Origin of the sequence: Fulvivirga ulvae (genome assembly GCF_021389975.1) — a bacterium.
Taxonomy (GTDB): Bacteria; Bacteroidota; Bacteroidia; order Cytophagales; family Cyclobacteriaceae; genus Fulvivirga; species Fulvivirga ulvae.
This window is the reverse complement of the sequence record NZ_CP089981.1, coordinates 1,752,844-1,810,514: the sequence shown is the minus strand read 5'-3', so window position 1 is coordinate 1,810,514 and position 57,671 is coordinate 1,752,844. Positions and strand designations below refer to the sequence as shown.

23 protein-coding genes (2 of these 23 only partly in view) are annotated in these 57,671 nt (G+C 40.0%); 21 read left to right on the top strand and 2 right to left on the bottom strand.

All coding sequences use genetic code 11. From position 1 onward, the window contains the following. The 8 genes from LVD17_RS07375 to LVD17_RS07340 form a co-directional block, all read left to right on the top strand. Window positions 1–20, top strand: partial view of a hypothetical protein gene (locus LVD17_RS07375; protein WP_233765801.1) — the end only. Its footprint begins 2,731 nt before the window's first position; 20 of the gene's 2,751 nt are visible here — the last part of the coding sequence; its start codon lies beyond the left edge, outside the window; it ends in the stop codon at window positions 18–20. A 62-nt stretch (window positions 21–82) separates the two neighbouring features. After that, window positions 83–4,870, top strand: a complete 4,788-nt coding sequence (locus tag LVD17_RS07370) for an RHS repeat-associated core domain-containing protein (RefSeq protein WP_233765800.1) — start codon at window positions 83–85, stop codon at window positions 4,868–4,870. A gap of 6 nt (window positions 4,871–4,876) precedes the next feature. Then, window positions 4,877–5,572 (top strand): hypothetical protein, encoded by a 696-nt coding sequence (locus LVD17_RS07365; RefSeq protein WP_233765799.1) that lies wholly within the window; start codon window positions 4,877–4,879, stop codon window positions 5,570–5,572. Window position 5,573: 1 nt separating this feature from the next. Then, window positions 5,574–6,269, top strand: coding sequence for a hypothetical protein (locus tag LVD17_RS07360; RefSeq protein WP_233765798.1), 696 nt, complete (start codon window positions 5,574–5,576; stop codon window positions 6,267–6,269). A 1-nt stretch (window position 6,270) separates the two neighbouring features. Next, window positions 6,271–6,966, top strand: a complete 696-nt coding sequence (locus LVD17_RS07355; protein WP_233765797.1) for a hypothetical protein — start codon at window positions 6,271–6,273, stop codon at window positions 6,964–6,966. Between the two features lie 2 nt (window positions 6,967–6,968). Further along, complete coding sequence (locus LVD17_RS07350) at window positions 6,969–7,664, top strand: hypothetical protein (RefSeq protein ID WP_233765796.1); 696 nt, start codon at window positions 6,969–6,971, stop codon at window positions 7,662–7,664. Beyond that, on the top strand, window positions 7,664–8,365 hold the full coding sequence (locus LVD17_RS07345) for a hypothetical protein (RefSeq protein WP_233765795.1): 702 nt from the start codon (window positions 7,664–7,666) through the stop codon (window positions 8,363–8,365). Before LVD17_RS07350 ends, LVD17_RS07345 begins: the two co-directional genes overlap by 1 nt. A 95-nt stretch (window positions 8,366–8,460) precedes the next feature. Next, window positions 8,461–8,820 (top strand): winged helix-turn-helix transcriptional regulator, encoded by a 360-nt coding sequence (locus LVD17_RS07340; RefSeq protein WP_233765793.1) that lies wholly within the window; start codon window positions 8,461–8,463, stop codon window positions 8,818–8,820. Here the strand turns inward: LVD17_RS07340 and LVD17_RS07335 are convergent. Together LVD17_RS07335 and LVD17_RS28670 are read right to left on the bottom strand one after the other, a co-directional pair. After that, complete coding sequence (locus LVD17_RS07335; RefSeq protein WP_233765792.1) at window positions 8,796–9,317, bottom strand: lactoylglutathione lyase family protein; 522 nt, start codon at window positions 9,315–9,317, stop codon at window positions 8,796–8,798. The two genes, LVD17_RS07340 and LVD17_RS07335, sit on opposite strands and share 25 nt — an antisense overlap. 473 nt (window positions 9,318–9,790) lie before the next feature. Then, window positions 9,791–9,988, bottom strand: coding sequence for a group II intron maturase-specific domain-containing protein (locus LVD17_RS28670; protein ID WP_370688793.1), 198 nt, complete (start codon window positions 9,986–9,988; stop codon window positions 9,791–9,793). 884 nt (window positions 9,989–10,872) lie between these two features. On the opposite strand from LVD17_RS28670, the gene nusG reads away from it, so the two are divergent. The 13 genes from nusG to LVD17_RS07270 form a co-directional block, all read left to right on the top strand. Continuing rightward, window positions 10,873–11,382, top strand: coding sequence for a transcription termination/antitermination protein NusG (nusG, locus tag LVD17_RS07330; protein ID WP_233765791.1), 510 nt, complete (start codon window positions 10,873–10,875; stop codon window positions 11,380–11,382). 356 nt (window positions 11,383–11,738) lie between these two features. Next, a complete protein-coding gene (locus LVD17_RS07325) occupies window positions 11,739–18,179 on the top strand; it encodes a non-ribosomal peptide synthetase (protein WP_233765790.1) in 6,441 nt (2,146 codons plus the stop codon). Between the two features lie 139 nt (window positions 18,180–18,318). Beyond that, window positions 18,319–20,688 carry an ABC transporter permease gene (locus tag LVD17_RS07320; protein ID WP_233765788.1) on the top strand — a complete coding sequence of 790 codons (2,370 nt, stop codon included), beginning with the start codon at window positions 18,319–18,321 and terminating at the stop codon, window positions 20,686–20,688. Window positions 20,689–20,984: 296 nt separating this feature from the next. Then, the gene (locus tag LVD17_RS07315) at window positions 20,985–21,803 is read left to right on the top strand and encodes a hypothetical protein (RefSeq protein ID WP_233765786.1); all 819 of its coding nucleotides are present in this window, start codon (window positions 20,985–20,987) and stop codon (window positions 21,801–21,803) included. A 68-nt stretch (window positions 21,804–21,871) separates the two neighbouring features. After that, window positions 21,872–28,075 carry a non-ribosomal peptide synthetase gene (locus tag LVD17_RS07310; RefSeq protein WP_233765784.1) on the top strand — a complete coding sequence of 2,068 codons (6,204 nt, stop codon included), beginning with the start codon at window positions 21,872–21,874 and terminating at the stop codon, window positions 28,073–28,075. 2 nt (window positions 28,076–28,077) lie between these two features. Further along, complete coding sequence (locus LVD17_RS07305; protein ID WP_233765783.1) at window positions 28,078–40,182, top strand: non-ribosomal peptide synthetase/type I polyketide synthase; 12,105 nt, start codon at window positions 28,078–28,080, stop codon at window positions 40,180–40,182. A gap of 1 nt (window position 40,183) precedes the next feature. Beyond that, window positions 40,184–41,122, top strand: coding sequence for a cupin-like domain-containing protein (locus LVD17_RS07300; RefSeq protein WP_233765781.1), 939 nt, complete (start codon window positions 40,184–40,186; stop codon window positions 41,120–41,122). Between the two features lie 78 nt (window positions 41,123–41,200). Further along, on the top strand, window positions 41,201–42,136 hold the full coding sequence (locus LVD17_RS07295) for a cupin-like domain-containing protein (protein ID WP_233765778.1): 936 nt from the start codon (window positions 41,201–41,203) through the stop codon (window positions 42,134–42,136). A 39-nt stretch (window positions 42,137–42,175) separates the two neighbouring features. After that, window positions 42,176–50,107 carry a non-ribosomal peptide synthetase gene (locus LVD17_RS07290; RefSeq protein WP_233765777.1) on the top strand — a complete coding sequence of 2,644 codons (7,932 nt, stop codon included), beginning with the start codon at window positions 42,176–42,178 and terminating at the stop codon, window positions 50,105–50,107. A 45-nt stretch (window positions 50,108–50,152) separates the two neighbouring features. Beyond that, window positions 50,153–52,018, top strand: a complete 1,866-nt coding sequence (gene asnB, locus LVD17_RS07285; protein WP_233765775.1) for an asparagine synthase (glutamine-hydrolyzing) — start codon at window positions 50,153–50,155, stop codon at window positions 52,016–52,018. Window positions 52,019–52,095: 77 nt separating this feature from the next. Next, a complete protein-coding gene (locus LVD17_RS07280) occupies window positions 52,096–55,218 on the top strand; it encodes a condensation domain-containing protein (protein WP_233765773.1) in 3,123 nt (1,040 codons plus the stop codon). Window positions 55,219–55,303: 85 nt separating this feature from the next. Further along, window positions 55,304–56,656 (top strand): glycosyltransferase, encoded by a 1,353-nt coding sequence (locus LVD17_RS07275; RefSeq protein ID WP_233765771.1) that lies wholly within the window; start codon window positions 55,304–55,306, stop codon window positions 56,654–56,656. Next, window positions 56,634–57,671: the 5' portion of a fatty acid desaturase family protein gene (locus LVD17_RS07270; protein WP_233765769.1), read on the top strand. 45 nt of this gene lie beyond the right edge of the window; only the first 1,038 of its 1,083 coding nucleotides appear in the window; its start codon is at window positions 56,634–56,636; its stop codon lies beyond the right edge, outside the window. The genes LVD17_RS07275 and LVD17_RS07270 overlap by 23 nt, the downstream gene beginning before the upstream one ends.

Here is a 57,671-nt window from a genome sequence, read left to right as displayed (position 1 = left end):
GGGCAATAACCTGGGGTTAGGGTTAGCCCTGGGAGGTGATGCATGGGACGCTCGCAATGGGGGTAGTGAAAATGCCATATGGATGAGCCTGCATGGTACGGACAAGGTCAAAGCCTATAACAGTGCAGGGTGGGTGGATGTAAAAAGCAACCTGAAAGAGCAGACCACTTACCGCATAAAGGTCAATACGGCCACCAACACGGCAGATTATTTTATAGATGGTAAGTTATACCGCAATGACCTGCCCCTTAGAACCAATACCAGCGGCATCCAAAAGATCGGCTTTTTTCACTACAGCTATGGCAGTGCCAGCGAATATGCTATTGATAATGTGGTGGTATATGCAGACCCTATAGAAAGCAGTACATACCTGGATGCAGCAGGCAAGGTATTGCAAGAGCAGAGCAAAGAAACTGACAATACCCTGATGGTCGGTGAGATACTTTATGATGATCTGGGCAGAGGAGATGTGAGCACTAAAACGACGAGGGTAACCGGTGATTTTGGATACCGAACGAACTTTGTGACCAGCTACAATCGAGGGAATGGATACATGCAGGGAGAAGTAAAAGACCTGAACAATGACGGGTATTACCCTTACAGCGCCACCCGCTATGAAGCATCTCCCCTCGGCAGGGTATTAGAGCAAAGCAGTCCTGGAGCAACTTACAAATTAGGCTCCGGCAAAAACGGCAGCATTGAGTACCTGACTACGTCAGATGTAAACTTAGGCTATCCGGCGGGTAAATACAGGGTGGTTAAAACTACCTCACCCGATGGTACAGAGCAGATCGTTATGACTGATTTGGCAGATAATGTAGTACTGGAAAAAGCTGGCCCCACCATAGGGACAGAACAAGAACCCAATTATACCAATAAAACCGTTGTTTCCGGAGAGAGCCATGCCTTTTCAGTCCCTTTCAGCAGTGAGGTAACCTATGCCTACGCCGATGTGGAGACATATAAGACACGCGTAAAAATAGGCACTTCTCCGGGGGGCGGAGATATCATAGATGGCGAAAACAATATTTCCGGTACATTCCAGGCCCAGGCCAATACCACATACTATGCTACCGTGATCTATGACCTGCCGGAGCCAACATTATATTATGACCTGGATTGTACCACCATTATCGAGTACGACCCGGATTTCTGCTTTGATGAAAACAACTGCCGGATACTATGTGTCCCGGATATCACCTATTATGATTATGACTGTAATAAGCCGATAGACTATAACCCAGATTATTGTTTTAATGCTCAGAATTGCCGCATCAGTTGCGGCCCCACACCCGTCAGGTACTACGATTACGACTGCCGGACACCCATTGCCTATAACCCGGACTACTGTTTCAACAACAACTATTGCAGGATCATATGCCCTGCACCGCAGGTGGCTAACCCACAGGCAACCCAGCTGAGCAACAAATCATATGTAAAACTGACGTATGCCATCGGTAAAATATGGGTAGACGGACACTCCATCTATGCTACCACAAAATACACTTATAACGGGCAGGGCAACTTATGGAAAACCTACCCGCCTAACTATCACAATCCACCGAATAACGAAGTGGATAGAAATGCGTATATCAGCGAATATACCTATGACTTCCTGGGCAGGTTAAAAAAACGCGATGACCCGGATCAGGGTGTAACAAGGTACATTTATAATGAAAAGACCGGAAGATTAGTCTTTTCTCAGGATGCCAATGGTGCTGCCAATGGCACTATCAATTACCTGAAGTATGATGCTGAAGGACGAGCATCGGAAAGCGGAGTATTCAGCGCTGCGTGGAATGAATCCACTCTGCAAAATCTGGCTAATGGAGCAGGCCCGTCATCACCCACAAAAAGACAGTCCCATATTTATGAAGATGATCTGGGTAACGATGTTTACCAGCGAGGGGAACTCGTTAGAACAGTAGTTTACAACCCCAACGGAACGGACTCCGAAGTCACCGAATATTATACTTACGACCGATATGGGATCAAAACCAAAGGGCTTCAGGTGTTCGATTATAATAACGAGATTCATGAGGTTTCATTCGCTTCGGATAACACCGGGTCGCTTACAGAAGAAACCATACCCGGACTAGGTACGCTGAAATACAGCTACGACAGATTGGGCAGGCTGATCGGTATTGGTGAAGGAGATACCCCCGACCTATATGCCAGCTACGAATACGCCATCAATGGCGAACTAAGCAAAGAGAAACTTAACAACAACAGTTTTGTCCGTAGTTTCAAATACGACTCGCCGGGCAACCTCACCCAGATCGATGATCCTTATTTCAGGGAAGACCTCAGCTATACAGCCAATGGCTATGGCGGTGACGCCTATTACTCAGGCCTGATCGCACGCACCACCTACAACTATAAAGGTATCAGTGCTTTTGGCGGAGCGTCGGCATCGTATCATTATGCTTACCGCTATGATAAGCTTGGGAGGCTCACGGTCAGTGATAACAGTGTCAATAATAATTGGGACATAGGCGTAGGCAGTGCCACCAGCTACGACCCCAACGGCAACATACTCAATATCAAAAAGGGCAATACTCAACAGAACTATACCTACTATAGTAACACCAACAAGGTGAGTCGTACTTCTGGCAGCACGAATCAGTTCATGTATGATGCCAACGGGAATATCATTCAGTCGCAGACCAAGCAACTCAGCAGCATTATCTATGATGATTATTTCAACAAACCGGCCAGCACAGCCTATGATGGAGGACTGTCGCGGTACCAGTACGGGCCGGATGGCGAGCGGGTAATGAAAACCACCCTGCCGGATGATGGCAGTGATACCCACTATACCCTGTATGTCCGTGGTATTGGTGACTATCCTGTATTGGAAAAAGAAAGGATCGATGCCGGGGACTGGCACACCAAATACCTGATCTATGGCCCAACTGGGTTGATCGCTTCTAAAACTATTACAGCCTATCAGCAAGCGGGTTTTGAACCCAGTGTTGCAACTTTTGAGGTGGATAAACAACCTACCGAAGAGCAGGAATTTGGAGAGTCATACCGCCAGGCACCGATTGTAAATGCACGGTTATTTAATGCTACAGATGGAGAGCTATCCGCTTACTCACTGAAACTAACAGGCGAGGCAGGTAAAAAAGTGGGGGTGACCAAAATGCTTCAGCTTTACAGCGGCGATACGGTAACAATGAAGGTGTCCGCCAAGTACCTTAAAGCTCCTGAAAATACCAGAAGCTTTGTGCCGGCAGCTTTGGCCGCTGAGCTGGTACAATCCCTGGGTATCCCGGCCGGAGCGGAAGGAAGCCTGTTTAAGGCCGCCTTTGAGAATGCCCTTTCCCTGGGCGCTGCCGGGCTGAGTGCAGACGAAAAAGGAGTGCCAAAAGCTTTTTTAAATTACATATTCTTTGATAAACAGTTTAACCCCGTTAAATTCGGCTATCAGCCCATTTCCGAAGAGGCGTATGAAGATGGCACCAACCGGAACCATGAAGAAATTGAGTTGGAGATGGTGGCAGACCGGGAGGGTTTTGCAGTAGTTTACCTGAGCAACGAGAGCAGGGAATATAGCGAGGTATATTTTGATGATTTTACGGTACAGCAAACGGCTGCACCGCAAGTTAAGTTTTACAGCAGAGACCATTTAGGCTCTACCCGCGTAGTAGTTACGGATAACGGTGTAGTGGATGCCCGCTATGACTACGATGCTTTGGGCAATATAGTAAGGCAGGAAGAAGGTTTTATCCCCAACCAGTACCGCTACACCGGGCAGGAGTATGACAAAGAGACAGGGCTGCATAACTACCGGGCAAGGTTTTATGACAGTGATCTGGGTAGATTTTACGCTACTGACCCGCAGGGGCAGTTTCATAATCCGTACACGGGAATAGCCAATAATCCTGTTAACTTTACTGATCCGACAGGTGAAATTGTACCCATAGCGCTCGGTATCGCAGCATATTTGGGAGCTATTGGCAATGTGGCTTCCAATATGAATAATATTGAAGGGCAGGGCGATTTGTTTAAATCTTTGGGTATCGGTGCTGCATCAGGAGCTGTCGGGGCAGTTACAGGAGGTGCTGTTTCAAGTGTAGTAGGGACAGGTTTTACAGGTGGTTTTGTATCGGGGCTAGCTGGGGGATTCTCATCTGGTATTGTATCAGGTTCGGGCAATGCATGGTCGAATGGTGCTGCATTTAGCGACGGGCTTAGCGATGGTGTAGTTACCGGCGTTTATAGTGCTGCAACAGCAGGTGTAATTCAGGGGACAACACAAGGAGTAATTGCTTTGGCTCATGGAGGAAACTTCTTCAGAGGGGCTAATCCTCCCCAGATAATGCCGGAAATTGTAGTTACGGCTGAACCTATGCCAGGCGCTCCTAAATCACCGATTCCAGGTTCTGGAGTTATGGATAAGCCCTATTGGTGGGGTAAAACAGATTATTTCAGCAACCCGGTAACCAATGCAGTAAGAACGGCTGGTGCACCTATTGCTAACTTTATAACCGAGACTTTATTGACAGCGGCGCCGGTTGGTAGGGTAATTGGATTAGCCACCAGGAGCTTGAGATTGGCCAATAAGGTAACAAAGGTTTATAGGATATATGATAAGATAGATAATGTTGTTTACAAATATGGTATTACATCGAGCAGCAGGGTAGCCGCTGACGGACTGCCTAGAAGATTGGCGACTCAATTAAATAGATTAAATAAATTAGATCCTGGCAGGTACACTGGAAAGGTAATAGGGACACATTCAAATAGAGCAGCAGGATTGTTTCATGAAAAATATATAACAGCTGTTCACAGAACCACTATGGGGAATGCCCCATATGGTATGAAAAGCCCAAATGGAATATGGGGAAAATGGTTTAAATTTTAAATGAACATGACAAAATTAAGAGATGTCTCTCTGTTCTCATTTTCAGAGAGGCCCGATTCACAAAAGTTTAATAGGGGAACACTATGTGTACAGGATTTATATTATAGGAATCTTACCCCAATCAAAACAAATAAAATTCATAAAATCAGTATACATCTTTATGATTCTGACATCGATGTAGAAAGATTAAATGAATTCAACGTGAGAATGAATAAGAGTTTTTCATTAATAGATATTATAAAAATCAATCACTATTTTGATTTTGATCAATATTTCAATCAACCCATTGAAATACAGAAGCGCATTATATTAGATTTACTTTATGAAGACAGTATCAACGTTTGCGAGGCCGAAAACTGGGATTCCACCAATTTTAAACTAGCCTATGAGGCCTGTCTTGAGCAAGATTTAAAAAATGCTTTTTATGATAAAGAAAAAGCGTGGAACCGGAATAGGTCAATGTATGTCAACCTAAAAGTGATATTTGAAACTGACATACTTCGAGGAATAGTAGAAGTATATCGCAAAGACGGAAGCCTTGTACTGGAGAAAGAGCTTTTCGCAGTTGAGCCTATGCAGATACAACACCCCTTTTTTGCTAAAGTGAAATGGCTATCACGAAACAAATTTAGAGTAGCCCCTATATCATTTTTCAATCAATTGACCGATGATGAGTTTTGGGATATTGAAGTTGAGGAGTAATATGGTTAAACTAACAGATATATCCATATCATCTGGATCAAGCAACCCTAAAGCTCTCACATTTAATAGAGAAGTTAGATGTGTAGAGGATTTATTCCTTTCTAACTTCAGTCCTGTAACCACGACAGGAGTAAAAAAAATAAATGTTGGAATCTATGACTATAACTTAGATTCACATAAGTTAGAAAAATATAAAGTACCAGTTAACCAAAGTCAATTGCTGATTGACATCGCTCATGTTAATCACTATTTTGATTTTGATAAATACCTCAAGGAACCGGCAGAAAAGCGAAAGCGTATTGTATTAGATTTACTTTTTCAAAGCTGCCTAAAAGTATGCCAGGCAGAAAATTTGGACACCATTAATTTTAAGTCTGCCTATGATGCTTGCCTAACGCAAGGCTTAAAAAATGCTTTTTATAATAAAGAGAAAGCGTGGAACCGTAATAGATCATTATATGTCAATCTAAAAATAGTATTCGAAATAGATTACTTCCTTGGAATCGTAGAGGTTTGTAATAAAGAGGGGACTCAGCTTTTGGAAAAGGAGTTATTCAAAGTAAGTCCTGTTATGGTTCAACATCCATTTTTCAACAAAGTGAAGTGGTTATCCCTAAATAAATTTAGAATATCACCAAAATCATTTTTCAATCAATTGACTGATGATGAGTTTTGGGATATTGAAGTTAAGGTGTAATATGGCAAAATTAAAGGATGTTTCTTTAACCTCACTTTCAGAGAGGCCCGATTCACAAAAATTTAATGGCGAAACAAGATGCGTTGAGGATTTATTCTATGCGAATACAAAGCCAATAGACACCAAAAATACGAATAAGATAAGTATATGCCTTTTTGATAAGCAATACGATTCCGAAAAGTTAAGCATGTTTAATATAAAAATGGATGTGAGCCAACCTCTTATAGATGTTATGGAGATCAATCATTACTTTGACTTTGATAAGTATTTTGAGCAGCCCCTCGAAAAACGCAAACGTATTATATTAGACTTGCTATATAAGGACAGCATCAAAGTGTGTGAAGTTGAAAACTGGGATTCCACCAATTTTAAACTGGCTTATGAAGCCTGTCTGGAAAAAGACTTAAAAAATGTCTTTTACGATAAAGAAAAAGCGTGGAATCGGAATAGGTCGATGTATGTCAACCTAAAAGTGATATTTGAAACTGACATACTTCAAGGAATAGTAGAAGTATATCGCAAAGACGGAAGCCTTGTATTGCAGAAAGAGCTTTTCACAGTTAAGCCTATGCAGATACAACACCCCTTTTTTGCTAAAGTGAAATGGCTATCACGAAACAAATTTAGAGTAGCCCCTATATCATTTTTCAATCAATTGACCGATGATGAGTTTTGGGATATTGAAGTTGAGGGGTAATAATGGCAAAATTAAAGGACGTCTCATTGTCTTCATTTTCAGAAAATTCTGATTTACAATATTTCAACCGAGAAACACCTTGTGTAGTTGATTTATTTTATGTGAATCTAAAACCAGTGGATACCAAAAATATCTATAAGATTAATATTTGCCTTTACGATAAAGAGTATGATGCGGAAAGATTAAGCAAATTTAATATGACAATGGATGTTGGTAAGGCACTTATTGATGTTATTGAAGTCAATCACTATTTTGATTTTGATCAATATTTTAAACAACCAGTTGAAAAGCGCAAGCGGATTTTATTGGACCTGCTTTATGAAGACTGCAAGAAACTAAGTGAGGCTGAAAACTGGGATTCTACCAATTTTAAACTGGCTTATGAAGCCTGCCTGGAAAAAGATTTAAAAAATGTCTTTTACGATAAAGAAAAAGCGTGGAACCGGAATAGATCGATGTATGTCAACCTAAAAGTGATATTTGAAACTGACATACTTCAAGGAATAGTAGAAGTATATCGCAAAGACGGAAGCCTTGTATTGGAGAAAGAGCTTTTCACAGTTAAGCCTATGCAGATACAACACCCCTTTTTTGCTAAAGTGAAATGGCTATCACGAAACAAATTTAGAGTAGCCCCTATATCATTTTTCAATCAATTGACCGATGATGAGTTTTGGGATATTGAAGTTGAGGAGTAATGAATATATTCAACTTTGCAAAAAGGAAAAATATTTCTGATCGAGAGATTAAATTCCTGCGATCGATAGTTGATAAACTACCGGTTAAGTATAGCTATTTAAGAGGTCAGTTAAATACTGATTTTATCTTGGGTAAAGAAAAGAATCAACTCGCACAAAAAGGCACATACAATTTTACTTTAAACTCCAAATTGGAAGCGAAGTATTGTAATAAGGAAGTACCAAACTATTTCCTCATCAAAGATATCTATGTATGGAACAAGAAACGTAGTAACTATGATGAGGTTGATTTGCAAGTGCTAGAAGGGATGTTAGTGGGATACTACACACCTCATGATTGGAAAGAACTAGATTCAACCAGGATAGTTATTGATAAAGTGCATGAAAAGCATTTTCAAGATGAGGAAAAGAATGAACTGCAGAATATTATTCAGAACCATTTAAAAGACATTGAAAGTCAATTGGATTTACACGATACTTTCAAAATTGAAATTCCTGAAGGTGAATTTTATGTCATAAAAAATCTTGGAGACGGTAACTATCTAGCCGTCGATACATACGGTAAGGTCTATGGTATGATCCATGATCCTTATGAAATTGATAAGTTATTTGAAAGTATAGCAGATTTTAAAGCAGGGATTGTTTCTGGATTATTTGATATTAAAAAATATTATGATCGAAAAATGTCAAAGCCTTCTTAGGGGAAACGCATCATATTAGATTTGCTTTACTGAAGACTTCCTGTCTTTAGTTGAGTGAATTGACCCCTCATTATGAATGAACAAAAGAACTCGATATGAATTTAGATAGAATAAAATATCAGGATAAGGAATTTAATTGCTCCTTAGCTTTTGCACTTCATTTGATTGGAGATAAATACAAAAGCCTAATTCTATTCCACTTGCAAGATGGGCCTCAAAGGTCAGGTGAATTACAAAAGAGCATCACTGACCTTTCAAATAGAATGTTTACATATTCTATTAGAGCGTTGGAAAAAGACAAATTAGTCAAAAGAACTGTTTATCCAGTTACTCCGCCTAAAGTGGAATATGAATTGACTGAAGAAGGCGAATCGCTAATCCCCATTATCCTACAGCTGGATAAATGGGGACAGGAATTTGCGAAAGACCATCATTTATATGCTCCTTCAGAATAGTGTAACTCATAAGAATGAGAGTATATTTCAAATACAGTTCCAAAAGGGTCCTCGACATAACACATACGGTAGGGTTTGTCTCCTGGATAATATTCTCTTATTGGCATTCTCTGTTTACCCCCTGCTTCAACGATTTTCTTAACAAGTCCTTCTACGTCTGGGTCTTGAACAGAAAAGTGGAATAGACCGGCTCGAAATGGTTCAAAATTAGGTTTAAGGTCTTTACTTTCATTAAATTCAAATAACTCAAAACCAATTTTGTCTCCTGTAGACAGGTGAGCAATTTTAAATTTACCCCATCCTTTGCCAAATACATCAATACACATTTGACCTATTGCTGTTTCATTTTCTTCTTTAACGACAGTGGGTTTCATGATAACATAGAAGCCCATTACTTCGGTATAAAACTTTACAGCTTTTTCGATATTTGGCACTGTAATTCCTATATGCGAAAATGTTTTTGGATAAGTTTTAATTGATTGATCTAAATTTTCCATATTACTTTTGTTTTGTGAATAACTAATTGTTGCTAATAAAAATACTATTGCAATTAGACTGAAATATTTTTTCATCATCATTAAATTTTAAATAAGGAGGCAAAGTAAAGATTCATAATACTGTGATACAAGGTGTTACATTTGCTGCAGTAGGTTACATGAATGTGTAATTTTATGATTGCCAAAGACTAACTGATGAAAAAAAAAGTAAAAAATAATTTATAGATTAAAAACTAGGGGTAGTCGAGTAAGCCAGGGGAGTTTCACCCCTAACTTTCTCACAGAACCGTACATGAACCTCTCGATTCATACGGCTCTTATTATGCAGTCGTTGTTGGCCTGAATTGGTTCATACCAATTTGTATCCCAATTCCCAATGATAGAACAGGTTAGGATAGGAACTCGTTACACACTTGAACCATTTGATGGCCTTTGACCTTGCTTCCTTTGAAGCTTGTGTACTTGTTCAGTATCTACCTGATCAACCGATGGTGAAGATAATAGAACACTGGATTTAAACTCTTGCGACTGATTTTCCCATAGTACTGTATCCAACCCCGGATCTTTGGGTTCAGCAATATTGCCAAATCCTGTATCCCTCGTTGGGTCTTGTTATGGAAATCAAGTTTACGGAGTTCTTGAGTGATCTGAACCTTAGACTTGCGACTCATCTTACAGTCATACTGTAGGAAACTCCCTCCCTTTCTCAGCCTATACGTATCTGCTGAAAGCTGAATGCCTGCCACTATAATTTTTGGAATTAAAGTCTCTTAATAAAAGAAAATCTTACATAACTTATTCTTTCATATTTATAGTGTATTTATAAAATAGATATTTCTTCGTTTTTTTATTTGTAAATAAAGGTATTTTTTTAATATGAAATTATTTTATTTACATTTTTAATGTATTATTTATTGAATATATGATACTTGTTATATTTTTATTCTGATGTATTAGACATTGTTTAATGGCATCTGAAGTCTGGTATAACAAACTAACAATTAATAATTTATAAAAAGAATATAACTATGCTTCGCTTTGTTATTGGAATTTAGCCTACACATTCGTTTTGCAAATATAGAAGTGTACTAAAAATATAGAATAATTAAAAAATAAATAGAATAATGTGAATTTCTGAAGTATTTGTTACGTATTTAATTCCAATAGCTCATATAAGATACACCTGATTCTGTATGAGAAAACCTTAAATTAACAGAACTTTTTTTTAATACTTTTGGTGATTTTGATCGCAAGGTACTGTTAATACAGGATTTAGTTGTAGTTAAATTCACACAATCAGCTGGAAATGAAAATTAAAAAATCCTGACATTAAAAGCGCTGGTTACTAATTAGTTGTGCATGTTTCTGATTTGAAAAGTCTATTCATGCAATTCGAAGTGGCAAATTGAACCTTCGAAATGCTGAAGGATAAATTTCCGATACTTATTTGTATATGATTAGGAAATTGATGCTTAAATGCATTTAGTGATCCATTTTGCATGTGCCTTGCGTTCTCTTAATTAAATCAGAAAGTAGGATTTAATCGAATTTTATTATGAGTTATTCTAATGCTTGGTACGTTTTATATGTTAAATCTCGATTTGAGAAAAAAGTGGCTGATTCGCTTGAAGAAATCTCCTTAAAGTCGTTTCTACCCTTGGTGAGAACAGTTCGGAGGTGGAGTGATAGAAAGAAAACTATAATGCAGCCGTTGTTTCCTTCATATGTATTTGTAAATGTTAATTCTCAGAATGAGTTTCATCGAGCTTTGTCTGTCAATGGAGCCTGTGGTTATATCCGTTTCGGAGTTGAATATGCTCAGGTTTCCGATAAGGAAATTAAACAGATCAAGTACTTGGTTGGTGATAAAAATATCATTGACATTGAGGCCAATGTGGATGTGCCTGAAGTTGGCGAAGTAAAAAAAATTATGAACGGACCTTTACGTGGGTTGGAGTGCAAAGTTTTGGAAGCCGAGAACCTTAATAAAATCATAGTCCGGATAGATTCTCTACAGCAAAATATTAAAGCAACTGTTCCATCGTACGTTTTTAGTCCTTGTTGACAATACCAGAAATATAGGCATTTCTCAAATCTAACAGGTTAATCGCTCGATAGATGGATATTAGTCATTGTTCTTTAACATGGTCTTGGACATTTGTTTAACCAAGAAAGGTATGTGCGAAATTTTCACTGAAAATATTTCCTAGTTTACTTTTGATAAGAACTTTAAATATTTAATATTGCTGATGTGCCTCATATCACGTAAGTATTTTATACATTGATTGTTAAGGTACAAACTTTCCTACTTCAATTTATTTTGACGAGAACTTCATGTGACTGAGGGAAACGAAGTTGTGTCCAAACGTCAAAAGAGATATTCAAGAATTTGATAAATACCTGAAATATCAGGGAGTCTGCATGCAATACAAAACATTGGTAGAACTTCTACGCCACCAAAGTGCGCTAAGCAAAAGAGGTGTAGCTTTTATAGATGGAGAGAATAATGAAAAGTTTTTATCGTATAAAGACTTGTTGAAGCGAGCACTTGCCGTTCTAACTTTTCTTCAAAGCAAGGGGTTAAAAAAGGGAGATGAACTAATCTTTCAAATAGATAATAATGAATATTTTATCATTCTTTTTTGGAGCTGTATTCTTGGAGGCATCATTCCTGTACCATTGACGGTTGGTCACAAAGAGGAGCACAAACGAAAGGTTTTTAACGTATGGGGCGTGCTTTCAAATCCTTTTATACTTATATCCGCAAACGGACTCAAAGACTTGGGTGCTTTTGCTGATGCCCATGAATATGGTGACGTATTTGAAAAAATACTCTCCAGAAGTTTGTTGGAATCTAAAGCTTTTGAAGCTCATAAACCCGATCCTGTAAGGCCGGATATTACTCCGGGAGATGTCGCATTTATTCAGTTTTCTTCAGGTTCAACGGGCACACCAAAAGGTGTTACCCTAACTCACCACAACCTGTTAACAAATATTAGAGACATTGGGGAAGCAGCCGGGTACACTGATTCGGACAGTACCTTGAGCTGGATGCCTCTTACCCATGACATGGGCCTTATTGGCTTTCATTTGAACCCACTGTTATACGGTATGAATCAATACCTGATCCATACGAATATTTTTGTTAGAAGACCATCTATATGGATGGATAAAGCTTCAACACATCGGGTAACCATATTGTGCTCTCCAAATTTTGGGTATAGGTATTTACTCAAACACATGTCTGCTAAAAAGAGCTACAACTGGGACCTTTCATCTGTCAGGCTAATTTACAATGGGGCAGAGCCAATTTCGGAGGAGTTGGCCTCTGAGTTTATCAGAGGTATGGAACATTTTAAACTTTCCAGAGATGCCATGTGCCCTGTTTACGGACTTGCTGAGGCAAGTTTGGCTGTTTCTATTTCTGATTTAAAAGATAGAGTTAATTCTCTGACTGTATCCCGGGGCTCCCTGGGTATAGGAGATGCCATCAGGATAGCTCAGGGAAATGATACAGATACGATCTCTTTTGTAAATGTGGGTAGGCCTATTGGTAAAAGCAAACTGAAAATAGCCGACCTGCAGGGTGGAGAGTTTGAGGAAGGTTACGTTGGTCATATTTTTATTAAGGGAGAGAACGTAACCAAGGGCTATTATAATAACCATGAAGCAAACCGCAATACAATTATCAACGATTGGCTAAATACCGGAGATACGGGATTTTACTATCAAAGCAACTTGTATATTATAGGAAGAAGTAAGGATGTACTCTTTGTCAACGGGCAGAATTATTATCCACATGATCTGGAAAGAGTAGCTGAAGATATTCCAGAAGTTGAGCTTAACAAAATTGTAGTAAGTGGCTATTTTGATTCTTCTGTACAAAGGGATATTGTTTTGGTTTTCGTTCTTTTTAGAGGAAAAAGTGAGGATTTTGTAGTGTTGGCAGCACAAATACGGAAACACTTAAACTTGCACTTCGGTTTTGAAGCAGACTATATACTTCCGGTACGCGAGATTCCAAAGACCACGAGCGGAAAGCTACAGAGATTCCGGTTGGTTGAAAGTTTCAGGAAAGGGGAATTCGTACAGATATCTAAAACTTTGGCCAATATTGAGGATGTTTTATTTTCAGGTAATGATATAACGCTGCCTGAGACAGAAGTGGAAGAGAAAATATTAGCACTATGGAAACAACTTCTTCCTAAACATAGGCAATCTATAGGGACTACAACAAAATACTTTGAAGCAGGAGGCAATTCTTTGTCTGCTTTTCGCCAGTTATCACTACTACAGGAACTTTTTGGCTTTCAGATCGATATTTATACCTTCTATAAAAACCAAACGATAAGACAGCTTGCGCGATTGATTGAAACCACAGAAGCTACAACTGCTGATGTCATAAAAAAGTATGACAAGAGACAAGACTATCCGTTGTCTTCCTGCCAAAAAAGGCTCTATTATGCATGGGCGGCCAATAAGGATACCCTGGCTTACAATATTCCTCTTGTATTTAAACTAAATATTCCCCTGGAAGAGCAAAGGCTCAGGGCATCTCTTGAATTACTTGGTGCAAGGCACCCGATCCTTAAAGCTAACTTTAGGCAAAAAGATGGAGTTCCGGTATTTTTTATTCGGCAGTCAGCATTTATAGATTTGAAGAAGGTTCCAGATGTTCAAAGTGATCCAGAAGAAATATTTAAAGAATATATTCAGCCGTTTGATCTGGAACGAGAACCGTTACTTCGAGTCAGGCTTATAACCGTGAATGGAGTAAATTATTTGTTTATTGATGTTCATCATAGTATTTGCGATGGACTTTCTCTTAATCAAATGGTAAGGGAACTTGTAGCCATTTATGATGGACATGCATTGTCAGAGATCAATATAGATTATACTGATTTTGTGATTTGGGAAAAGGAAGAGTTTTGTCCTGATTTTTCCGAAGCGTTACATTTTTTCAAAGAAAAACATGAACAGTTACCATCTGTACTCAATTTGTTTGCAGATAGGCCCAGGTCGGCAATATTTGACCATGCAGGGAAAACGCTGACATTTGGATTAGATAAAATACAGTCCAGGGCCTTGAAACATATGGCGATGGAAGCAGGTTGCTCTTTGAACTCGGTTCTATTTGCTATATATGCTCTTATGCTTTCCAAATACAGTGGTCAGGACGAATTATGTATTGGTATTCCTGTTCATATGAGGGAACACATGCAGCTGCCCGAAATGGTAGGGATGTTTGTAAACAGTGTACCCGTGGTTGTCAGGGTCGATCCGGAGCAGTCCTTTGATGAATACCTGGAATCTGTAACGACTAATATATTGGAGGCGGTTCGTTTTGCACGTTGTCCACTTGATAAAGTGATAGACCACATTCAGAAACGGTCTGATGCCAGTAGAAACCCACTGTTTGATACAATGTTTGTCCTGCATCATTGGGATCCGGAATTAAAGTCAGAAACAGATATCTGGACACAGTGCTTTGTTGATAGTGGTACTTCAAAATTTGATGTTTCTTTACATGTATTTGAAGGCGCGGAAAGTATGAGGTTTAATCTGGAGTATGCTACGGCACTCTTTGATCAGTGGAGAATGGAACAGTTTACTTCTCACCTTGGAACGCTACTTCAGAATTTCACCAAATCTTCACTCAAATTGCCTTTAAAGCAGTTTTCGTTGTATACAGATGAAGAGGAGAGTATGATTTTGGAATATCCAAAATTTCAGGGAATTCGGGAGTCTTTCACTTCGGAAAACCAGATACATCATTGGTTTGAAATGCAGGCTAAACAGACACCTGATAATGTGGCCATTCGTTTTGGTAACAATTCATGGTCTTTTAAATTCCTTAGTGATAAATCGAATGAACTGGCAGCAGTATTGAGAGATCTGGGGTGTACAGGGGGAAAGGTGGCTTTGTTTCTGGACAGAAGTCCTGAGTTTGTTACAGCAGTGCTGGGGGTGCTTAAGGCAGGAGCTACTTTTATACCATTGGATACACAGTTACCAGAGGAGAGGATATACCGTATAGTAGAAGATAGTGAATGTGAGCTAATATTTTCGGAGAAAGAAATAAACGTCGGTGTCTTTTCAATGTATTTACCCGAAAGAATTTTTGGTGGTATTCAATTTTCAAAAAGAGTTAACGAGGCTAATGACAAGAAGCCTAAAGCAGAAAATACTCCGGCATATATTATTTACACCTCAGGAACTACAGGCAACCCCAAGGGAGTAAAAGTGGGGCACGCCTCATTGATCAATTATGTGGGCTGGGCAGCGCGTTGCTACAAGAGTACTGATGGTAAGGTTGCCTTCCCTTTATTTACGTCAATTTCTTTTGATCTCACCCTTACTTCGTTGTTCATACCTTTGATTACAGGGAATGAGATTGTGATCTATCAGGACAATGAGGATGATATTCTTATTGAGAGGGTCATTGAGGAAGGTTGCTGTGATGTTATTAAACTGACACCTGCACATCTCAAGGTGTTAACTTCTTTGAGCTTTGAACCTACCGTAATGAAAAAAGTAAAAGGGTTCATAGTTGGAGGGGAACGTCTGGACTGGAAACTTGCGTATAATGTATGGAAGATGTTCGGCGAACACCTGGAGATATATAATGAATATGGCCCTACAGAAGCTACTGTGGGGTGTATGATCCATAAGTTTGATCCGGCAGTTGAAACAAAGTCAGTTCCCATTGGAGTTCCTATATCCAATACAACGATCTATCTGTTAGATCAGGAACTCCGCCCCGTACCTAAAGGGGTACATGGAGAACTCTATATAGGAGGAAAGGGACTGGCATTGGGGTATCATAATAACCCTGTCTCGACAGCAGAAAAGTTTATAGAGAACCCTTATGAACCTGGTACTTTGATTTATAAAACAGGTGATGTGGCCGTTGAGATGGAAAGTGGGGTTATAGAATATATTAACAGGATGGATAACCAGGTTAAGATTAATGGTTATCGAATAGAGCTGGCCGAAATAGAATATGAATTGAATAATTTTGTTGGGATTAAGAATGCATTGGTGCATACCAGGGAAGGAGCATCTGGAGCTATGATCCTGGATGCCTATTATTTGAGCGAACAGAGACTGGAGAGTGAAGAGATTAAAACCTTTTTGACATCAAGGTTACCGCATTATATGATCCCATTAACTTACACACATTTGCAGGTAATTCCCCTTACCAAAAATGGAAAGGTAGACTATAATACACTAAAACCGCAAGCAAATACTGTGCAACAGGCGGACCGCGAACTTACTGCAACTGAGGCCTTAATTCTTCCGGTCTACCAAAAAGTTTTGAATAGCGAAGTAGGGGTAGACGATAACTTTTTTGCTGAGGGTGGCGATTCCATTAAAGCGGTTCAGATAGCGGCACAGTTGCGTAATAAAGGATTGCAGGTAACACCCAGAGAGGTACTTTTACATTTTTCTGTTGCCCAATTGAGCCCGGTCGTTTCTATGTTGGAAATTAAGAACCCACATTATCAGGAAATTCAGTCAGGGGCCTTTGCAAAAACCCCTATTATTTCGTGGTTTTTTAGTCATAATTTTGAGAACATTAACTTTTATAATCAATCCATTGTACTGAATTTTAAATCTGATGTACAAGTGGAGATTCTAGGCAGGGTAATAGCCGAACTGATACAAAGACACGACGGACTCCGCCTGAATTATGATTCGGAATTGCAACAACTATTTTACAATAACTCCCATTTGGGACATTTTGATATTCCCGTTATTGAAATTTCTGATGAAGAATCATTTGTACGTAAGTGTCAGGAAATCAAGGGGAGTATGGACCTGAAGAACGGATTACTATTTAAAGCTGCAATTTTCCAAACAAATGATGGGGCTAAGTCGCTATTTCTCACGGCTCATCATTTAGTTGTAGACGGTGTGTCATGGAGAATATTGTTAGAGGATTTGCAGCAATGGTATGAAGAATATTCATCTGGTGTGTCATTGACCCTTTCAGCAAAAACAGCTCCGGTTTCTAAATTAGCAGATGTTTTTGCTGATCCATCCTCCAATAGAATATCGAAAGAAAAATATAATTTCTGGACATGGCACCAAGGTTCATCTTTCGAAATTCCTTGTGATTTTGAAACGGAGGACTGGTGCCTCCAAAATACCGAAACAATTAATTTTGAAACAGACCCAGGTCTGACCAGCTTTCTTATAAAAGAAGCATTTAAAACACATGAAGTAGATGCAAGAACTGTTTTGAATACGGCACTGGTAATAAGTTTATGTAAATGGCTGGGATTAAAGGAAGTGCAGATAGAGCAGGAAGGACATGGACGAACTTTTGATGAGCAGGATTTTTCGAGAACCTGTGGATGGTTCACATCAATATTCCCAACACGATTTACCTGGGATGATGGACAGATCACTTCAATACTAAGTCAGGTTAAATCTATATTTAACTCCATTACAGATGGAGGAATAAGCTATGTGCATTATCAGATTCAAAATGGTATCCCTCACACTGATCTTTCAGAATTCAGATTTAATTTTCTGGGAATTTTTGATAGTGAGTTTGATAACGACACATTTGAGTATGTCCCTGTATCTACAGGATTGGAAGTTGCTCCGGAAAATCATTTTACAGCCAAAATAGAGGTGAATGCATTAATAGTTTCGGGTGTACTGACTACTGTATTCTCTTATAATAAAAAGGCCTTTTCCAGAGATAGAGTCCTTGATTTGAAAGTTCTTTTTGAAGAATCTCTGGTATCGATAGTTGACCATTTTTCTCAAAATAAACATATTCAATTTAGACCTGAGGATTTTGAAATGGCAACCTTGGAACAGGCAGAACTGGATGATCTGTTTGATTAATGTATAAATGAACGATTTCGTTCACTTTGTTGCGATATCGTACAGATGATTGAGCTGACTCATTTCGTAAGTGTCAACATTTCAAATATTTACCTTTCAGGTATTGTTTTTGCTATAAACCCAGTACTAAAAAACCGACATGTTTAAGCATAATTTTATTACCATACTTCGTAGTTTCAAAAGAAACAAAAGTTCCTTTATCATCAATCTTATTGGACTTTCTACCGGTCTGGCGTGTACCTTGCTTATTGCGCTATGGGTGCAGGATGAATTTAAGGTGGACCAATTCCACGAAAATAAGGACAGGTTATTTCAAATATTGGAGCGGCAGACAATAGCTGATGAAACAAGTGTTTCTTTTACTACGGTGGGGGTACTGGCCGAGACGCTGTCGCAGGATTTTCCGGAAATAGATTATGCCACTGCGGTAACACACTATTCATGGTTCCCTAAGTTTGGCCTCTCTACAGGTGGGGACCGATTGATAAAAAGTACAGGACAGTTTGTGAGTGAAGACTTCTTCAATGTATTCTCGTACGAGCTTTTGAAAGGGAATAAATCGCAGGTGATGAAAGATCGAAATGCAATTGTTATCTCCAGGAGTACTGCTGAAAAGTTATTCGGATCGGTAGAAGAGGCAGTTGGCAAGACAGTACAGTGGCATTTGGCAGATTTGGAACGAGATGCTATGGTTACTGGAGTATTTGATGGCCCACCTGCTTATTCAACAGAACAGTTTGATTTTGTCATATCCTTCGAAATTTGGAAAGAAATGTCCCCCGCGGTATTGGATTGGGGAAATAACGGAACTCATATCTATGCCACCCTTAAAGAGGAGGCTGATGTGGATGAGTTTAACGGAAAAATTATGAACTTGCTTCAGTCCAGGATTGAAAATACTAATCGAGAACTGTTTGCCACTCCCTTTGCAGAAGAGTATCTCTATGGAAAATACGAAGGTGGCCAGCGTGTAGGCGGAAGGATCGAAAACGTAAGGCTGTTCTCAATAATTGCAATTTTTATTCTTCTCATGGCTTGTGTGAATTTCATGAATCTTTCGACAGCTAAAGCGCTGCGTAGGGCAAAAGAAGTTGGGATAAAGAAAGCTATTGGAGCCGACAGGTCTGTTCTGGTCAGGCAGTATTTAGGAGAGTCGCTATTATTAGCAGTCGTAGGGCTCTGTTTTGCCCTTGTTATTATAGCCCTTATTCTTCCTAAATTTAATGAGGTTACTGGAAAGGAATTGAGTATGTCAATGCAATTCAGCACCATACTGTTTATGATTTTGGTTACCATGCTTACAGGAATACTATCAGGAAGCTATCCGGCCTTATATTTATCACAGTTTAATCCAGCCGTAGTTCTTAAGGGTAAACTTGCTAATTCCAAAAGTGAATTATTTATCAGGAAGGGATTGGTGATTTTTCAGTTTGCACTTTCTGTAATTCTCATTGTTTCAGTTATTATAGTATATAAACAGATTGATTTACTTCAAACTAAAGATCTCGGTTATAAGAAGGATCAGTTGATATATTTTGAAAAAGAGGGGCAGGCATCAAGTAGTTTGGAAATGTTTACTGCAGAACTGAAAAAAGTACCAGGAGTATTAGATGTTTCAAGTACATCCAATAATATTATTGGCAGTTACAATAAAACTTCAGGCGTAGAATGGGAAGGTAAAAATGAAAATGAGCCCGTGGAGTTCGAAGTTGTAGATATTGATTATGATTTTATAGAAACCATGGGGATGACAATGAAGTCAGGAAGGTCATTTTCCCGTGATTATGGTGCAGATAATACCAAGATTATTTTTAATGAGGCGGCGATCGATGCCATGTCTCTTGACGATCCTGTAAATAAGCATGTTAACTTATGGGGTGAGGATATGGAGATAGTCGGGGTTGTTAGCAATTTTCACTACGAGTCATTTTATAAAGAGGTGAAACCTCTGCTCTTTAAAATTAACCCTGACAATACGATCTTTGTTATGGCAAGAATAAGGGGTGATGAGACTCAGAAAGTTGTGAATGATATCCGGTCTTTTTACGAAAAATACAACCCAGGGTACACTTTCGATTATGTATCTTTGAATGACAAGTATCAAGAACAGTATGCTTCTGAGAAGCAAATAGGCCTGTTGTCTACATACTTTGCATGTCTCGCTATTATCATATCTTGTCTCGGGTTATTTGGTTTGGCAGCATTTACTACACAAAGTCGTGTAAAAGAGATAGGATTGCGCAAGATTTTCGGTTCGAGTATCCCCGGCATAGTAGTATTGCTCACCAAAGACTTTACTAAAATTGTATTAATTGCTATTACAATAGCCATTCCAATAAGTTACTTATTGGCAAAATCCTGGTTACAGGGATTCGCCTATAAAACCTCCGTGAGCGTTTGGGTATATGTATTTGCGGCGTTTTTAGCACTTCTTATTTCATGGATTACCGTGGGATACCAGGCTGTTAAGGCTGCGTATATTAGTCCGATAAAAACATCACGAGAATAAAATATTCGGATCAACTTATCTTAAGTAGATTATAAGCCCTTGTTTTTATTTCCTCTTCAGTCTCAGGGTTTGAGATAAAGGGGAATGCCATTGATTTTTATTAGCCGGTTTACTTTCCTTAAATGTGCTAAATAAATACTGAATAACGGTGATCCACCATTATTTAATTGGTCTTTCATAACTCCTTGTAAATAACAGTTGATGAACAGCCGCTTAATTACGCTGTTACATACAACCAATAAGAATATCTGTAACTCGTTCACCCCTTTGGGAACAACTTTTAAACCTTAAAGATTATGAATATTGATGCCTATCCGGAATTTACCGATGAAAAAGTAAAAACGCTTAACTTGTTCATTGCCGAACAGAGAAAAAACTTTGAAGAAAACCAGAGTATGTTTCACCCTGGCTATCTGGAAGGGTTTAACTACTTTTTTGGTGATGGTTTTGATCCTGTAGATTTCTTTGAAAAGCTAAGCAATATAGGTTGGGAAATTCGAATTGTGGATGGATACTTAAGCGGTTATGAGTATTTTAAAAACCTCAATCGCCAGGTACTTCCTGTTATTCGGGATATCCGCCCAATGGAACAGATTTGCTATGCTGATTTCCCTGATATGATCCATGATATTATGGGACACGCCCCAATGCTTAATGATCCGGAATATGTGGCATTTCTTAAACAGATCAGCTCATTGGTAAGCAATGTAGAGATGGAGCCAATGGATTTGGAATATTTATCGCTTCATAAGCACACAGCTGCCGAACGAAAGCTGGTACAAGAGGAATTAGATGCAATGGAGGATAATTTAAAGAAGGAGCCTACACTGTTTTATAAGATAAATAATATTGCTCTATGGACAATAGAGTTTGGGATGCTGGGAAGTAAGAGCCCTTATATCTGTTATGGTGCAGCTTTGGCAGGGTCTCCGCTAGAAATAAGAAATATTAAGGAGGGCAAAGCCAGTGTATATAATCTGAATAGTCTTTCATGTGATGCCTTGTTTAATTTTTCAGATTTTCAGGAGCAACTGTACACCACCGATTGCCTGGAGGATGTAGTCTCTTATATCGAGAACTTAAAGAGGGCTGACAACAAAGTAGAACAGATCTGAATATCCTGATTTATTAATGCTATGCGATTGATAATCTGCTTAAATCTTAAAGAATTATACTGATCAATATGCCGGAAAAGATTAAGAGAAGTAATGTTCAGGATATTGTTGAATTGAATATGACACAAAAGGGTATTCTATTTCAATACCTGGAAAAGGATGATCTATCTATATATAATATTCAGCTATCTCTGGACATTTTGGGAGAATTTAATCCGAAAATTTTCGAGAATGCCTGTAGGAGAGTACAGCAAAACCAAGAGGCTCTCAGGTCGGTATTTAGATGGGAAGCTGTTAAAAACCCGGTTCAGATTATTCTCAAGGAGTGCCCTCTTGAATTTTCAATAACGGATATATGTCACCTTGATGAGCAAGGAAAAGAAGAAATGATAAGGGCCTTCTGTACCGACGAGCTGTCAAAAAGATTCGATTTATCAGTTACTCCTTTTAAGATCAGAATACTAAAAAGTGAAGCAGATCATTACATACTAAATATTATTCACCACCATATACTATATGATGGTTGGAGTACAGGAGTACTTGTAAAAGCATTATTTGATACCTATTATGAATTATTAACGGTATCAACGCCTGCTTTTAATACCCCCATACAATTACGGACAATCTTGAAAGGGCTTCAGGGTAAGAAAAACCTGGTTATGGAGCAAGCTTATTGGAAACGTATCCTCGAAGATTATAAGCCTAAAAATATATGGCAAAACAATAATAATTATAATGTAACGCCAACGCCTGAATACATACGACTTACAGTCTCTAAAGAAGGACTGGATGTGCAGCGCTACGCCAGTATCTATGGACTTGTTCCGTCATCTGTTTTTTATGCCGGTTATATCAACCTGATGCATCGTCTTTCAGGTGATACAGATGTGTTGTTTGGAACGGTTGTATCTTCCCGTGACCTGAACATTTCCGGTGCTGATCAGGTAATAGGAAATTTTGTAAATACGCTTCCATTCCGCCACAACCACCAAGTAACGGAAAGTTTTGAACAGCAAATTAGAAGAGTGGATAAGCAGTTGGCGGAGCTGACTGATTTTAGTCAGAGTTCTTATTTGGAAATACGGAAAATGCTGGATTTGCAACCGGGAGATTCTCTTTTCGATAGTTTGCTTATTATTCAAAATTATCCACTTCATGATCTCATGGTAGGAGAAAATTGTGAGGTTCGCCTAAGAGAGGTTTATGAAACCACGGAATTGCCGCTGGTAGTAAATGTTTTTATGCGTGAGCATGTCGCACTTGAATTTATTGGGAATGCTACCTTTTTCACCAAACAGCAATTACAACAGCTGGCAGATGCATATTTGGAGATAATTACCGAAATGTGTGCCAGCCCTGAGCAAACCCCGGAAATACTGGCCAGGCTGGACTACATGGAAACAGGTTTGAATACTGTTGTAAGGGGAAATGGTGGTAACCTGGGATCTTCATTGGCATTTTCCCCAGAGATAAAAGCAGTAGATCAGTCAGTATTGAGTGAGCTTAAAAATGTTTGGTGTGAAGTGCTGGGTATCGAAGATTTAAATTCAAATGACAACGTATTTTATAAAGGAGCAGACTCAATACTATTAATTCAGGTAAGCTCCAGATTGAAAAGGCTTGGATATAAGCTTCCCGTAAAAACGATCATGAAGTTTCCTACCCTTGAAGGGATGGCGACGAAGATACAAGCGGACATCGCTGAGGTAGTATTGCAGGATATTCAGGGTGAATTTTCTCTTCTACCCGTTCAGGAATCCTTCTTTAACCTTCAGCAAGTAGAGCTATCACATTATAATCAATCAGTATCACTATACTTTAAAGAAGGATTATCAAAAGAAGTTCTGGATACAGTTGTTTCCGAACTAGTCGGGCACCACGATGCCTTCCGCATACGCTTCAGGGCGGAGGGAAACTCTTTTGCCCCCGGATATACAAATAATACAGCGCATGTAAAAATTGAAGAGTTTACTTTGGATTCCAATGTGGTATCTCAAACCCTTTTAGATGAACTTCAGAGAAGTCTTGATATTGCAGAAGGCCCGGTTTGTAAAATAGGGCTTTTCCATTACCAGCGTAGCAGTCGTGTGCTTATAATTATGCATCACCTGATTACTGACGGGGTGAGTTGGCGGATTTTGCTGGAAGACCTGTCAACATTGCTGCGGCAACATCAAAGAGGGGAAAAGCTTGCTTTACCGGAAAAATCCCAATCGTTAAAACTATGGAGCGAAGGTCTTAAAAAATATCTGGAGACTGACCAGTATAAAAAAACACGCGAATACTGGGCCTCATTTGCGCAGCAGGAATTCACCAATATTCCCCTTGATAATGATGATGGTAATAATAAAGTTGCGGATCAAAAGGAGATTAGCTTCTACATAGATGCTACATATACCTCTCGATTGTTGAAAGAAGCACATGAAGCCTTTGGCACCCAGATCAACGACCTGCTGCTTACGGCCCTTGCATGGACGGTTCAAAAAAAGTATGGCTTAAATCAACTCTACACTATGCTTGAGGGGCATGGAAGAGAAGCAATAGCCGAGCAGACGGACATAAGTCGTACCCTGGGATGGTTTACCAGTATTTTTCCAGTATGCCTTTCAGTTCCCGAAGGTAGCCCGGGTACACAGATAAAGTCTCTCAAGGAGCAATTGCGTTCGGTTCCCAATAAAGGGTTTGATTATCTTCCGGGAGTGTTTTTGGATCCATCATTTAAAAAGCCTGCAATTGTTCCAAGGATGAAATTCAACTATCTGGGGCAATTTGACCCTGTTGATTCCTATGGTATTTTTGAAATAGCAGACATAGATAATGGTCGTGAACAGTCTCCGGAGCACTACAGAGAGGTTGCTATTGATATTTGGGCTATGGTTATCAATGGGCAATTGAAAGTGACCTTAACCCATAGTATAGAACAGATAAGCACACCACAAATTGTAGAATTTGCCAGCCTTCTCCAGGTTTCTTTGCAGGAGGTTACAGATTATTGCTGTGATTATATGGAAAAGGAATTGACCTCGTCAGACCTCAGCTATGCATTTCTGAACCAAAATCAAATAGAAAGCCTCGAGAATGAACATGACATAGAGGACATATACCCGCTCTCAGGAATGCAACAGGGTATCCTTTTCGAAACACTTTTGAACCCAAACTCTGCCATATACTTTGAGCAAAAGACAATGATGTTGGAAGGGGAATTACAGGTGTTTGCAGTACAAGAGAGCCTGGAGTTACTTCTGCAACAACATGGCATTTTACGCACCCTCTTTATTCGTGAAGGCTATGACCAACCTTTACAGGTATTACTAAAATCAAAACCATTGACCTTTGAATTTAAGGACGTAACAAATGAGGTTGACGGGGTTGGAGAAGACGCATTGCTGGAAGCAAGCCGACAAGAGCAAAGACAACGCCCTTTTAATCTGGAAGCAGGAGACACTTTTAGGGTACAATTATACAAAACTGCTACCGCTCGCTATCACCTGATTTGGAATTACCATCATATTCTTATGGATGGGTGGTGTATGGGGCTTTTATGGAATGACTTTAAGAACATTTATGAGACGCTGATAGCAGAAAAAAAATATGAACTGAGGCCGGTAAAACAATATGCTGAATATATAGAGTGGCTCCAAAATCAGAATCGGGAAGCTGCACGGGCACGTTGGAAAACCTACCTCAGTGGAGTGTCTCAAGCCACATCTTTGATAGGGTATAAGGTAAAAAGAGGGAATAATACAGCGTACTCTCACATATCAAGAACATTTGATAAGGATCGGTCAAATCAACTGAATGTATTTGCGAGGCAGCTCAACACTACTCCTTTCAGAATAATTCAGGCGGCCTGGGGATTATTGTTGCAGAAATATACAGGGCTTGACGATGTAGTTTTCGGTTCGGTAGTATCCGGAAGACCGGAGGATATACAGGACATTGAAAGCATGATCGGCCTCTTTATAAATACATTGCCGATACGCTACAGTAAATTCGCCGGAGATACTTTTAAATCCGTAGTACGCAGATTGGAGGAAGAGCAAATTGAAATGACGGATGTGCAGTATCTGTCACTTTCAGAGGTGCAATCCCAAACCATGCTGGGTAGAGCACTTTTTGATCATATTCTGGTATTTGAAAACTACCCATTGTCTGATACTTTTATAGGGTCTTCTTTAGGGATGACTAGTGTTCAGGATGTTCACGTATTTGAACAAACACACTATGACCTTGTGCTGGTAATAAACCCGGGAGAACAGCTGCGATTTCATGCCAATTTCAATTCAGACGCATACCCGACGCAATTGATCGACAACCTTTTGACCCATTTCAGTCGGATTGTTTATGCTATTATGGAAACCCCGGAACTCCCCGTTAATTCATGGTCTCTGGCTACACAAGCCGAGGAAACAGGGTTGTTACAGCATTTGAATCACGAGAATTGCCAATGGCCGGAAGGTGATAACGTAATAGATCTTCTGGAAAAGCAAATCGAAAAAACTCCTGAAAACACAGCACTGGTATTAGAAGGGAAACGTATGTCATACAGGGAGCTGCAATCCAGGTCGGAGCAGGTAGCGACATATTTACAATCAAAAGGGATCACTGCCGGGGAGATTGTTGGGGTATACCTGGATAGGTCGCTTGATTACATTGTTGCCATGCTTGGCATATTGAAAGCCGGAGGAGTTTATTTACCACTCGATATAGATTACCCTGAATCCCGGACCTTATATATGTTGAAAGACAGCAACGCAAAATGGGTAATAACAGATCAAACTAATGCCTTTAGTAACCTGCCCATAGAGATATGCACTCCTGTTGAGATATTTGAATCGAAAGGGACATATAGACCTTTGGAATTTTTGGATCCCCAGTCTATATGTTATATTATTTATACCTCGGGAACTACCGGAAACCCTAAAGGAGTGATGGTCAGCCACAGCAATGTAGTAAGGCTTTTTCAAAACAGTGAATTCCAATTTGATTTTAATCAGGATGATATCTGGACTATGTTTCATAGTCCCTGTTTTGACTTCAGTATCTGGGAGATCTTCGGAGCGCTGTTTTTTGGAGGTAGTGTTGTAATTATTCCTAAGATGATAGCTCGTGACCCACGATTATATCTGAAACTGCTAAAGACCGAAAGGGTAACGGTACTTAATCAAACCCCAAGTGCTTTTTACAATATTGTTATCAGAGAACTGGAATCACCATCTGCTGATCTGGCGCTGCGATATGTGATTTTCGGAGGAGAAGCCCTTAGCCCAGGAAAACTTTCGGGTTGGAAAGCAAAATACCCGGATGTACGATTGATCAATATGTTTGGCATTACAGAGACTACCGTACATGTAACTTATAAAGAGATAGGTAGCTACGAAATAGAAAACAATATAAGCAATATCGGCCACCCTATACCTACACTGTCAGTGTATATTCTGGATGAGAATATGAAGCCACAACCACATGGAGTGGTGGGAGAAATGTATGTGGGAGGAGCAGGTGTAACGAAAGGTTATCTTGGTAAAGAAGGTCTCACCAGGCAACGGTTTGTAGATAACCCCTTCGTGCCGGAGCAGAAACTATATAAAACGGGTGACCTTGCACGACTGCTTCTCAATGGTGAGATAGAGTATCGCGGACGTGTAGATTTTCAGGTGCAACTGAGGGGCTTCCGTATTGAGTTGGGAGAGATCGAAAGCCGAATAAAAGGGTATAAGACTATCTCTGAGGCAGTGGTAGTAATGAAAGAAGATGAGGAAGAAAAATTCCTGGTGGGCTATTACGTATCTGGAGAAAAGATCAATGTTGTTGAAATACGGCATTTCCTTTCGCAGCAAATGGCTGAATATATGGTTCCTTCTTATTTCGTTCGCATTGAAGAGCTTCCACTTACGCCAAATGGTAAAATTGATAAGCAAGCTCTTCCGGCGCCTGACTTTGAAGAAGTTGATGAGAGATCCCTCGCTAAAAATGAAATAGAGCAAATGCTTGTGGACATTTGGGCGAATGTGTTGGGATTGCATACATCTCGTATAGGCATCCATACCAATTTCTTTGACTTAGGTGGCGACTCTATGAAACTGGTAAAAATGGTTGATCAGATAGCTTTACAAATGAATGTGAAAATTACTGTGGCGGATGCATTTACATACCCGGTTATTTCACTGCTTTCCAAATTTTTGAGTGAGGGTAAAAAAGAACAAAGTACCTCTGATAGTAATGATCTCGATCAGATCACTGAAACCATGGACCTTTTAAGCAGACTATAATTATGAGTGAAAAATATACAGGCCTGGAAATCGCAATAGTAGGTATAAGCGGGAGGTTTCCAGGGTCGGATAATATTGCCACATTTTGGGAAAATCTAAAATCCGGAGTTAGTGGTATAAAAGAGCTTGATGATAAAGACCTTCTTCAGGAAGGAGAGAGCAGAGAAGAAATTGCTCGGCCTGATTATGTGAAAGCCAATGCATATCTGGAAAATAAGGATAGTTTTGATGCCGCATTTTTTGGGTATCTTCCAGATGAAGCTGAGCTTATGGATCCGCAAATCCGAGCCTTTCATGAATGTAGCTGGGAAGCAATGGAAGATTGTGGCTATGGTAATATTGGAAGAATGAATAAAAAAGTGGGGGTGTTCTCAACAGGTTCTGTCAACACCCCGTGGATATTGAATGCAGAAGTGAAGAATAGAGAGGGGTTGATCGATGGTTTTACCAGCTCACATTTGCGGGATATCACATTTTTAAGTTCAAGAATTGCATATAATTTAAACCTAAAGGGCCCGGCTGTCTTTATTCAGACCGCTTGTTCTTCATCTCTTGTGGCTGTTCATGAAGCGTGTAGTAGCCTGCTTTTGGGAGAATGTGATATGGCTCTGGCAGGTGGTGTTAATATTAAACACTATTCACATAAAGGATATCGGTATCAGAAAGGAATGATCCATTCTGCAGATGGGAAGTGTCGTCCATTTGATAAAGATGCCAATGGAACAGTAGGAGGAGAAGGCGTTGGAGTTGTTGTACTGAAGAAGCTGAAACAAGCCATTGAGGACAATGATAATATTCATGCGATCATAAAAGGATCGGCTATTAATAATGATGGAGATAATAAAGTAGGGTTTACAGCCCCCAGCGTAAAAGGTCAGGCTGATGCTATTTTACGGGCTCAGCGTTTGGCCAGAGTTGACGCTCAAAGTATTAGTTATATTGAAACCCACGGCACGGCGACAGAGTTGGGGGACCCGGTAGAAGTACAGGCACTATCCTATGCCTTTGGTGCCCGAAAGAATAACCCGTTGATCCTGGGTGCCTTGAAATCCAATATTGGGCACTTGGATTCCGCAGCAGGAGTCGCAGGGCTCATAAAGACCATTTTATGTATTAAAAACAGACAATTACCGCCTACATTAAATTTTAAAGAATCCAATCCCTTGATCGATATGGAGTCTGCCGGGTTTTATGTCAACGATACACTACAGGACTGGAAACCGTCGGCTGGAGTACTCAGGGCCGGTGTAAGCTCTTTTGGCATCGGTGGAACCAACGCACACATAGTGTTGGAAGAAGCACCTGTTGTCGGGGCAAGCCCGGCAGGAAGAAGGCCGTATTACCTGCTATCAGTTTCGGCAGAGACAGAACATTCTTTGCAAAGCAATTGCGACCGTCTGGCCGACAAACTTAAGATCACCCCCGGGATCAACCTGGCCGATGTGAGCTATACCCTGTTAACAGGAAGAAAAGCCATGAAGCTACGTAAAACCCTTGTAGTGGAGCGTGTTGATGAAGCTGTGAAACAACTTCAGGATGTTGAAACATTCAATATTGCAGGAGACACGTTGCGTCAGACTGTATTTATGTTCTCAGGACAAGGGGCGCAATATTTCAGTATGTGTAAAGGTTTATATTCATCCGAACCGTTATTTAGGCATACGCTTGATTCCTGTCTGAAAGTGGCTGAGTCTATTGCAGGTCTGAATTTTGCGAATATTTTATTTTCTGATGATTCGGAGGGAAAAATTCATCAGACACAATATACACAACCGATTTTGTTCAGTGTGGAATATGCTCTGGCCAAGCTTATAATGTCATGGGGTATAAAGCCTGATTATATGATAGGTCATAGTATTGGAGAGTATGTGGCAGCTTGCGTATCCGGTGTTTTTGATCTTGAAGATGCCATTCGGTTGGTTGTGAAACGGGGCCATTTAATGAGCCAATGTGCTGATGGAGGTATGTTGAGTGTTGAAGGTGTTCAGGAAGAACTTTTAAAACAGGAGATGTCTGCATTTCCGGGTATTGAAATAGCCGTAATTAATACAACTAACTCATTCGTTTTGGCGGGGGGTACCAAAGAGATTGATGCTATAAATCAACATTTTATTGCTCTGGGCTTTGAAACAAAGCGGGTGAAGACCTCCAAAGCTTTCCATTCGTCTTTGATGGATGAAGTTTTAGACATATTCGAATCTGAGTTTAGCAATGTAAACTTCGGCCTCCCATCGATTCCGTTTGTATCTAATGTAAGCGGTGATTTGATAACTCCCGAGATGAGCAATGATCCTAAATATTGGAGTTCGCACCTGAGATCAACAGTGCAGTTTGAAAAAGGACTGTGGACGCTAGGGCAAATGAGGGAAAGTATTTTTATTGAAGTTGGGCCTGGGAGAACACTAACAAACTATGCCGAGGCAATTTTTGCAAGAGAAGAACAGCACAAAACTATCAACCTGGTAAAACACAGAAAACAGGAAGTTAATGATCAAAAGTATTTGCTGGAGCGTATTGGGAAATTCTGGGAATATGGCGTTTCGGTGGACTGGGAGATGCTTTTTGGTGAAGAAGGCAAAAGAAGGCGATTGGCGTTACCCACTTATGCATTTGAAAAGAACATATTTACCACCAATTTTAATCTGGAACGGCTGCTGAGTAATGGTTTTGCAGGATTGGCAGCTGAGGAGACCAATGATACGACAGAGTATCTGTACCGCACCAATTGGAAGCAAGCCCGGAATATGGAGTTTTCTAAGCCCGGAGATATCCGGCAGAAGTTTAATTATTTGGTGTTTTGTGGAGAAGAGACTTATAGCGAGCTTATCATAAATCAATTGCGCGAGCAAGGTCATCGGGTAGTTGCAGTGAGTTATGGAGATGCATTTGAGAAGCGGGCAGCAGAAAGCTATACCATTAACTATTCTGATGCGGATATGTTAAGCATCCTTTGGAAGTCAGTACAAGAGACCTATGGACCTCCGCACCATATACTGTATCATACCTCATTAAAAGGAAAAGCACCTATAGTTGAATACGAAGGAATTCGCCGAGAACTGTCCATGGGGTATGTTGGACTTGCCATGATAGTTAAATCTCTAGCGCATTCAACTATCCGGGAAGAAGTCAAACTGACGATTTTCACAAACCATATTGCACGCGTAGTTCCTGGTGAGAGCGTAGACCCTTTAAAGGCTATGTTACTTTCTGTAGCTAAAATTGCGCCCTCGGAACTTCCGAATCTTTTGGTGGAGGTTGTTGATTTGCCATATCCATTTTCATCAAAAGAAGAAGCTTTACTTTATCGTGACCAATTGATCAAACAGTTACAGGCTGAAGATTTTGGTTCATCCCCACTTACGGCATACCGCTGGATGCAGCAGTGGAAGCCATTTTTGGAGTCTATACCCTCATCGGAGGTCTCAGCTGGAGAAACACCGATTTGTGAAGGCGGAGCTTATTTGGTGATCGGTGGCTTTGGAGGTATGGGCCTTTCTGTTTCAAGGAGTCTGGCCATAAATCATCAGGCTAATTTAATACTTACCCATCGATCCCCCTTCCCGGAGAGAGAGCAATGGGATCAGGTATTGGCCTCTTCTGACGATGATGATCTGAAAACCAAAATAAAGGAACTTCAGGAAATGGAGTCATTTGGAGCAAAGGTTAAGCTTTATCAACTGGATGTATCAGATGAAGAAGCCGTGAAACAGTTTTGTGGATGGCTGATGGAGGACTATTCCGACTTGGACGGTCTTATTTGGGCTGCAGGAGAGGTGGATCATGGAGGTATTATCAGGAATAGAGATATGGAAGATATGATCTTGCCATTGCAATCCAAAGTACATGGTCTGTTGTTATTTGAGCAATACCTTGATATTAGCAAAATTAATCTGGTAGTATTGTTCTCATCAATTGGTAATGTCCTGTACCATATTAAATTTGGCCAGGTAGCCTATAATGCCTCAAATGAATTTGTAGAACACTATGCTCCATACCTCCGTGAAAAATACGGAATTAAAGCACTTGCCATTAACTGGTGTGACTGGTTCGATGTAGGGATGTCGTACAAGGTGAACAGTAAAACATTAGATACGACCAATTCTGAAGATATAAATGCACAGATAGTTCATGGTATAAGCCCACAGGAAGGTGTAGCAGTATTTTACCATTGCATAACACAACCATATTCTGCTTTTACCATTTACAAAGGAGATATCAGCAAAGCCCTTGAAAATAGTAGAAAGCAATATTTGAAAACCAGAGCTACTGCAAGTGGAGAGGAAATAAGACCGCTGTCTACTGAAAAAGACCCAATAGAGGCCCTTACCGAAGTTTATGAAGCTTTTTTTGGAAAACAGGTTTCTGCAAAAGATGACTTTTTTGAATTGGGTGGAGATTCTTTAAAGGCGATGTCATTGGTTGCCCGCATCAATAAGCAATTGGGAGTTTTATTGTCGATTAGTGATATTTACAAAAATCCTACGGTTAAAGAACTTGCCGAAAGTTTAAAGACATTGTCGTCACCTGATAATCGTACAGGGCTGATTGAGAAGAGTGAGGAAAAACTCTTGTACCATACTTCATCAGAACAGTTGAGGCTTTATTTTCTGCAATCTTTTAACCCGCAGAGTATTGCGTATAACGAAACTTTCATATTAAGGGCCACAGAAAGTGTTGATATTGATAAATTTCAAAGCGCACTGAACGAATTGGTAAAGCACCAGGAAAGTCTGAGAACACAATTCAGCAATGTAGAAGGTGTCATCTATCAGGAAATTATAGATTCATGGGATATACCGATAGAAACTTTGGAATTCCAGGGCGATTTACAAATAGCGGTTGAAAAATTTGTTAAACCCTTTGATCTCAGTGAAGCACCTTTACTAAGAGCGGGGGTTATAAATACAGGAGAAGTACAGTATGTTTTACTTGATACTCACCACATTGTGGTGGATGGAGCATCCAAGGAGATATTGTTCAATGAACTGATTACATTATATAAGGGTAGTCAGGTTGCAGACTCCGACCTTGCGTATAAAGATTATGCGGAGTGGCAGCACTCCAAACAGTATAAAGAAAGGCTTGAAAAGCAAAAAGTATTCTGGCTCGATAAATTCAGCGAAGGAATAATACCAATGGAGCTTCCAACAGACTTTGACAGGAATTCCACTATTGGTGACGAGGGTGCTCTGCTTACTTTCGAAATACCCAAGACCGATACTTTTTATAAAACAATTGCAGGTGCAGGTAGCTGTTTCAATTTGCTAATGGCCTGTTATACTTTATTACTAGGTCGCCTTTCAAACCAGAAAGATATAGTAATAGGCACCCCTATAACAGGTCGACCCGATACCGAGCTGGAAAAGGTCATTGGTATGTTTGTGCGTACATTGGCCATACGTAACCAGATTGATGCAGGAGGTAGTTTTAACGATTACCTCAGGAAGATAACTGAGAATACCTTGGCCTGTATCGAGAATCAGGATTATCCTTTGGAGGACTTAATAGATACATTGCAGTTAGAGAGAGACCCGGGACGCAACAATCCGCTGTTTGACTGCATACTGGTTTATCGTGATGGAAGAGAAGGACAGGTTGACACTTCACCAGAGGAGATATTTATTAATGAGCAAAGTGCCCATATTGTATCACGTTTTAACCTGACACTTTCCGTACTGGAGCGTAAAGATTCTTTAAGTTGTAACTTTATCTACGCGCCAGAACTATTTAAAGAGGATACTATTTCAAGGTTTGCGATTTACTTCAAAAACATTTTCAAGGCAGTTACGCAGTACAATGAGATTACGATTTCGGATATTCCTATCCTAAGTGAAGCTGAAAGAAACCAGCTACTTTATACATGGAATGATTCAAAAATAGACTTACCACTGGACAAAACTTTGCCGGTACTCTTCAAAAAGCAGGTAATTCGGGTGCCAGATAAAGCTGCGGTTGTTACAAGAAATGCAGAACTTTCGTACGGCGAACTCGATGAACTTTCAAATCAACTGGCGCTCTTCTTAAAGTATGAGTACAACATAGGGGTGGAAGATATGCTGGGAGTTATGATTGAACGTGATGAATGGCTTATTGCAGCCTTATTGGCAATTCTTAAACTGGGAGCAACTTATATCCCCATAGATCCTGATTTTCCTGAAGAGAGGATTTTATATATAAAACAGGATAGTGCATGCCGTCTAGTGATAGACCAAGATGTTCTTGAGGTATTTAAAACCAGGGGCCGAAAAATGTCAGGAGATTTTGATGTTCCGGTTTTTCCGTCTTCAACCCTGGCCTATATTATCTATACGTCCGGGTCAACTGGCCAGCCAAAAGGTGTTATGATTGAACACCGCAGCATTATCAATACAGTATGTTCACAAATTGCAGATGGGGTAATTAAAGAGACGGATCAAAGTTTGCAGTTTGCCAACCAGTCATTTGACGTTTCTATGTGGGACATCTTTAACACCCTCCTAAGTGGAGCTACACTCCATATAGTGAGCGATGCTGAGAAAAAAGATGTAGCCAGTTTTACCAATTTCCTTCAGGAACACAAGATTACAATTGCTTCACTTCCGCCGGCTTATGTTAAGATGCTTGATCTCTCTGAAATTCAGAGTCTCAAAACACTTATTACGGGTGGAGAAGAGGCTCCTTACGAGCAGGCTGTAGAATTTTCAAAACGTGGGAGATATTATAATTCATATGGCCCTACAGAAGCCAGCGTTTGTGCCTCCATGTATACGGGGGAGATTCCTCGGATAGTGCCAATAGGTAAACCGGTAGGCAATATGAAATTGTATGTACTTTCCGAGGACCTTAGCCTGCAACCCACGGGCGTTGTTGGTGAGCTCTGCATTTCAGGGCCAGGGTTATCGAGAGGATACCTTAATAAAAAAGAAATTACAGCTTCCAGCTTTGTTCCGAACCCATTTGAGTCTGGAGAACGGCTGTACCGTACAGGAGACCTTGCCATAAGATTGTCAGATGGAAATATAATTTTCAAAGGCAGAAAAGATACTCAGGTAAAGGTGAGAGGGTATCGTATCGAACTGGAGGAAATCGAAAATATCCTGCAGCAAACGGGAGTACAACAGGTCGTAGTTGAAGTCGTTAATAAAAACCTGGCAGCTTTTTATACTTCAGGCAGTGAACAGGATATGGCTACGGCTTTGCAGAATGCCGCTTTGGAAAAGCTTCCGGCCTATATGGTTCCTGATACTTATGTTCGCCTGGAACGTATACCTATTACCGTTAATGGTAAAATAGACAGAGCCAAGTTAAAAACGCATAAAATTGAACAACAGATTCCCTTTGAAGAAGCTGTAACCACCGAAGAGCTTCTTCTGGAATCTGTTTGGACGGAAGTACTTCAAAAGCAAAAAATTGGAATCAGGGATAATTTTTTTATGATCGGAGGAGATTCCATTAAGTCCATTCAAATTAGCTCAAAACTTAGACAACAGGGGTATAATGTAGGTATCAAAGATATTTTTATCCATCAAACAATAGCTGAACTCGCCAGACATATTACTTATGGTGAATCTCTGGGTGAGCAGGGTGATATCGTAGGGGAGATACCTTTAAGTCCAATACAGACATGGTTCTTTTCCAGTGAATATGTCAATAAGGAACATTTTAATCAATCTGTGATGCTAGGGTTTCCGCAAGGTACCAAGGCGGATATGCTTGATAAATTATTTCAGGTATTGATAGCAAGGCATGATATACTGAAAGTACAGTTTGACGTTGAAGGTCAGCTCCCGAAACAATATATCGCTTCAGATGCAGATACTCCTAAGATACAGGAACATGATTTGCGAGCGAAGGATGAGCCCCATAAGAAGATCAGGGAAATTATTCAACAGACACAAAGTTCTCTTCATTTTGGAAAAGGGTTATTGTTTCGCGCTGTATTGTTTCACCTGAATACGGAATGTCAACTGTTTTTTACGGCACATCACCTTCTGATTGATGGTGTCTCCTGGAGAATATTATTTAATGACCTGGAAACCTTAATTCATCAATATGAGGCAGGGACGGAACTCAACCTGCCACCAAAGACGGCTTCATATCAAGCCTGGGTTCATCGCTTGCAGGAATACATGGGAAAAAGCACGTACCGCGATGGTATAAGTTACTGGAAGAAGTTTGAACAAGATCATGCAGATGCCGACCAAAATTTCGGTTATACTTCAGGGAAGAAACTGTTTGGGGACAGGATGACAGTAACCCGCAAAATGGATGTCAGCTCTACAGAAGTTTTACTTACAGAAGCTAACAAACCTTTTAATACAAGAATAAACGATCTGTTACTTACAGCATTAAAGTTGGCTATTCAGGAAATTTTTAACATAGATTCCTTGACGGTTGATCTTGAGAATCATGGAAGAAGTCCGGTAATAGACTGTAATGTACAGGATACTATAGGGTGGTTTACCACATTTTATCCGGTAGTATTAGAGGGAAAGGAAGAAACACTGGCTGAAAGTATTCAGAAAACCAAGGAGTCGCTCCGTGCCGTGCCAAATGAAGGTATAGATTATCTTTTAGGGAAATATATTGAAGGGTCTCTCAGGCAGACCGGTGTAAGCCGGATAAGCTTTAACTACCTTGGGCAATTTGATACAGTTAGTCAGACCAATCATTTCCAGATACTACCTCAAACAGATTCTTTTGATACTGATGCTCATTCCCGAAGATTCTATGACCTTGATATTTCTGCTATAGTAGTTGATGGTTGCCTTGAACTTTCATTGATCTCAGATCCCTCGTCTTTGGGTGAGGACGCGGCTGTAGATTTTCTTTGTTCCTTCTGCAATTGGCTCGAATCGATTTCTTCATATTGTACAGAAAGAAAAGCCAGGACCTTAAGTCCTTCAGACCTGGTATATCAAACACTCGATCAGGCAACACTTAGAAAGCTTGAGGCGGATTTTGAACTGGAAGATGTCTACCCATTAACTCCTTTACAAAAGGGGATGCACTTTCATTGGGTAATGGAGCCTGAATTAAACAGTTACTTTCAACAGACGACTTGCCGGCTCCAAGGGGGCTTGGATATGACCATTTTAGAGGAAAGTTTTGCACTCGTTATGAAAAGGCATCCTGTACTTCGCAGTATCTTTTTAGAAGATGTGGCTTCAGATCCTGTTCAGGTGGTGTTGGCAAATGGCGAAATCCCGGTAACCTATTACGACCTTCGAGATATTTGTGCAACAGGGGACAAAACTGCTTTGTTGGATGAATATAGGAGAAAAGACGCCAGGAATAAATTCAGGCTGGATAACGGTGCTCTTTTCCGCATCAGTGTATTTCATACAGGAGAGAGTGAATATCATATACTTTGGAGTCATCACCACATTATTATGGATGGGTGGTGTATGGGGCTTATTGTAAATGAGTTTCTGGACATCTACAAGGCTTTGATCCATGGGCATGAACCTGGTATTCCGGAAATATCCGCGTATGATTCATATCTGCGATGGTTGAGTAGAAGAGATACTACAAAATCTCTACACTTCTGGTCAGACTATCTTAGTGGTCTTGGGTCAAATACGGAAGTACCAGGAAAAGTAGAAAACCCGGTTAGTCAACAAGAAAGGCCTTATCAAAAACAAAATATTAATTTTACGCTTGATAAGAAAAAGACGGCTCAATTGAGACAAGTATGTGGCCAGACCGGAGTTACCGAAAGTAACTTTATTCAAACTTTGTGGGGGATAAGCCTTGGACTGATGCAAAACACAAATGACCTGGTTTTTGGCTCAGTGGTATCAGGAAGGCCCTCGGAAGTACCAGGAGTAGAGCAAATGGTAGGACTTTTCATTAATACTGTTCCTGTACGTGTCTTTTATGACGAAAGCGATACATTTTCAGATGTAATACATAGAAACCAACAATTTTTTATACAGTCCACTGACCATCACTATGTGCAATTAGCCGATATACAAACTCAGGTTGGTAACGGATTTCAACTAGATCATTTGGTCGTGTTTGAAAATTACCCTTTCCAGACCAGTGTGCATTCCGATGATCAAACGGGTTTCGAATTGAAGGATCCTGCAGTTTTTGAGGAAACGAACTACGATTTCGCACTAACAGTACTTCCTGCGGATGAGCTTGAGTTTAAGTTTACATATGATCCGTCAAAATTCAGAAAGGAAAGCCTTGAAGCTCTTAGAGATCATTTTTTGAGAATTTTAATGCTATCAATGGATCGTCCTTCTCAAAAGATAAGTGAGGTAAACCTGTTGGATGAAGCCGAATTACAACATGTACTCGAATTATCCCGTGGAGTTGAAGTCAGGTATGATCTTGATAAGTCGATAATAGGACGTTTTGAGGAACAAGTTGCTCATATACCCAACGCTGTTGCACTACGATTTGAAGGAGAGGAGCTTACTTATAAAGCATTAAATGAACAGGCCAATGTACTTGCCAATATACTGCTTGCTACTGTAGGAAAGGGGGCAAAGGTTCCGGTTTGTATAGATCGCTCTTTTGAGTTAATTATTTCTATTCTGGCCATTTTGAAGTCTGGCGGAGTGTATGTTCCTCTTGATGAAACTTTCCCCGACTCGAGGATAGATATCATATTGCAAGAGATAGACGCATCTGTTGCACTGGTATCGAAGCAGAATCAGGAACGTTTTGCAAAACTTGGAAACCTCACTGTTATTGACCCTCTCAGGAATAATGCAGATTCGAAGTGTGACAAAAACCCGGGACTAGAAGTGGATGCAGATGCTGTAGCTTATATCATCTATACCTCCGGGTCTACAGGTAAACCGAAAGGTGTAATGAATACTCACCGCGGTATGATGAATAGATTATTATGGATGCAGGATGACCTGAATATTCAAAATGGTAATGTGTTCTTACAAAAAACACCTGTGGTATTTGATGTTTCAGTCTGGGAATTATTCTTGCCACTAATTACAGGTAGCACTATGAGTATTGCCAGACCTCAGGGGCACAAAGATCAGGAATACCTATATGAATTAATAAAGAATGACGGCGTGAATGTTATACATTTTGTTCCCTCAATGCTGTCAGTATTCCTGTCAGGTATCACGGAAGAGCAGGCTGGACATTTCACTACTCTTCAGGAAGTTATTTGTAGCGGCGAAGCTTTAAAGTCAAGTACACTAAGTCAGTTTAAGGCTTTATTCCCTCATATAAATCTACGAAACTACTATGGTCCTACAGAGGCGTCAATTGATGTGACGGCTATAAATCTAAGAGATTATGAAGATAAGATAGTAAGTATAGGCAAACCTGTGCCCAATACAGATATTTATATTGTTGATATTTACGACAGACTGCTGCCTCAGGGAAGTATAGGCGAGTTGTGCATAGGGGGAGTACAGGTTGCAGAAGGATATTTAAACAAGCCACAACTCACTACTGAGAGATTTGTGAAGAACCGTTTTGGCCGACACGGTAAATTATACAAGACAGGAGATTTGGCTCGATGGCTGCCCAATGGGAATTTGGAATATCTGGGGCGTATCGATGATCAGGTGAAATTACGCGGATACCGGATTGAACTTGGGGAGATATCCAACATCCTTGATAACCACGAAAGTATTCGGGAATCTGTGGTGCTCCTGCGCCAGCGAGGTCAGGAGCAATATCTTGTAGCTTACTATGTTTCAGACCAGACTTTTGAAATTACTCTTTTGAAAAGCCACCTGAAAAGCTTCCTGCCTGAATATATGATTCCTGAATTTTACGTGCATATGGAAGCTCTGCCATTGACTCGCAATGGTAAATTAAACAAGGCAGAGCTACCTGAATTTAACATATTGGCAAAGGATTATGTTAGCCCTGAAGATGAAATTGAAGATAGACTGGTAGCCCTATGGTCATCCTTGTTGGAGCTGCCAAAGGAGAGTATCAGCGTTACCACGGATTTCTTTGAACTCGGAGGCCATTCGATTAAACTGATGACTCTACGAAGCTCTCTTAAGCGGGAATTTGGCGTTGAGATCCCCTTAAAATACCTTTTCAAAGAGCTTACTGTTAGGAATTTAAGATCGTACCTAAGTGCATTTCAAAATGTCGCCAATTCAGAAACAAAAGAAGTAATAAGCATATAAAATGAATAATATGTATTTGAATGAAGTAAAACGGGACATTTTCGGAGCAATTCCGGGAATTGAAAATGCGGGGACATTAACAGAATTTGATGCGGAGAGCCTGAGCCCTGAAGAGTTCAAAAAGAATTGGGTGGATAAGAACTACCCATGTATTATAAGAGGGGCTGTGAAACACTGGCCGGCAGTAGACAAATGGAAGAGCAAGGAGTACTGGCAATCAGTGACCTCACCTGACTATCATATTGATATTAACCCAAACCGTAACTATAACAAACGAGAACGACAAGTAGAGCACACCAAACGTGTACCCTTCAGGGAAGCCATGGAGATGCTTTTCACCTCATCAGATGATCATGTGTGGAGTATTCCCTCGGAGGTGATTTCCGAAAATTCGGCTTATCCGAAGCTATTGGATGATATGAAGGGTTTTAAATTTTTGCCAGACCCGGAAAGACCTCGTGGGTTTCCTGCATGTCGCTTTTTTCTATATAAGAATGCTTCTACAGGCTGGCACTATCATGATTGTGATGAAACGCTGATGTGTCAGGTTAATGGGGATAAAGATGTAGCCCTGGTTTCTGCTAAGTTGCCAAAAGCCAATTATGTAACGAACTTTCTAAACGATGAGAGATATACTTTTGGGGAAAACCTTGATCCTAACCTTAAGTTTGAATCATTTGTAGTTAGTGTAAAGGAGGGAGATGCACTTTATATACCTATTAACTGGTTTCATGCAGTTGTCCCTACGCAAAGTGATGTTGGGGTTACTATAGCCTATTGCTGGGCAAACCATCTTAGAAAATATGGAGAGGTATCGAATTATTTGGTTCGCCGTATGTATAGGCAGGTTATATGGCCGGTAGGACTTTACACTTTTTTGATGCCACTTATTTTCTGCTATTCAGTTTCTGCATACTATTTACACAAACTCTTTAAGTAACCCTGAATATTCAGACAGCGTCCCGATTACTTTAATTTTAAATACTACACAAGTTTATAACCATCAAATATCCGAGCTATGCTTTCCACAGACTTAGAACAAGAACTCTTTTCAGTGATTCCTGGATTAGAGAACTCCAGGGAAGTTACAGAAGTCAATGCAGCAGACCTTAGCCAGAAAACTTTTTACGAGCAATGGGTGAACAAAAACAACCCGTGTGTAATTCGCGGAGCTTGTAAACATTGGCCGGCTTCGGAAAAATGGAGCAAAACAGACTTTTGGAAATCTTCTATAAAAAACTTTGACCTTTATGTTTCCAAACACAGAAATTTCAATGACAGTGAAAGACAGAACTCAGGGAGAGAAAAAAAAGGCTTTCATGCAGCTGTAGATGAGATCTTTAGCAAAGGAACTTCTATCCTTAGTATTCCAGCAGAAGAAATAAACCCAAGCAGTTATTATCAACCTTTAAATGCTGATATTGCTGGCTTTACATTTTTACCAAATCCACCCAAGCCCAGAAACTATTCAGAGAAGAGATTTTTCCTGTATCGTGGAGCATCAACCGCATGGCACTACCACAAGGCTGACGAAACACTTATGACACAAGTCGTAGGAGCCAAGAAGGTTATGCTACTGTCCAGTGATCTGCCTGACAGGGAGAGGACTATCGACTTCCTTGAGAATGAAAGACAACTGGAGGGGAAAGAACTTGATTCATTCTTAAAGTTTGAATCTTATATAGTGGAAGTGAGGGAAGGTGACGCTCTTTATATTCCTCCGCAGTGGTTTCATGCCGTGGTACCCGTGGATATGAATGCCGGAGTGACATTGGCTTACTGCTGGGGCAGTCCATGGCACAAGTTAGGTGACCTCGGAAATTATTTTACACGCAAACTTTACAGAGAACTTATCATACCGGTTAACAGGTATACGCTACTCATCCCTTTTTTAGGGTCTTATGCATTTACCATGTTCCTTCTGTATCGCATAGGGTTGAATAGGGGATATTAATGACCTGAATCTACTCTAAGCAGCAAAACAAAACGATCGATGAATAACGAAATACTTGAATTTATAAATAACCTTAGGGATAAGCATCAGATAGATCTTTCTTTTCAGGAGGGCGGACTGAAGCTGGTTGTGGATAAGGGGTATGAGCCAGACCCGACAGTTATTCAGGCCATTAAAGAACGCAAAACGGCTATCATAGACTTCTACGAATCTATTCAAAGCTCGGCAGATAATGGAGGTGGCATTAAAAAGGCCGAAGAGAAAACATTCTACCCCTTATCTGATGCTCAACGGGGGCTTTATATACTTCAGGAGATAAACCCGGAGTCTACTGCATTCAATATGCCCAAATATTTTTTTGTAAAAGGAATATTGGACGTAGCTAAACTGGAGCTTGCTTTTAAGCAATTGATTTCGACCCATGATATCCTTAGAACTTCATTTGTTGAGAAGGAGGGAAGCCCTTTACAGCAGATTCATGCTGAAGGCAATTTCATGATAGAAAAATTTGAAGGGAAGAAGGAAGATATAGAAGCTATTCGAAAATCCTTTGTGAGACCATTTGTACTCAATCGGCCTCCACTGCTAAGAGTGGGAATTATTAAGCATTCGGACACAGAGCATTATTTAATGATTGATACCCATCATATTATTAGCGACGGGACCTCAGAAAAAATTATTATCGATCATGTGATGAAACATTATATGGGGGAGAGCATGATTCCTCCCATACATCGTTTTGTTGACTATAGTGAATGGGAGAATAGCGAGGAAGTAATGCAAATTAGCCTGAAGAACGAGAAATTCTGGTTGGAGTTGTTCAGGAATCGCAGTACGCAGGTAAATCTTCCTTATGATTTCAGTCCGACTCATTCTGGCAAAAACGGTGGAGTTCATTCATTTTCATTCAATGAAGCTATGATCGAAACAATTACCTTGTATTGTAAAGATCATAGGATATCCAGGTTTACCTTCTTTCTTGCTGCATTCAATCTGTTTCTGAGAAAACTTACAGGTGATAAGGATATAGTAGTTGGGGTTACTACTTCAGGGCGAGAACATCTGGAGATGGAAGAGGTGATCGGGATGTTTGTAAAAACATTACCGGTCATACACAGCTACGAGTCAGATGAGCCATCGGATTTTCCCCGGTTTTTATCCCGGGTAAATCTTTCGTTTCTTGATTTTCTGGAGCATCAACATGTGAATTTTGAATCCCTGGCCAATCAACTCAATCTCCAGCGGTCCGAAAACCGGGGAACATGGTTCAATGTAATGCTTAACTACCAGAACTACAGACAATCGGAAGCCCGACTTGAGGGCATTGCTCTTGAGCCGGACATTGAAAATGAAATAGATACCAAATTTGACCTGTCATTACACATACAGGATCAGGAAGATAATGTGGGTTTTCAGTTTGAATACGATAAAACTCTTTTCAGGCTGGAGACCATGGAGCAATATGGACGATATTTTGAACACCTGATAAGCCAATTACTTTCCGGCATCTCTATGGATGAGGTGGAACTCCTGAATGATAAGGATAAGCAGAACCTCTTCACCAATAACCCTGAAGAAACTGCCCTGCCTGATACCAATGTGGTAAAGATGATTGAAGAAATTGCAGTTGTTCGACCCGAGGCTATGGCGGTTTTGTGTGAAGATCAGGGGATAACTTATCAGGAACTGAATGAAAGATCTAATCGTCTGGCTCATTTCCTGAAACGTAATTTTGAACTACAACCTGATGATATAGTTGCGGTATGTCTCGAAAGGGATATTGATATGGTAGTACCTCTATTGGCTATACAAAAAGCCGGAGCAGGGTATACCCCTATTGACCCGGAACTTAACCCGGGAAGGATGGAGGCAATCATAAACAACTCAGAAGCTCGGGCAGTAATTACCAATTCTGATGCATTTACAATTGATATAGCGCCGTCCCGATTAGTGGATCTTAATAGCTTGAAGGAAACACTGAACAAGGAGAGTTCAGAGAATCCGGGAGTGGAGATCAGACCAGACCATCTTGCTTATTGTATTTATACCTCAGGTTCCACTGGAGAGCCAAAGGGTATTTTGATCGAACATAGATCATTGCTTGACTTTGCTTTGAGCACACGTGACAGCTTTGAAATTACTTCAGCAGACAGTGCAATCCAGCAGGCATCGCTTGCATTTGACACCTCTGTAGAAGAAATATTCCCTACGCTAATCAGTGGAGCCTCGCTTCGGATCATGCCTGATAAAGGGAAAGATATATTTGCACTCATTAAGGCTATAAAGGAAAAAAAGGCTACCATTCTTAATACCTCTCCATTGATATTGAATGAACTCAATGAATATGCTGAGGACTTAAGCAGTGTAAGGTTCATTATTGTTGGTGGAGATGCCTTGGTAGACTCTCACATAAGTAACATTGTGAAGTATTGTGATGTTTACCAGACCTATGGGCCATCTGAGGTTACCGTAGGAATTACATGCGGAAAAGTAGGGAAGAAGGTAGATGCCTCTAACATAGGGAAACCAATAACGAACAGGAAGGTCTATATTTTTGACCATGAAATGCACCTGTGCCCGGAAATGGTTCCCGGTGAGTTATGTGTAGCCGGTATCGGGTTAGCCAGAGAATATCTCAATGACCCTGACATGACGAACATCAAATTTATTGAAAACCCAGAAAAACCAGGAGAGCGTATTTACCGGACAGGAGACCTTGCAAAATGGCTTCTGGATGGTAATATCCGGTTTTTAGGACGTATAGATAATCAAATAAAAATTAGAGGGATCAGGGTTGAACTGGGAGAGATTGAAACCAGAATGTTGCAGTACGAAGGCGTAAAAGAAGCCTATGTAATGTTATATAAAAAGGGAAGTCTCCAGTTTTTAACAGCATACTATACTACTTATATTGCTGTTGATGAAAACAAACTTCGTAACTACCTGAAGACACATCTGCCCGATTATATGATTCCAACGGCAATGGTGTATTTGGAAACTTTCCCTCTAAACACCAGTGGTAAAGTTGACAGAAAGCAGCTACCTGCGCCGAGGGTGAATGAAGCGAATAACTACGAAGCACCAGTATCTTCTGCTGAGAAATTGTTGGCTGATATTTGGAAAGAGGCACTTCATATTAAAAAAATCGGGGCAACAGATAATTTCTTTTCTCTAGGGGGTGATTCTATAAAATCTATACGGATTGTAGCCCTTTTGAGAAAACAAGGGTTTCATTTTAAAGTCAGGGATGTTTTTAAGTGGCAAACTATAAGGGAATTTGCTTCTGAATTGGAAGGAAAGATTGCCATTACAACCATAGATAAACCTTCTACATATGGAGATGAAGGTATTGAGCTTTCATTAGAGCAAATTCTAAAGAGAGAGGGACTGAAAAACCTGAATACACGGGCATTGGCAAAAATTTCAGCCTTACAGAAGCAATATGAGATAGAAGATATATACCCACTTTCACCAATGCAAGAAGGGATGTTATTCCACTCATTGCTGATTGAGAGTAGCTCTAACTATTTTTCTCAGGTTAAGTTTAGTCTAGAAGGTGACATCAATGTAGAGAAAACTGCTTTAGCATTTTCTAAGGTAGTAGCCAGACATACTGCATTGCGAACCCTTTTTGTCCATGAGGGATTAAATAAACCTGTACAAGTAGTTGTAAAACATAAGGAACCGGATTTTTCATTTTTGGATTGGAGCCAGGACATTCAACAAAAAGACATAGCTACTAAATTCGAGAGTTTTCTTGAAGATGATGAGAGCCGGGGTTTTGACCTGTCTTCGGACAGCCTTATGCGACTGACCATGATAAAAAGTACCGACTCTAGATATCAGTTAGTCTGGAGTTATCACCATATACTCATTGATGGGTGGTGTATGGCCATGATAGTAAAGGAATTTAAGGCTTTTTATCATGCAGCCATTCATGGGGAAATGCCGGAACTTCAAAGGGCGACTCCTTACAAGGTCTTTATTGATTGGCTTAAAGACTTCAACGGAGAGGATGCCTCTGTTTACTGGAAGAGCTATCTGAAAGGATATGAAAACACTGCCGGATTGCCTCAAAAAGCTGGGGTTGTGCATGGGCAACAGCATTATAAAGAACACCATGTGCGTATAAACCATGACCGTATGAATCGGATACAGCAGCTATCTTCTCACACAGGAGTATCTGTTAATACCATCATACAAACAGCTTGGGGTATTGTACTGGCAAAGTACACCAATACCTCCGATGCAGTCTTTGGTTCTGTTGTGGCTGGCAGGCCTGAAGAGATTGAGGATGTTGAGCATATTATAGGAGTTTTTATCAACACAATTCCTGTACGCGTCCGGTATGAAACAGAGGATACTATTACCACACTGCTGCGCAAAAATCAACAAAAGGCAATGGAAGGGATGGACCACCTTCATCTTCCGTTGTCTGATATACAAAACCTTTCCGAATTGAAAAGTGGGCTTTTCAATCACGTTATGGCCTTTCAAAATCTTCCTGTTGAGCAAGATGATACGCAGGAAGAGAGTTTCAGTATCACCAATGTTAAATCTATAGGAAGGACCAGTTTCGATTTTTGGATGATCATTACCCCGGATGACGGGCTCGATATCTGTCTTAATTATGATGCCGGTGTTTTTGATGACGATACCATTAGCAGTGCAGGGAGTCACCTCGAAATAGTACTCAATAACTTTGTGGATAATCCTGATAAGCGCCTTTCGCAAATTGAGATATTGACAAACAATGAGAGAGAGCAGATCCTTTATCAATTTAATGATACCTCCCTGCCATATAGTAACAAAAAGCTTATGCATGAGCTTTTTGAAGAGCAGGTTTGTAATATACCAGATCACACTGCAATCATTATTAATGGACAATCATATTCATATAAATGGCTAAATGAACGTTCCAACCAAATGGCAAACTACCTCAGGGATTTGGGAGTTGAAGCCGAAGATGCTGTCACAGTAGTGATGAAAAGAGACATAGAGCTGGTTATTGCTTTGCTGGCGATACTTAAAAGTGGAGGAAAGTATATTCCGGTTGAACCATATCTTCCATGGAATCGCAAAGCAACTATAATAAATACGGTAGCATCCCGGATCTTAATTACCGATCAGCAGGAGTTTAGGGAACGATATTTGGACGATCAGGAGATAGTTTGCCTTGAAACCATTTTGGAAAACCCCGATGCCAAGCAGGGTTTTCAGGGTACCCAGCTCAATCAGGGCAAGGAGAATGAAATTGATTTCACACATTATGCCACGGAGAACCTTGTCGGCACTACCACCAGTGATCATCTGGCCTATGTAATCTTTACCTCCGGATCAACAGGAAACCCTAAAGGTGTTGCTGTAAAACATCACCCTGCGATTAACCTGATCGAATGGGTGAATAATACTTACAACATCAACCAAAATGACGTGATCTTTATGGTAAGTTCGGTGAGTTTTGATCTCTCTGTATACGACCTTTTCGGAGGTCTGGCCAAAGGAGCAACCGTACGAATTGCCAATGAAGAAGAGTTGGCCTCACCAGAGCTGCTTGCATCCATAGTGGTTTCAGAAGGAGTAACCTTTTGGGACTCGGCACCTGCCATGCTGCAGCAGTTAATACCATTTTTTGAAGTTATGCCTAAGGAGGATCTCCAAAAAAGCAAACTAAGGCTTTCCTTTTCAAGTGGTGACTGGATACCTCTATCCATGCCGGTTAAAATGAAGTCTCTGTTTAGCGATTACCGTTTCATAGGATTAGGGGGTGCTACCGAAGCTACTATTTGGTCTAACTACTTTGAAGTAGAAAAAGTTTTGCCAGAGTGGAGTAGTATACCTTATGGAAAACCGATCCAAAATGCCCGCTATCTGGTGCTGGATAAAGATTTAAATCTATGCCCTATCGGAGTAAAGGGCCATTTGTATATTGGTGGCGATTGTCTGGCAACCTGTTACTTCAATGAGCCGGAGCTAAGTGCTTCCCGGTTTATAGATAGTCCTTTTTACAAAGGAGAAAAGCTTTATCATACAGGTGATATGGCACGTTGGTATCCTGATGGAAACCTGGAGTTTATGGGGAGGGAGGATTCTCAGGTAAAAATCAGGGGATACCGTGTAGAGTTAGGCGAGATTGAAAGAAGGCTGCAGCAGCATCCGGATATAAGGCAAGTGATAGTACATGCCAGTGCAAGAAGTAAGTATGATAAATATATTTGTGCATACTATGTCTCAGAGAACCAAATAGACCAGGCAAATTTAAATGAATTTCTGTTGCAGGAGCTTCCGGCTTATATGCTGCCAAGCTTTTATTTCCGCCTGGATGAAATCCCGGTAACTGAAAATGGAAAAGTAAATCGGAAAAAATTACCCACAGCTCAAGATGCATTTAGTAGAGATACTTCAGATCAGGGAGTTTTGACTGAAGCTGAAAAAGCATTAAGAAAGATCTTCAGCAAACTTCTCCAACATGAAGAAGAAAATATAAGTAAACAGGATGATTTCTTTGTTCTTGGAGGGCATTCCATTATGGCTGTTTACCTAATGGGAGAAATTCAGAATGTTTTCGGAGTCAAATTAAGCTTAAGGTCTATTTTTAATCACAGTGTGTTGCAAAGTCTGGCACTACTTATTGAAGGTAAGAAAGGGGAAGATAGTGATAAGATCCCTCATTGTGGTGTCAGAGAGTTTTACCCGGTCTCTTCAGCCCAGCAAAGACTGTTTTTTCATTCTCTGATGAATTTTGACAGTACACTGTTCAACATTCCGATGGCGTATGAAATTGAAGGAGATATAGACGCAGTAAAAGTTGAAAAAGCCCTAACCGAACTTACTCTGCTACACGACGGGCTAAGGACTAACTTTGAGCTGGATGAGGATGGCGTGGTGCAGCAATACATCAGGCAGGAGCCACGTATATCATTAGAGGTAAATAACTTAAGTTCTGGGTATAACATGTTTGAGGCCTTTTATGCATTTGTAAAGCCTTTTGACTTGGAGCAGGGGGTGTTACTAAGATTCAATCTAATGTTAGGTCAGGAGAAGAGTTTTTTGCTCATCGACATTCACCATATTATCTGCGACGGAGTGGCATTGAATACACTCATGACGGACTTTATGAAGTTATATCAGGGACTTTCGGTAGAAGCGCCTCCCGTTCGCTATGTAGATTATGCGCAATGGCAGAAAGATCGTAAGGAACAACTGCAGCAGCAAAGAGCTTTTTGGCTGGAAAAACTGGGCGGAAATATTCCCCAGCTAGGATTTACTGCAAATAACTCAATACCTGTTGATTCGGATAACAGTGCTATGATTTTTGATCGGGTTCTGGATAAAAATCAGTATAGCAGTATGAAATCGTTCTGTGCAAAAGCTGAGGTTTCCGAATTTATGTATTTGCTTTCAGTTTATTTTCTATTGCTTCACAAAGTATCGGGAGAGAGAACCATCATTATTGAAACAGATGCTTTGGGTAGAAGTAAACAAGAGCTTTTCAAAGTGGTGGGGACCTTTATTAATGTTCTCCCATTAAAGGTTAATATAGACCCGGAAACAAGTTTCAGCTCTTTTGTAGAAACTATTAAGACCAACGTTCTTGATAGTTTTGATAATCAGGACTATCAGTATGATGATTTACTAGGTGAATTGAATGAAAAAACCGAAATAGAAGGAGGAAGACTGACCAATACACAATTTACATTCATCAACTATTATACTGAAGAATCAAAAGTCGGAGAGCTTTCATTCAAGCCATTAAAACTGTCACAAGACACAGTCTCTGACTATGCTTTTAAAATAGAGGCACAACCGAGGCAAGAGGTATTGGAACTATTCTTTATAGGTCAGTCTCAGCTGTTTGAAAAAGAGGTGCTTGAGGCATTGGCCGACCAATACCTGAAACTAGTGAATGAAACCCTTAGGGACTCTACAATGCCTATTAGCGAAATCAATACTGAAGCAACTGTTGCCTAGTTGATCAGTATTATTTATCAAACAAAAAAATAAACCAATCACCATATGTGTGGAATTTGCGGATTTGTAAAAAATACTGCTACAACCCTTACTGATAGGGAAATTATTCAAAGAATGAATCAGAAGCTGATTCATAGGGGACCAGATGCTCAAGACGTGATGTTATATGAAAACCTGGCTTTTGGATTTACTCGACTAAGCATCATTGGGCTTAATAACGGTATGCAACCTATTAGTAATGAAGATGATTCAGTCACTTTGATCTGCAACGGAGAAATATTCAATTATGTGGAACTCCGGGAGGAACTTTGGAAGAAAGGGCATGCCTTTAAAACGGATACGGATGTGGAAGTGTTGGTTCATTTATATGAAGAGCATGGAGTGGAGTTCATTAATAAGCTTAACGGGCAGTTTGCCTTTGCATTGTACGATAAAAAAAGACGGCGCTTAATATGTGCAAGAGACCATTTAGGCATCATACCATTTTTCTATACATTGGTAAACGGACATTTTATTTTTGCTTCCGAAATAAAAGCCATCCTTGAACATCCGCAGGTGTCTTCCTCGGTGGATTTAACCGGTCTGGACCAGGTTATGACCTTTCCCGGGCTTATTAGCCCCCGAACTATGTTTGATAACATCCAAAGCCTGGAGAACGGACACTACCTGATTTATGATAATCAAGGTCAACTTAGTGTACATGAATATTGGGATTTGGATTACCCAACACTCGATCAGATGACCGATGGGAAGCCGGAAAGTGAATATATAGAAGCTATAGAGGAGGTTTTCAACACATCATTGAAGTATAGACTTAGAGCCGATGTGCCTTCGGCCGTTTACCTTAGTGGAGGTTTAGATTCCTCCATGATTGCTTCCATGGTCAATCGCAACTATCCTGATTCAATAAAGGAGGCATTTTCTATTGATTTTACAGACCCGCTGTATTCAGAGTCTTACTACCAGAAATTGGTAGCCAGCGAAAACAATATGAACCTGAATCAAAAGGTGTTTCAATATGAAGATATTAGTGATCGGCTAATTAAGTCGATCTATCATAGTGAGTGCCCTATAAAAGAAACATATAATACGGCATCACTATCTCTGTCGGAAAGTGTGAGAAATAAAAATATAAAGGTAATTCTATCCGGTGAAGGGGCAGATGAGTTTTTTGCAGGGTATGTTGGGTACAGGTTTGATAAAATGAGAGAAGAGAAGCTGGTTTCAACGGAAGCCTGTGAATCTGAAAAAGCCCTTAGAGAATCTCTCTGGGGAGATAGAGATTTCCTGTATGAGAGGAATTACCTGGAGTTTGACGATATTAAAAGATCATTGTATTCGGATGGTGTTAACGAAAATTTTGACAAAATAAATTGTCTAAAGAACGGCTTTCCGTTGAACAAGGAACGAGTACATAACAGGCATATTCTTCATAAAAGAGCATACATTGACTATAAACTTCGGTTAGTCGATCATCTGGTATCGGATCACGGAGATAGAATGGGCATGGCCAACTCAGTGGAAGTTCGGTATCCGTTTTTGGATAAAGATCTCATAGAGTTATCAACGAAGATCCCCCCCGATTTAAAACTGAGTGACTTTACCGAAAAGTATATACTTCGACAAATGGGAAGTAAATATGTTTCCCGTGAGATTCTGGACCGGGAAAAATTTCACTTTATAGCCCCAGGGAGTCCCTTTTTGCTACAACAGAACATCGAGTATATCAATGACCTGTTATCTTATGATCTGATTAAGAAACAAGGGTATTTCAACCCTGATATGATAGAACATCTAAAAAAGAAATATGGTCAGAAAGGCTATACCATAAATGCTCCGTATGAAAATGACCTCCTTATTGTGGTGATTACATTTGGTATTATGCTCGATCTATTTTTTAAGAAGCACTGACCGTACAATAGACTTGCAAAACGACTCACGAACGGTACCCATTAAAGTAACAAAACCTAATTTTAAAATTTAACTGTATGACTTTTCAGCAAGAACTGATCAAGCGTTTGGAACTGAACAAAAAAGCTATCGCTCTGGAACAAGGAGACAGGGTATTTACATATGAAATGGTACATAAAAAGGCTATTAAGATTGCCAGATTTCTTTTACAAGCCGACCTGCCGCAAAATAGCTTTATAGGAATAGCAACAGAAGACAGGGTCTCCATGATCTGTACGATGATAGGAGTGGCACTGGCTCGTCATGTATTTGTACCTATTGATACCAAAATGCCTGCCAGCAGATTTAATAGTATAATTGGGGATAATGATCTGGCTTACCTCCTGTTTACTTCACATGGAGGATTTAATACCACAGCACTTTCTGAAAGTCGGGCTGATATTCAAGATGTCATAGCGGCAGATCAGGCGGAGGTTGATGTATTTCCGACTTATGAAGAAAATGACAGCTTGTATATGTATTTTACTTCAGGGTCAACAGGTAAGCCCAAAAGCATTGTTGGACGGAATGATAGCCTTTTACAGTTTATTCTTTGGGAGATCGGTGAATTTGCAATTGATGAAAATGACCGTTTCAGTCAATTGATCAGTCCGTACTTTGATGCATTTCTTCGTGATATATTTGTGCCATTATTTGCAGGAGGAACCGTTTGTATCCCTGAAAGTCAAGTGCCTGATCCCTTAAACCTTTTGGCCTGGTTGGACTCAAAGAAAGTAACAGCAATACATTGTGTACCCAGTGTGTTTAGAATATTTAACAGCAATGAGTTAAGAGAAGATCAGTTAAGTTCACTCAGGTACATCTTTCTTTCAGGGGAAAGGGTTATGCCATCAGAACTGAAAAGCTGGTATGAGAAAAAGGGTGAAGGTACAGAATTGGTTAATTTTTACGGAGCCACTGAGACTACGATGATTCGTACCTTTTACCGGATCAAACCTGAAGATACCGGAAAAGTGAGAATCCCCGTTGGTAAGGCCATCAGCGGCTCACAGGTTTTGGTACTTGACGAATCAATGAAACCATGCCCTGCTCTCACTCCTGGTGATGTTTATATCGTTTCTGAATATTTCACCAAAGGATATTATCAAAATGAAGAACTAAATGCAAGGAACTTCATTACACTTGAAAGTGAAGAGGGCAAGCCATTGCCAGCTTATAAAACCGGAGATCGAGGTGAAATAAGTGCAGATGGAAATTTGGATCTATTGGGGAGGGATGATCGCCAGGTCAAAATGAGGGGCATACGTATAGAGCTTGAGGAATTAGAAAATGTAGCATTAGGATCTGCACGTGTGAGAAGTGCAATAGCTATAGTAGTGAAGCAAGATCTGCCCGAAGCTGAGATTAGAATGTATGTAGAGCTTATTGAGTCAGAAGATCAGGGGAAGGAGATAGAGGATCTATGGCAGGTATTGAAAGCACAGTTGCCGGAGTATATGCATCCGGGATTATTGATCCCTTTGAAATCAATACCATTGCTTTCCAATGGTAAGGTTGATATAAAAGCCCTGGAAAAAATACAACCACTGAAGACCGAATCAGCAGAACCTTCTAATGAAACCGAAGCTAAGCTCTTAGCTATTTGGAAAACTGTACTTGATGAAGATAATATCTCAGTAACTGATAATTTTTTAAGAATAGGGGGAAACTCCATCAGCCTGATGAAGCTGATTGGAAGAATCTATAGAGAGTTTGGGGTAAGGCTTACTTTAGGAAATGCTTTAAAAAATCTTACTATAAGACAGCAGGCAGGTAAGGTACAGGAGCTCAATCAGGATAGTGTATTTGTTATTTCTAAGGTACAGTCTGGAGCTCGGTTTCCATTGAGTAAGAATCAGGAGCGTATGTTTTTTGAGGCCGAGTCGAATACGGGTATTTCATATAATCTTCCCATTGCCTGGACAATTAGTGAGGGTGTACAAATAGATAAAGTGGAAGAGGTATTTAATCAGATCATAGAGCGACATGAAGCCTTCAGAACAAGTTTTGTATTTGAGGATCAAAAGTTTTGGCAGCTAATTCACGCACCCTGGGAGATCGAAATTGAGACTATTGAAGTTAAAGGAGGTGAGCCAGAGGTTCAGCAAGCGGCTAAAAACTTTGTTAAACCTTTTCAGTTGGAAAACGGAAAATTATTACGAGTTGGGCTTATTCAGTCAGATACTTCTCGCGTCATTATTGCTGATACTCATCATATCGTTTGCGACGGGATGTCGCAGATCAATTTGATACGTGATTTTCTGACTCTTTACAATAACCATGCTCTGCAACCGCTTAATATTCAATTTAAGGATTATGCGGTCTGGGAAAATAAATTCAGAGAGAGTGAAGAATATGCAAAAAGCGGTCTTTTCTGGAAGCAAATATTGAATAAGAAGATACCCAAATCGGGCTTTCAGCCATTTTATGAAAGCGAAGGGGAGAGTGTAGGGAATCACCTTGAATTTTTTGTTTCAAAAGATACTATAGCACGGCTTTCAAAGGCGTATGAGAACGACAATGTAACAGCTTTTTCAATTATTTATAGCCTTTATTATTTAATGCTTTCCAGCGTTACAAGTCAAAAAGACATTACCATTGGTATCAATACGCTGGGACGTGTCCAACAAGAAGTTCTGGGTATCATTGGCATGTTTGCCAAAACATTACCCGTGCGTTTCGAAATTAAAGAGGGCATGACCTTCTCTCAAATGGTTCTTGAAGTGCATAAATTATTGACAGAGGTAAATGAAAAACAACTCTTTGACCTTTCAGACATTAAGGATGACCTTATTCGATCTCAGATGCTTGATAAGGGGCAACAATTGTTTGAAACTATGTTGGTATTTCAGAATCTGGATTTTTCAGGGTTAAAAGTTGCAGATAATAGTTTTACTCCTTTTCAGCTCAATACGGAAGTTTCCAAACATCCGCTCAGCCTGTTTGTATATGAGCAGCCAGAGAATTACTTGTTTCGTTTTGAATATTCTACTTCATACTTCAAAGAAGAAGAAATACAGTCTTTACAGTCGTTAGTAGGGCAAATGTTAGAAGTTCTGGAGAAAGAGATAACACCATCTTTGGATATACTTTTAGATCATTCATCCCCAATGACCAAGGAAGCAAAGGCATTAGGAGATGAGATAACCTTTAATTTATAGCAGATTTTTCTTTCGGCCCCTGATGTATCAGAACATCAGGACCTCATACAACACCTGGAATCCCGGATAGTGCAAACACCATAACATGGATGAGAAAGAATTAATATGTATTGTTATTAAACCTGAGGCAAGTACCATCAGGTCTACTCAATACCTGGCAAATTTTTTAAAAGACCACCGTTTTGAAGTGGAATATGCCGGGATCTTTGATGAAGATACTTGTAGGTATTTTGAGAAGAATGACCTGAGGTATAAGGCGTTTTCTTTTCCTGAACCCACGCTTGATTTAAATCAACCTAAAAATTTACACTTATATCAGGTGGAGGCAGAACAGGCATTAATGGCAGAATGCTACAATTATTATCAGGAATGTCCTCCTAAATTGGTTTTGTATGAGGTGCTAAATACATCCTGGACATTGCCTTTTGTGAAATTGGGAGTTCCCTTATTGGGAATCAGTGTTACACTCTCTACCGAATTCAACACGCGATTGCCCTCGGTACACTCCACCTATGCGCCTTCAAAGAAGTTAAACCTGATTGATCGTATGAAAATTATTGCCGGTTGGGTAAGTATCTACCGGTGGTGGTTGAGAGATCGCTTAAAATATAATGCAATGCTCTATAGACATTTCGGGCTGAGACGTATCCCGAAAAACAACTTTAAGCGTGTTTTTAAAAAATATGGATATCGCATAGTGTGGGGTGATTATCCTACCAATGATTTTAGGATCGATACACCCATTCTTTATTGTTGTCCGGCAGAATTTGATTTGCCATACCGCAAAAACAGGAAAAGGATTTTTTATGGAGGGAGCTTTGTACTACAGAATGAAAAACACAGCGAGCAGTTCGATTGGTCAGTTTTTGATGATCAGAGCAAAATAATTTACGCCACACTAGGTACCATGCCTCAGTTCTTGAATCCTGAGGTTAGGGTAAACTTTTATAAATCTATTCTCGGAGCTATGGAAGAAATGGATGGTTGTGAGTTGATTCTTCAGGTTGGGAAAAAGGAGGATATGGATGGATTGAGGGTTCCTGACAATGTTCATATTTATGATTGGGTGCCCCATATAGAAATTTTTAACAAAATATCCCTGATGGTATGTCATGGCGGTTTAGGAACACTTAGAGAAGCCATCTATCATGGAGTTCCCTCGGTGGTTTTTCCATCTTTTGGTGATCAACCAGGAAATTCAACAAGGGTAATATATAATAATCTGGGAGTCCGGGGTAACCTGTTAGATATCAATAAAACGGAAATGTTGAGGCTCATGAATCAGGTTTTTCAGGATGATAACATTCAGCGTGGGGTTCAGAAATTTCAGAAGATATTTAGAGATCAAATGGATTTCGTGCTGGGAATAGACTTTTTCAATCAGTTAATGCAAAAAAAAATCGATAACACTACCTATGGAAACGTTACAACAAATTGAACCGATCAGTATTTCGAAAAGCATTCTAAGAGAGGTTCACACACTACGAGGAGCAAATAAATACTCGGGGTTGTTAATCGTGCTTTTTAACTACCTACTAATTGCATTTTCAGTGATGATTTGTGTGCAATTTTCGTATTGGTTTTACCCAATTAGTTTGATCATCATCGGGTCAGTTCAGCGAGTTTTTGCTAACCTGTTACACGAGGCCAGCCATGGGTTATTGTCTTCTAATAAAAGGCTAAACCAGATTTTAGGAACCTACTTTACTTCATTTTTGATCTGTCATCTTTTGATCCCCTATAAGCAGACCCACCTTAGGGGACACCATCCTTATTGTGGAGATGAAGAGAAGGACCCGGATTATAACTTTCAGATAGCTTGTGGTCTGTACGATACTAAAGAAGGGTATAGAATGTTTTTTATCAAAAATATCGTGCTTTCAATTATCGGTTATAGAACCATCGAATACATCCGGTATATCTACCGAGACAGGATCTTTTTTGACACGTCTCAGTTGTCAGAGGAAAGAACTCGTAAATTCAGAAGAGAAAGGCTACAGTTTTTTATTACCTGGGCAGTTGTTTTTGCTACAGTAATACTTTCAGGAGTTTTATTGGAATTCTTTCTATTCTGGATCATACCACTCTTCACATCTTATGTTACAATTGGATGGTTAGCAGAAATGGCTGAGCATTATCCTTTACCAGAATCTGAAAAGTCAGAGTTACTACTTACCAGAAACAGGCATGGGAACATGATTGAAAACTTTATTTTCGGAAGACATGGAGACCGTTATCACTTGGTGCATCACCTATGTCCTTCTATTCCTTGTTACAAACTCAGAGAAGCACATGAGGTTCTACGAAAAGATACTAATTATCGAGAGTGGGATAATATATGGGGAGGGATTTTCAGTAAAGGCAAACCTGGTACGGAAACGCTTCTGAGTTATACTAAAAAATACCGCAAGTGGGAAGGAGGTGAGCCAGGTATGTCGTTTGGGTTACATATG

Bases quoted from the DNA above. Each gene is read 5' to 3' on its own strand.
- LVD17_RS07370 (WP_233765800.1), top strand. From the start codon at position 83: ATGAGCCTGCATGGTACGGACAAGGTCAAAGCCTATAACAGTGCAGGG.
- LVD17_RS07365 (WP_233765799.1), top strand. From the start codon at position 4,877: ATGACAAAATTAAGAGATGTCTCTCTGTTCTCATTTTCAGAGAGGCCC.
- LVD17_RS07360 (WP_233765798.1), top strand. From the start codon at position 5,574: ATGGTTAAACTAACAGATATATCCATATCATCTGGATCAAGCAACCCT.
- LVD17_RS07355 (WP_233765797.1), top strand. From the start codon at position 6,271: ATGGCAAAATTAAAGGATGTTTCTTTAACCTCACTTTCAGAGAGGCCC.
- LVD17_RS07350 (WP_233765796.1), top strand. From the start codon at position 6,969: ATGGCAAAATTAAAGGACGTCTCATTGTCTTCATTTTCAGAAAATTCT.
- LVD17_RS07345 (WP_233765795.1), top strand. From the start codon at position 7,664: ATGAATATATTCAACTTTGCAAAAAGGAAAAATATTTCTGATCGAGAG.
- LVD17_RS07340 (WP_233765793.1), top strand. From the start codon at position 8,461: ATGAATTTAGATAGAATAAAATATCAGGATAAGGAATTTAATTGCTCC.
- LVD17_RS07335 (WP_233765792.1), bottom strand. From the start codon at position 9,317: ATGGAAAATTTAGATCAATCAATTAAAACTTATCCAAAAACATTTTCG.
- LVD17_RS28670 (WP_370688793.1), bottom strand. From the start codon at position 9,988: ATGAGTCGCAAGTCTAAGGTTCAGATCACTCAAGAACTCCGTAAACTT.
- nusG (WP_233765791.1), top strand. From the start codon at position 10,873: ATGAGTTATTCTAATGCTTGGTACGTTTTATATGTTAAATCTCGATTT.
- LVD17_RS07325 (WP_233765790.1), top strand. From the start codon at position 11,739: ATGCAATACAAAACATTGGTAGAACTTCTACGCCACCAAAGTGCGCTA.
- LVD17_RS07320 (WP_233765788.1), top strand. From the start codon at position 18,319: ATGTTTAAGCATAATTTTATTACCATACTTCGTAGTTTCAAAAGAAAC.
- LVD17_RS07315 (WP_233765786.1), top strand. From the start codon at position 20,985: ATGAATATTGATGCCTATCCGGAATTTACCGATGAAAAAGTAAAAACG.
- LVD17_RS07310 (WP_233765784.1), top strand. From the start codon at position 21,872: ATGCCGGAAAAGATTAAGAGAAGTAATGTTCAGGATATTGTTGAATTG.
- LVD17_RS07305 (WP_233765783.1), top strand. From the start codon at position 28,078: ATGAGTGAAAAATATACAGGCCTGGAAATCGCAATAGTAGGTATAAGC.
- LVD17_RS07300 (WP_233765781.1), top strand. From the start codon at position 40,184: ATGAATAATATGTATTTGAATGAAGTAAAACGGGACATTTTCGGAGCA.
- LVD17_RS07295 (WP_233765778.1), top strand. From the start codon at position 41,201: ATGCTTTCCACAGACTTAGAACAAGAACTCTTTTCAGTGATTCCTGGA.
- LVD17_RS07290 (WP_233765777.1), top strand. From the start codon at position 42,176: ATGAATAACGAAATACTTGAATTTATAAATAACCTTAGGGATAAGCAT.
- asnB (WP_233765775.1), top strand. From the start codon at position 50,153: ATGTGTGGAATTTGCGGATTTGTAAAAAATACTGCTACAACCCTTACT.
- LVD17_RS07280 (WP_233765773.1), top strand. From the start codon at position 52,096: ATGACTTTTCAGCAAGAACTGATCAAGCGTTTGGAACTGAACAAAAAA.
- LVD17_RS07275 (WP_233765771.1), top strand. From the start codon at position 55,304: ATGGATGAGAAAGAATTAATATGTATTGTTATTAAACCTGAGGCAAGT.